53 protein-coding genes (1 of these 53 running past the window's edge) are annotated in these 57,671 nt (G+C 70.9%); 36 read left to right on the top strand and 17 right to left on the bottom strand.

Translation table 11 applies throughout. The features are described 5' to 3' along the window. The 18 genes from prfA to FLV34_RS26565 form a co-directional block, all read left to right on the top strand. Positions 1-971 carry the 3' portion of a peptide chain release factor 1 gene (gene prfA, locus FLV34_RS26650; RefSeq protein WP_221889899.1) on the top strand. The gene continues 76 nt to the left of window position 1, outside the view, so 971 of the gene's 1,047 nt are visible here — the last part of the coding sequence; its start codon lies beyond the left edge, outside the window; it ends in the stop codon at positions 969-971. A gap of 183 nt (positions 972-1,154) precedes the next feature. Continuing rightward, entirely contained in the window at positions 1,155-2,009 is an 855-nt protein-coding gene (prmC, locus tag FLV34_RS26645) for a peptide chain release factor N(5)-glutamine methyltransferase (RefSeq protein ID WP_142647155.1), read from the top strand. A gap of 88 nt (positions 2,010-2,097) precedes the next feature. Continuing rightward, positions 2,098-2,745 carry an L-threonylcarbamoyladenylate synthase gene (locus FLV34_RS26640; RefSeq protein WP_147944376.1) on the top strand — a complete coding sequence of 216 codons (648 nt, stop codon included), beginning with the start codon at positions 2,098-2,100 and terminating at the stop codon, positions 2,743-2,745. A gap of 144 nt (positions 2,746-2,889) precedes the next feature. After that, complete coding sequence (locus FLV34_RS26635) at positions 2,890-6,357, top strand: hypothetical protein (RefSeq protein WP_187280741.1); 3,468 nt, start codon at positions 2,890-2,892, stop codon at positions 6,355-6,357. A gap of 227 nt (positions 6,358-6,584) precedes the next feature. After that, the gene (locus FLV34_RS26630) at positions 6,585-6,974 is read left to right on the top strand and encodes a hypothetical protein (RefSeq protein WP_147944374.1); all 390 of its coding nucleotides are present in this window, start codon (positions 6,585-6,587) and stop codon (positions 6,972-6,974) included. 152 nt (positions 6,975-7,126) lie between these two features. Beyond that, complete coding sequence (locus FLV34_RS43285) at positions 7,127-8,113, top strand: hypothetical protein (RefSeq protein ID WP_315985215.1); 987 nt, start codon at positions 7,127-7,129, stop codon at positions 8,111-8,113. A gap of 25 nt (positions 8,114-8,138) precedes the next feature. After that, the gene (locus tag FLV34_RS26620; protein WP_261985914.1) at positions 8,139-9,587 is read left to right on the top strand and encodes an MraY family glycosyltransferase; all 1,449 of its coding nucleotides are present in this window, start codon (positions 8,139-8,141) and stop codon (positions 9,585-9,587) included. Between the two features lie 262 nt (positions 9,588-9,849). Continuing rightward, the gene (locus tag FLV34_RS26615) at positions 9,850-10,272 is read left to right on the top strand and encodes a hypothetical protein (protein ID WP_142647151.1); all 423 of its coding nucleotides are present in this window, start codon (positions 9,850-9,852) and stop codon (positions 10,270-10,272) included. A 62-nt stretch (positions 10,273-10,334) separates the two neighbouring features. Beyond that, positions 10,335-10,550, top strand: a complete 216-nt coding sequence (locus tag FLV34_RS26610) for a hypothetical protein (protein WP_079320510.1) — start codon at positions 10,335-10,337, stop codon at positions 10,548-10,550. A gap of 132 nt (positions 10,551-10,682) precedes the next feature. Further along, on the top strand, positions 10,683-11,471 hold the full coding sequence (gene atpB, locus FLV34_RS26605) for a F0F1 ATP synthase subunit A (RefSeq protein WP_260617204.1): 789 nt from the start codon (positions 10,683-10,685) through the stop codon (positions 11,469-11,471). Between the two features lie 84 nt (positions 11,472-11,555). Continuing rightward, positions 11,556-11,777, top strand: coding sequence for an ATP synthase F0 subunit C (atpE, locus tag FLV34_RS26600; protein ID WP_030510489.1), 222 nt, complete (start codon positions 11,556-11,558; stop codon positions 11,775-11,777). Positions 11,778-11,806: 29 nt separating this feature from the next. After that, positions 11,807-12,352 (top strand): F0F1 ATP synthase subunit B, encoded by a 546-nt coding sequence (locus FLV34_RS26595; protein ID WP_142618976.1) that lies wholly within the window; start codon positions 11,807-11,809, stop codon positions 12,350-12,352. Then, on the top strand, positions 12,352-13,161 hold the full coding sequence (locus FLV34_RS26590; protein WP_142647150.1) for a F0F1 ATP synthase subunit delta: 810 nt from the start codon (positions 12,352-12,354) through the stop codon (positions 13,159-13,161). The genes FLV34_RS26595 and FLV34_RS26590 overlap by 1 nt, the downstream gene beginning before the upstream one ends. A 24-nt stretch (positions 13,162-13,185) precedes the next feature. Next, positions 13,186-14,835 carry a F0F1 ATP synthase subunit alpha gene (atpA, locus tag FLV34_RS26585; protein WP_142647149.1) on the top strand — a complete coding sequence of 550 codons (1,650 nt, stop codon included), beginning with the start codon at positions 13,186-13,188 and terminating at the stop codon, positions 14,833-14,835. Positions 14,836-14,838: 3 nt separating this feature from the next. Further along, entirely contained in the window at positions 14,839-15,738 is a 900-nt protein-coding gene (locus FLV34_RS26580) for a F0F1 ATP synthase subunit gamma (protein WP_142647148.1), read from the top strand. Position 15,739: 1 nt separating this feature from the next. Continuing rightward, positions 15,740-17,167 carry a F0F1 ATP synthase subunit beta gene (gene atpD / locus FLV34_RS26575; protein WP_142647147.1) on the top strand — a complete coding sequence of 476 codons (1,428 nt, stop codon included), beginning with the start codon at positions 15,740-15,742 and terminating at the stop codon, positions 17,165-17,167. Between the two features lie 71 nt (positions 17,168-17,238). Beyond that, entirely contained in the window at positions 17,239-17,640 is a 402-nt protein-coding gene (locus FLV34_RS26570; protein ID WP_079320504.1) for a F0F1 ATP synthase subunit epsilon, read from the top strand. Between the two features lie 19 nt (positions 17,641-17,659). Further along, positions 17,660-18,058, top strand: coding sequence for a DUF2550 domain-containing protein (locus tag FLV34_RS26565; protein ID WP_142647146.1), 399 nt, complete (start codon positions 17,660-17,662; stop codon positions 18,056-18,058). A gap of 31 nt (positions 18,059-18,089) precedes the next feature. Here the strand turns inward: FLV34_RS26565 and FLV34_RS26560 are convergent, their stop codons facing one another. From FLV34_RS26560 to FLV34_RS26540, 5 genes are all read right to left on the bottom strand, one after another. Further along, entirely contained in the window at positions 18,090-18,698 is a 609-nt protein-coding gene (locus FLV34_RS26560; protein ID WP_142647145.1) for a cob(I)yrinic acid a,c-diamide adenosyltransferase, read from the bottom strand. Positions 18,699-18,751: 53 nt separating this feature from the next. Continuing rightward, on the bottom strand, positions 18,752-19,357 hold the full coding sequence (locus FLV34_RS26555; RefSeq protein ID WP_142647144.1) for a TetR/AcrR family transcriptional regulator: 606 nt from the start codon (positions 19,355-19,357) through the stop codon (positions 18,752-18,754). 257 nt (positions 19,358-19,614) lie between these two features. Beyond that, positions 19,615-20,442: an ABC transporter permease gene (locus FLV34_RS26550; RefSeq protein ID WP_142647143.1), complete on the bottom strand. Its 828-nt coding sequence runs from the start codon at positions 20,440-20,442 to the stop codon at positions 19,615-19,617. Between the two features lie 106 nt (positions 20,443-20,548). After that, positions 20,549-21,433, bottom strand: coding sequence for an ABC transporter ATP-binding protein (locus tag FLV34_RS26545; RefSeq protein ID WP_147944373.1), 885 nt, complete (start codon positions 21,431-21,433; stop codon positions 20,549-20,551). A gap of 85 nt (positions 21,434-21,518) precedes the next feature. Further along, positions 21,519-22,310 (bottom strand): TetR/AcrR family transcriptional regulator, encoded by a 792-nt coding sequence (locus FLV34_RS26540; protein ID WP_147944372.1) that lies wholly within the window; start codon positions 22,308-22,310, stop codon positions 21,519-21,521. Between the two features lie 72 nt (positions 22,311-22,382). On the opposite strand from FLV34_RS26540, the gene FLV34_RS26535 reads away from it, so the two are divergent. Further along, entirely contained in the window at positions 22,383-23,309 is a 927-nt protein-coding gene (locus FLV34_RS26535; RefSeq protein ID WP_147944371.1) for an SDR family oxidoreductase, read from the top strand. Positions 23,310-23,352: 43 nt separating this feature from the next. Here the strand turns inward: FLV34_RS26535 and nucS are convergent, their stop codons facing one another. Then, on the bottom strand, positions 23,353-24,027 hold the full coding sequence (nucS, locus tag FLV34_RS26530) for an endonuclease NucS (RefSeq protein ID WP_142647139.1): 675 nt from the start codon (positions 24,025-24,027) through the stop codon (positions 23,353-23,355). Positions 24,028-24,236: 209 nt separating this feature from the next. Between nucS and FLV34_RS26525 the strand changes: the two genes are divergently transcribed. The 3 genes from FLV34_RS26525 (at position 24,237) to FLV34_RS26515 (ending at position 26,128) form a co-directional block, all read left to right on the top strand. Beyond that, positions 24,237-24,554 carry an ATP/GTP-binding protein gene (locus FLV34_RS26525; RefSeq protein ID WP_185948956.1) on the top strand — a complete coding sequence of 106 codons (318 nt, stop codon included), beginning with the start codon at positions 24,237-24,239 and terminating at the stop codon, positions 24,552-24,554. Positions 24,555-24,574: 20 nt separating this feature from the next. After that, positions 24,575-25,279 (top strand): alpha/beta hydrolase, encoded by a 705-nt coding sequence (locus tag FLV34_RS26520; RefSeq protein ID WP_147944370.1) that lies wholly within the window; start codon positions 24,575-24,577, stop codon positions 25,277-25,279. A 78-nt stretch (positions 25,280-25,357) separates the two neighbouring features. Beyond that, complete coding sequence (locus FLV34_RS26515) at positions 25,358-26,128, top strand: alpha/beta fold hydrolase (RefSeq protein ID WP_147944369.1); 771 nt, start codon at positions 25,358-25,360, stop codon at positions 26,126-26,128. Positions 26,129-26,375: 247 nt separating this feature from the next. On the opposite strand, the gene FLV34_RS26510 is transcribed toward FLV34_RS26515, so the two are convergent. Together FLV34_RS26510 and mce are read right to left on the bottom strand one after the other, a co-directional pair. Next, positions 26,376-27,677, bottom strand: a complete 1,302-nt coding sequence (locus FLV34_RS26510; protein ID WP_142647136.1) for a DivIVA domain-containing protein — start codon at positions 27,675-27,677, stop codon at positions 26,376-26,378. A 182-nt stretch (positions 27,678-27,859) separates the two neighbouring features. Beyond that, entirely contained in the window at positions 27,860-28,282 is a 423-nt protein-coding gene (mce, locus tag FLV34_RS26505; protein WP_142647135.1) for a methylmalonyl-CoA epimerase, read from the bottom strand. Between the two features lie 103 nt (positions 28,283-28,385). Here mce and FLV34_RS26500 point away from each other — a divergent pair, with 103 nt between their 5' ends. Then, a complete protein-coding gene (locus FLV34_RS26500; RefSeq protein ID WP_147944368.1) occupies positions 28,386-29,579 on the top strand; it encodes an acetyl-CoA C-acetyltransferase in 1,194 nt (397 codons plus the stop codon). A 12-nt stretch (positions 29,580-29,591) separates the two neighbouring features. Beyond that, positions 29,592-30,602 (top strand): methylmalonyl Co-A mutase-associated GTPase MeaB, encoded by a 1,011-nt coding sequence (gene meaB / locus FLV34_RS26495; RefSeq protein ID WP_147944367.1) that lies wholly within the window; start codon positions 29,592-29,594, stop codon positions 30,600-30,602. A 131-nt stretch (positions 30,603-30,733) separates the two neighbouring features. Here meaB and FLV34_RS26490 read toward each other — a convergent pair whose 3' ends face one another. Both FLV34_RS26490 and FLV34_RS26485 read right to left on the bottom strand, forming a co-directional pair. Further along, the gene (locus FLV34_RS26490) at positions 30,734-31,456 is read right to left on the bottom strand and encodes a DUF4230 domain-containing protein (RefSeq protein WP_260617203.1); all 723 of its coding nucleotides are present in this window, start codon (positions 31,454-31,456) and stop codon (positions 30,734-30,736) included. A gap of 583 nt (positions 31,457-32,039) precedes the next feature. Beyond that, entirely contained in the window at positions 32,040-34,097 is a 2,058-nt protein-coding gene (locus FLV34_RS26485; protein ID WP_147944366.1) for a hypothetical protein, read from the bottom strand. A 414-nt stretch (positions 34,098-34,511) separates the two neighbouring features. Here FLV34_RS26485 and FLV34_RS26480 point away from each other — a divergent pair, with 414 nt between their 5' ends. Beyond that, positions 34,512-35,024, top strand: a complete 513-nt coding sequence (locus FLV34_RS26480) for a MarR family transcriptional regulator (RefSeq protein WP_142647131.1) — start codon at positions 34,512-34,514, stop codon at positions 35,022-35,024. Positions 35,025-35,158: 134 nt separating this feature from the next. Here FLV34_RS26480 and FLV34_RS26475 read toward each other — a convergent pair whose 3' ends face one another. Next, positions 35,159-36,649, bottom strand: coding sequence for a serine hydrolase (locus FLV34_RS26475; RefSeq protein WP_187280740.1), 1,491 nt, complete (start codon positions 36,647-36,649; stop codon positions 35,159-35,161). 397 nt (positions 36,650-37,046) lie between these two features. Further along, on the bottom strand, positions 37,047-38,777 hold the full coding sequence (locus FLV34_RS26465) for a S8 family serine peptidase (protein WP_260617202.1): 1,731 nt from the start codon (positions 38,775-38,777) through the stop codon (positions 37,047-37,049). Between the two features lie 196 nt (positions 38,778-38,973). Here FLV34_RS26465 and FLV34_RS26460 point away from each other — a divergent pair, with 196 nt between their 5' ends. After that, entirely contained in the window at positions 38,974-40,656 is a 1,683-nt protein-coding gene (locus FLV34_RS26460) for a methylmalonyl-CoA mutase (RefSeq protein WP_147944364.1), read from the top strand. A gap of 281 nt (positions 40,657-40,937) precedes the next feature. Here FLV34_RS26460 and FLV34_RS40730 read toward each other — a convergent pair whose 3' ends face one another. Next, positions 40,938-41,570: a hypothetical protein gene (locus FLV34_RS40730; RefSeq protein WP_187280739.1), complete on the bottom strand. Its 633-nt coding sequence runs from the start codon at positions 41,568-41,570 to the stop codon at positions 40,938-40,940. 184 nt (positions 41,571-41,754) lie between these two features. Between FLV34_RS40730 and FLV34_RS26445 the strand changes: the two genes are divergently transcribed. Then, positions 41,755-42,747, top strand: coding sequence for a MarR family transcriptional regulator (locus FLV34_RS26445; RefSeq protein ID WP_142647127.1), 993 nt, complete (start codon positions 41,755-41,757; stop codon positions 42,745-42,747). 141 nt (positions 42,748-42,888) lie between these two features. Here the strand turns inward: FLV34_RS26445 and FLV34_RS26440 are convergent, their stop codons facing one another. Further along, positions 42,889-44,346, bottom strand: a complete 1,458-nt coding sequence (locus tag FLV34_RS26440) for a pyridoxal-dependent decarboxylase (protein ID WP_147944362.1) — start codon at positions 44,344-44,346, stop codon at positions 42,889-42,891. A 167-nt stretch (positions 44,347-44,513) separates the two neighbouring features. Beyond that, entirely contained in the window at positions 44,514-45,020 is a 507-nt protein-coding gene (locus FLV34_RS26435) for a DinB family protein (RefSeq protein WP_142647125.1), read from the bottom strand. 131 nt (positions 45,021-45,151) lie between these two features. Here FLV34_RS26435 and FLV34_RS26430 point away from each other — a divergent pair, with 131 nt between their 5' ends. The 3 genes from FLV34_RS26430 (at position 45,152) to FLV34_RS26420 (ending at position 48,399) form a co-directional block, all read left to right on the top strand. Then, the gene (locus tag FLV34_RS26430; RefSeq protein WP_142647124.1) at positions 45,152-46,066 is read left to right on the top strand and encodes a tetratricopeptide repeat protein; all 915 of its coding nucleotides are present in this window, start codon (positions 45,152-45,154) and stop codon (positions 46,064-46,066) included. Between the two features lie 245 nt (positions 46,067-46,311). Further along, positions 46,312-47,721, top strand: a complete 1,410-nt coding sequence (locus tag FLV34_RS26425) for an NAD-dependent malic enzyme (protein WP_142647123.1) — start codon at positions 46,312-46,314, stop codon at positions 47,719-47,721. Between the two features lie 102 nt (positions 47,722-47,823). Beyond that, positions 47,824-48,399: a YqgE/AlgH family protein gene (locus FLV34_RS26420; RefSeq protein ID WP_142647122.1), complete on the top strand. Its 576-nt coding sequence runs from the start codon at positions 47,824-47,826 to the stop codon at positions 48,397-48,399. Between the two features lie 102 nt (positions 48,400-48,501). Here the strand turns inward: FLV34_RS26420 and FLV34_RS26415 are convergent, their stop codons facing one another. Beyond that, on the bottom strand, positions 48,502-49,887 hold the full coding sequence (locus tag FLV34_RS26415) for a cellulase family glycosylhydrolase (RefSeq protein ID WP_142647121.1): 1,386 nt from the start codon (positions 49,885-49,887) through the stop codon (positions 48,502-48,504). Positions 49,888-50,285: 398 nt separating this feature from the next. Between FLV34_RS26415 and FLV34_RS26410 the strand changes: the two genes are divergently transcribed. After that, entirely contained in the window at positions 50,286-50,813 is a 528-nt protein-coding gene (locus FLV34_RS26410; RefSeq protein WP_147944361.1) for a leucine-rich repeat domain-containing protein, read from the top strand. 60 nt (positions 50,814-50,873) lie between these two features. Here the strand turns inward: FLV34_RS26410 and FLV34_RS26405 are convergent, their stop codons facing one another. Then, complete coding sequence (locus FLV34_RS26405) at positions 50,874-51,539, bottom strand: TetR family transcriptional regulator (RefSeq protein ID WP_147944360.1); 666 nt, start codon at positions 51,537-51,539, stop codon at positions 50,874-50,876. A 126-nt stretch (positions 51,540-51,665) separates the two neighbouring features. Between FLV34_RS26405 and FLV34_RS26400 the strand changes: the two genes are divergently transcribed. The 5 genes from FLV34_RS26400 (at position 51,666) to FLV34_RS26380 (ending at position 57,448) form a co-directional block, all read left to right on the top strand. Next, on the top strand, positions 51,666-53,231 hold the full coding sequence (locus FLV34_RS26400; protein WP_142647118.1) for an MFS transporter: 1,566 nt from the start codon (positions 51,666-51,668) through the stop codon (positions 53,229-53,231). Between the two features lie 86 nt (positions 53,232-53,317). Next, positions 53,318-53,578, top strand: a complete 261-nt coding sequence (locus tag FLV34_RS26395) for a DUF3039 domain-containing protein (RefSeq protein WP_142647117.1) — start codon at positions 53,318-53,320, stop codon at positions 53,576-53,578. Between the two features lie 512 nt (positions 53,579-54,090). Then, positions 54,091-55,146 carry a zinc metalloprotease gene (locus FLV34_RS26390; RefSeq protein ID WP_261985913.1) on the top strand — a complete coding sequence of 352 codons (1,056 nt, stop codon included), beginning with the start codon at positions 54,091-54,093 and terminating at the stop codon, positions 55,144-55,146. A 178-nt stretch (positions 55,147-55,324) separates the two neighbouring features. Further along, a complete protein-coding gene (locus FLV34_RS26385; protein WP_142647116.1) occupies positions 55,325-56,224 on the top strand; it encodes a hypothetical protein in 900 nt (299 codons plus the stop codon). A gap of 690 nt (positions 56,225-56,914) precedes the next feature. Then, complete coding sequence (locus tag FLV34_RS26380; RefSeq protein WP_142647115.1) at positions 56,915-57,448, top strand: hypothetical protein; 534 nt, start codon at positions 56,915-56,917, stop codon at positions 57,446-57,448. The last annotated feature ends 223 nt before the right edge of the window (positions 57,449-57,671 follow it).

The raw sequence follows: 57,671 nt of genomic DNA, 5'->3' as shown, positions 1-57,671 counted from the left end.
AGAGCAAGGCGCGGACGTACGGCAAGCGTTACGCGGAGCTCACGCCGATCGTCGCGACCTACCGGGAGCTCGAAGGCGTACGGCAGGACCTCGCTGCCGCGCGTGAGCTGGCGGCGGAGGACCCGGCGTTCGCGGAGGAGGCGGCCGAGCTCGAAGGCCGCATCCCGGTGCTGGAGGAGAAGCTCACCCGTCTCCTTGTCCCGCGCGACCCCAACGACGACAAGGACGTCATCATGGAGATCAAGGCGGGCGAGGGCGGCCAGGAGTCCGCCCTGTTCGCCGGAGACCTCCTGAGGATGTACCTCAGGTACGCCGAGCGGATCGGGTACAAGACCGAGATCATCGATGCCCAGCACTCCGATCTCGGCGGCTACAAGGACGTCACCGTCGCCATCAAGGGCAGGGAGGGCGTCTGGTCGCGGCTCAAGTTCGAGGGCGGCGTGCACCGCGTGCAGCGGGTGCCGGTGACCGAGTCGCAGGGCCGCATCCACACCTCGGCCGCCGGTGTGCTCGTCTACCCCGAGGCCGAGGAGGTCGACGTCCAGATCGACCCCAACGACCTGCGAATCGACGTGTTCCGCTCCAGCGGCCCCGGCGGCCAGAGCGTCAACACGACCGACTCGGCCGTGCGGATCACCCACCTGCCGACCGGTGTCGTCGTCTCCTGCCAGAACGAGAAGAGCCAGCTCCAGAACAAGGAGTCGGCGCTGCGCATCCTGCGCGCCCGGCTGCTCGCGATGGCGCAGGAGGAGGCCGAGGCGGCGGCGATGGCCGAGCGCAAGTCGCAGGTGCGCACGGTCGACCGCTCCGAGCGCATCCGCACCTACAACTTCCCGGAGAACCGCATCTCCGATCACCGGGTGGGCTTCAAGGCCTACAACCTGGACCAAGTCCTGGACGGCGATCTCGACGCGGTGATACAGGCTTTGCTCGACGCGGAACTCGCGGAGAAGCTGTCCGCTCATTCGTGAGCCCGCGGCGAGCCTGATGAGGGGACGATGGGAGAAGCGGTGATGGACGTGGGACGTCGAACGACGATGGGCCGTCCCGGCCGCCCGTCTGCTCATGAGCGACGTCTCCCCGGCTACGGCGGCTCGTCTGCCCACGACCGGCGTTTCCCCGGCCACGCCGCGAGGACCGTGCTGTAAGAGACCATGACCTTCCTGCTCGACGAAATCGCCCTCGCCACCGCCCGGCTCGCCGAGGCGGGAGTGCCGTCACCGCGCACGGACGCCGAGGAGATCGCGGCGTTCATCCACGGCGTCCCGCGGGGCATGCTGCACACGGTCAAGGACGCCGACTTCGACGCGCGGTTCTGGGAGGGCATCGCCCGGCGCGAGGCACGCGAGCCGCTGCAGCACATCACGGGCCGGGCCTACTTCCGCTACCTCTCCCTGGAGGTCGGCCCCGGCGTGTTCGTGCCCAGGCCGGAGACCGAGGTCGTGGCCGGCTGGGCGATCGACCGGCTGCGCGAGATGGACGTCGCCTCTCCGGTCGTGGTCGACCTCGGCACCGGTTCCGGGGCCATCGCGCTGTCGATCGCCCAGGAGGTCGCGCTGGCGCAGGTGCACGCCGTCGAGATCGACCCCGTGGCGTACGGCTGGGCCAAGCGCAACATCCTCGAACACGGCCAGGGCCGGACGACCCTGCATCCCGAGGACCTGGCCGACTGCCTGCCGGAGCTGGACGGCCAGGTCGACCTGGTCATCTCCAACCCGCCGTACATCCCGCCCGGTGCGATCCCGCGCGATCCCGAGGTGCGCGACTACGACCCCTCGCGGGCCCTCTACGGGTCGGGGGAGGACGGGCTCGACGAGGTGAGAGCCGTCGAGCGTACGGCGCGACGGCTGCTGCGGCCGGGCGGGTTCGCCGTGGTCGAGCACGCCGACCAGCAGGGCAACGCCGTCTATTGGCTGTTCGCCGAGGAGAACGGCTGGCGCGACGTGTGGTTGCGCCAGGACCTGACCGGCCGGGACAGGTTCGTCACCGCCCGGCTGAGCATGGACTGATTCCGGGCCGACCCCGGACTGACGCGAACGGCCCGGGCCGTGGCCACGCGGCGGCGGATTCGGACGGGACACGTGGAAGGATGGCTTCGTGAGCCGACGGTTTGACTGTGCCGACCAGACGGAGCGGATGACCGGATTGGCGGAGGCGATCTCGACGGTACGGCGGGGGGAGCTCGTGGTGCTGCCCACCGACACCGTTTATGGGATCGGCGCCGACGCTTTCACCCCTTCCGCCGTCAACGCCCTGCTGGAGGCCAAGGGCCGGGGCAGGGACATCCCCGTGCCCGTCCTCGTGGGCACCGTACGGGCCGCCAACGCCCTCGTGGAGAGCCTCGGGACGTACGGGCAGGACCTGGTGGACGCCTTCTGGCCCGGGCCGCTCACACTCATACTCAGGGCCAACCGGTCGCTGTCGTGGGACCTCGGCGACACCAGGGGAACGGTCGCCGTCCGCATGCCGCTGCACCCGGTCGCGCTGGATCTCCTCAAGGAGACCGGCCCCATGGCGGTCTCCAGCGCCAACCGGTCCGGCAACCCGCCGCCCACCACGGTGGACGAGGCCGAGGAGCAGCTCGGCGACGCGGTGGACGTCTATCTGGACGCCGGCCCCTGTGCGGACTCCGTTCCGTCCACGATCGTCGATCTCACCACGGCCGTGCCCCGGGTGCTGCGCAAGGGCGCGATCCCCGTGGACAAGATCCGCGCCCTCGTGGGATACCTCGCGACCGAGGAGTGACCGCGATCCGGGCGTACGTCTCGCATATCGAGATGTCGTCACGGCTCTGATCAGGGCGATCGATGCCGTCTGGCTATCGGGCTTCTTTACCGATGCCACCCCGGCTACCGTGAAGTGCGCCGATATCTCTGTGGAGGCGCGCCCATGGCCAAGCTCGACGGGATGGATCCGAAGCTCGTCCGTGAGTTGCTGTCGGAGGTTCAGCACGCAGCGAAGCAGATGGACGGCATCGAGGCCCGGATCACCCAGTTGACGCGTACGGCCGGCGTCTCGGTGCACGTGACCCACCGGCCGTCACAGGTCGCCGACGCGTGCACGACGATGGTCAAGGACGTCACCAAGCGCGTGACCCTGCTGGAGAAGAAGGAGAAACAGCAGAGCGCGGGCACGGTCCCGACGACCCGCGGGGCCTCCTTCACGGAGGAGCGGGACACCACCATGCCCGCCGACGATCCCGCGCCGTCCAGCACGCAGGGCGACAAGCCCGACCACAAGACGGATCACAAGCAGGACGGCAAGTCCGAGCACAAAGCCGACAGCAAGGCTGATCACAAGGCCGATGCGAAGCCGGACGCCAAGGGCGACGGCAAGGCGGACGCGAAGCCGGACGAGCACAAGTCCGACACCAAGTCCGACCACAAGACCGACAGCAGGTCCGACCACAAGGCGGACGCGAAGCCGGAGGCCAGGCCCGAGGGCAAGGCGGTCCACGACACGCAGAACGCCCACAAGACGTCGTCGCACGGTTCTGGCGACTCCGGCGCGGCGAAGGGGGAGACCTCCCACCGGGCGCACGGCACCGCCGACGGCGCGGCCCGCGCGAGCAGCGGCGGAGGAGGCCAGGGCGCGGCCGAAGCGAAGCTCGCGGACAAGCCCGCTTACGGCACCATCGAGGGTTCCCTCCCTCAGATGCCATCCTCGACGCACGGTCCGGCCCACCCCGCCGCCGACGCCGGTACGGCCACAGGCGCGGGCACGTCCACGGGCACGGCTACAGGTGCAGGCGCGGGTGCGAGCACGGGCACTGGTTCGGGCACGGGTTCGGGCACGGGGACGCCTCCGCCCACGAGTGCGAGTGGCGACAGCGGCGGTACGCCTGGATCCGGCACCGCGACCGGGTCCGGCGTATCTGCCGGCTCCGGTGTGGGCCAAGCGGGCGCCAACGGCGCCGTAGGCGGCACCGGCGACGCGGGTGCGAACGTCGGCTCCGGCCAGGTTCACCACCCCATCGGCCCGGGTCAGCCGACCGGCGACAACCAGGGTGTGGGCCAGGGCATCGGCCAGGGCACGGCACAGAGCGCAGGACAGGCCGCGGGACAAAGCGCGGTGCAGACGCCGCCGACCGGCGACAGCCAGACCGTGGGTCAGGGCATCGGCCAGGGCGCGGGCCAGGACATTGGCCAGGGCGCGAGCCTGGACCGGCCTGCCGCCCCGGGTCAGCCGGTCGGCGGCGATCAGGTCGTTGGTCAGGATCAGGGAGGCACGGGCCACGTCCAGCCCGTCGGCGACAATCAAAGTGCCGCTCAGAGCCAGTCCGACGGCGGTTGGCAGCAGCGGCCCGTCGACCAGGGACAGGGAAATACCCAGAACCCGGGCCAGAACCCGGGGCCGAGCGCGGGGCCGAGCGCGGGGCCGGGGACGCCGGTCGACCCGGGACAGGGACAGACCCAGAACCCGGGCCAGAACCCGGGATCGAGCGCGGCTCAGGCGACGCCGGTCGATTCGAAGGCGGCGGGGGAGCAGCCCCCCTCCACGGGCGGAAGCGACTCCGCGATCTACGACACCCCCGGCAAGGACCACCCCGACGACATCGACCCCGCCGGTCGGCAGGTGACCGTAGTCGACGGTGTCAAGGTCGTCAGCACCCCGTTGATCCAGCCCGGCGCCGAGCAGGCGCAGGGCGTCCAGCCGATCGACATACCCGGCGCGGACGCGCAGACGGCGAGCGCCACCGGTGCGCACCCGGACGGGCCGCCCGGATTGGTGCCCCCCGCCGAGCCGACCAATCCGGCGGCGAACAAGCCTCCGCAGCCCGGCCTCGCGCCTGGCGATCCCATGGGCGCATACGTCGGCACGCCTGCCGACAACCTCTCCGTTGATCCGTTCGCGACGGGCGCCTCTGACACCGTGCAGGGGACTTCCGCCGGCCACACTGTGGTGGCGGCGAGCGGCGGTGGTCATGCGTACACGGGCGACACGGTCGTAAGCGGCACTGCGACCGGGACCTCTCACCCGGGCGACGCGGTCGGCGCGAGCGGTGCGACTGGTGCGGGCGGAACGCCGCAGACGGCAGATACGACCGGCACGGCACAGTCGGCGGGGACCGCTAGTACGGCACAGACAGCAGGTACGCCCGCCACGGCGACCGGAACTCCGCATCAGGCACCCGCCGCGACCACAACGGGTACGGGCGATACGGCGATCGGAACTCCGCATCCTGCGCCCACGGCGACCACGCCTGATACGGCGACCGGAACCTCGCATCCTGTGACTGCGGCGGGTGCCACGAGTACGGCCGGCGCGACCCCTGCGCCTGTGCCGACCGTGACCGCCCAGCCAGCCGGTGTGGCCGACGCCCCCCCTGCCACTCCCGCGCCCGGGGCGCCCGCGCCCGCTCATCCGGTGGGCTCGGCGGCCGATGCGACGCCTGCGGCATCGGCGGGGACGAACGCGGCGAGCGGCGCGGCTCACGCGGCAGGATCGGCAGGTGCCACGGGCACGGCCGATGCGGCACCTTCGCAATCGCCTGCCGCGTCGGGCGGGACGGGGACGGTGACCGGCGACCTGCCGGCGGTGGGCACTTCTGGTGGCGGGCACGCCGCGGGTACGACCGGCACGGCGACCGGCAGCCTGCCCACCGTAGGGGCGGCCGGAGACGGCCACGCGGTCGGGACGGCGGGAACCGCGAGCGCGGCGGGTGCCGGTGGCGACGGCGCGACGGGTCACATCGGGGCGACCGGTGTGAGCGACAGGGCCGACGGCGCGCCCGACTCGAGCGGGCGACCGTGCGACAACGATGCCGGTACGCGCGCGACCGGGATGGCCGGAGGCGACGCGGCGACGCACAACCCGGGTGCATCCAGCGCGTCCCCGCATGGCGCGGCGACGCACAACCCCGGCACATCCGGCGCGGCGACGCACAACCCGGGGGCGTACGGCGCGGGTGCGCACGACGCGGCGACGCATGGCGCTCCCGGCCAGGGGGCGGCACATCACCACGGCGTGCACCATGCGGGAACGCATGGTCATGGCGCACACCACGCGGCAGGGCACGCCGCGGGGACGAACGGCGCGGGGACGAACGGCGCGGAGACCCACGGCACGACGAGGACTCCGGGCCCCGGCCAGGCCCCGGCACCCGATGCCCGATCGTTCGCCGCCGCGCAGCCCGGGGACGTGCTCGGCTATCCCGCCCGTCACTCAGGCGACGAGGCCGTGCCGCGCATGCTGGTGGACCACCACCGGGACGTCGAGCCCGTGGACATGCCGGACGTACGTGTCCCGGAAGGGGAGTGGGGCAAGGGCGACTGGGTGGCGAGGAAGGTCGAGCCAGACGGACCCGCCGGCAGCGTCGAAGCCGTCGAGGTCATCATCCAGAAGCCGGAGAAGTGAGGCGTGCGAGCGACGTACCCGCGTGGACGCGCGGGGATCCGACCCCCGCGACACCCGGAAGCGGCCGTACTCACGCGGATCGGCAGCGCCGCGCGGCGGCCGGACGACGGTGCGGGGTGGTGCGACCCGGCGAGCGGAGCCGGGCGGCGGGCCGCCGGGGTGTCCGGGGCAGGACAGGCGACGACCAACGCCGGCGTGCTGGCCGGCTTCGCACAGGAGGCGCGATCGTGAGTTATGTCGACCCGCCGGCGCCGACTCCGCTGCAGCCGGGGGAGCCCCCGCCGGCGCCGTCGAGCACCGACCTGCTGTCGCCCGGCGGGCAGCCGACGGGCTGGGTGTTCAACCCGGAATACCAGAAGCTCGTCGACCTGTGGCTGCAGGTGGTCCCGCTGATGGACCAGCTCACCAAGTCGCTGGACAAGCCGTACGAGAGGGCCCGGAGCAGGGACGTGTGGGACGCTCCGGTCGCCGAGCGGTACGTCCAGGACCTGGCGGAATGGCGCAACCGGCTCGGGATGTACCGCCAGGCGGTGCTCACGGCGATCAGCGATCAGGCCGCGGACACGCCGCGCTGGATCCCGGCCAAGGCCGGCGCGCCGCACGCCTTCACATCCTGAACGCACTCCCGAGCGGCCGCTGAACAGCCCTCTGACCCGCGATGTCTTCGCCTGGAGCGAAGACACGTGAGGCGGTTCCACGGAAGGTTCGGAGCCGTTCTACGGTCCTGACTTCGCCCGGTTCGCCGCGCAGGATCCGGACGTCGCCCGGGGTGCTGCTCGACGAGGTCGCCCGGCCGCGGGGCGGGTTCCAGCTCACCGCGGGCGAGAACCTGTCCTCGCCCGCTGTCCTCGCCGGGCTCGGCTCGGTGCTCAACGACAAGTACGCCGAGGGCTACCCGGGCCACCGGTACTACCGCGGCTGCGAGGAGGCCGGCCGCGCCGAGGAGATCGCCGTAGAGCGGGCCAAGCGGTTGTTCGGGTCGATCAATGCCAACGTGCAGCCCTACAGCGGCACCACGGCCATCCTGGCGGCGTACGCGGCCCTTCCGCAGCCGGGCGACACGGTCCCGGCGCTCGCCCTGGAGCACGGCGGCCGCATCACCCACGGGTCCAAGGCCGGTTTCTCCGGCAGACGGTTCGACGTCGTCTCCTACGGCGTGCGGCGGGACACCGAGACGATCGACTACGACGAGGTGCGGGACCTGGCGCTGCGCCACCGTCCCCCGGGTGATCGTCTGCGGCGCCACGGCGTATTCCCGGCTGATCGATTGCGTTCGGCGAGGCGCTGCGCCCCGAGTTCCGCGCCTACGCCACGAGTTCCGCGCCTATGCCGCGGCGGCGGCGGCGGACAACGCCAGGACCCTGGTGGAGGGGCCGGCGGCCGAGGGGCTGCGCCCGGTGTCGGGCGGCACCGACACCCACCTCGCGCTGGTCGACCTGCGCGGCGCCGAGTGAGCGGAGCGGAGGCGGAGCGGCGCTGCGCCGAGGCAGGCATCCTGCTCGATCACAACGCGATCCCGTACGATCCCGCGTCCGCGACCGCGGCCTCCGGGATCAGGGCCGGCACGCTCTGCACGACCATCCAGGGGATGGGCCGCGGCGGAACTGAGAGAGATCGCGTCTCTCATCGTCCGGGCCATCCGGCGCCCAGGTGCGATAACGTCGGTCCTCGAACGGGTAAAGGGGCTGACCGCGACGCATCCGGCATATCCCCGTCAGGGATAGGGCGATCTATGTCTTTTGCCCGTCACAACTGATCCGCCTATCCAGGAAACTAGGTCCGTGCGCGAATATCTCCTCTTGGCGCTCGTGGCGGCTGCGGTGACCTATCTGCTGGTGCCGCCGGTCAGGGTGTTCGCGCTGCGCATCGGCGCGGCCCCCGAGGTGCGGGAGCGGGACGTGCACACGGTGCCCACCCCGCGTCTGGGCGGGCTCGCGATGTTCGGCGGGATGGTGGCGGCCCTGCTGGTGGCGAGCAACCTGCCGTACGTCGGCGGCGCGTTCGACAGCGGTCAGACGGGAAAGACGGTGACCGCGCTCCTCGCGGCCGGCGGCCTGATCGTCCTCACCGGGTTCCTGGACGACTGGCTCGGCATGGACGCGCTGGTCAAGCTGGGCGGCCAGATCGCAGCGGGCGGGCTGCTCGTCTACTTCGGCGTATATCTGCAGTTCCTGCCGCTGCCGCAGTCGATGGGCGGCTCCCAGGCCCTCGACGACACCCTGCACACGATCCTCACCATCATGATCGTCGTTGTCGTGATCAACGCGGTGAACTTCGTCGACGGTCTGGACGGCCTGGCCGCGGGCATCGTCGCCATCGCGGCGATGGCGACCTTCGCCTACTCGATCGTGCTGCAGCAGACCGCGAGCGGTTCGCGGATCAACGGGACGGCCGCCATCGCGGCCATCCTCATCGGGATGTGCGTGGGCTTCCTGCCGCACAACTTCAATCCCGCCAAGATCTTCATGGGCGACACCGGCGCCATGTTGCTCGGCCTGCTGCTCGCCACCTCGCTGATCACCAGCCTGTCGTCGGTCGAGCCGGACGCGGTGGTCGGCAAGCTCAACCGGTTCCCGGTGATCCTGCCCCTGATCCTGCCGATCGCGGTCGTGGTGCTGCCGCTGGCCGACCTGATCATGGCGGTCGTCCGCCGTACATCGGCGGGTATGTCCCCGTTCGCCCCCGACCGCGGCCATTTGCACCACCGGATGCTCGACATCGGCCACTCCCACCGGCGCAGCGTCCTGATCATGTACGCCTGGACGTTCCTGTTCGCCTTCGCGATCGTGGGCCTGTCGATCGGCCGTGTGCCGTTCATCGTGTTCCCCTTGACGATCGTGCTAGCCGTGGCGGTGCTGGTGATCATGGGCCTGCCGCGGTGGCGATCGCGCCGTACGGTGACGCATGACGACAAGGGAGACGGGAGCGGCCAGGGCGGCCAGAAGGCCGGGGCGCATGCGACGGGGAACCGTCCGCCCGCCACCGGTCCTGCCATTCGCGGGATCTCCGAACACGACACGCTCGTCTATCCCGTCGTCCCCCCGCCCGCCCCTCCGGTCACGCCCGGTGACTCCGCCGCGCCGGGTCAGGCCGCGCCGGGTCAGGCGGGTCCGGGCAGGCTTCCGGCGCAGGGTCGCAACCCCTACCCGGGACAGAGCGCCCCGGGTGGCCCGGGTGGTCCGGGCGTTCCCCCTACCACCTCCCGCGCCGACACCGGCACCTTCCGCTGAGCCCGTTCCCCAGGCCCGTCCCCCGAGCCCGTCCCCCGAGCCCGTCCCCCGAGCCCGTCCCCCGAGCCCGTCCCCCGAGCCCGTCCCGCGAGCCCGTCCGCCGGGCCATCCCATGAGCCGTCCCCGCAGGTCGACGGCGACCCGAAACGGCAGGTAAAGGTGGCACTCCGGGGCTTGTGATAGCTTTCACTAGCAAGGGGCGAGGCCAACGACGTCCCGGCAGGTAGCAATCGCTCGTTTGACAACCGATTCTGGAGTCCCATTGCAGGCCAACGACGTGCGCGTTCTCAAGGGCGCCGCCGTGCCGACCTTGGTCGTCGGTCTCCTCGCCGCGCTCATCGCGGTGTTCACGACCGGGGCCAAGGGTGCGTTGGGCGCCGGCATCGGTCTCGTCCTTGTCGCGGCCTTCTTCACCATCGGTCTGGTCGTCGTCTCCTGGGCGGGCCGGGTCTCGCCGATGGCGATGATGGCGGCCGCCGTGCTGGGCTATGTCGTCAAGGTTCTGGCGATCATGGCGATGCTCAAAGCCTTCGAGGGCACCACCGCGTTCGACTCCCGCGTGTTCGCGCTGAGCGTCATCGGTTGCACGCTCGCCTGGACCATCGGTGAGATGCGCGGATTCATGAAACTGAAGATGCTCTACGTGGAGCCTGAGGCGAAGGTTCCCGGGCAGGGGCGCGGATGACCATGCGTACGGGGCAGCCCGATATGACTAGTCCGCATGGCTCCTGCTATCGTCGTGCCGCGATGAGCGAACAGGAGCGCAGGCCCGAGACCGACGGCCGCGACTTCGCCGACGCCGCCTGGTCGGTCCCGAGCTATCTGCTGTCCGGGATCCTGGTATGGGGCGGCCTCGGCTGGTTGCTGAGCTGGTGGACCGGCGTGCACGCGTTCATCCCCATAGGCGTCATTCTCGGGGTCGGGCTGGCTGCCTACCTCGTCTATCTGAAGTACGGCCGCTGACAGCCGGCCCGCTTCCCACGCTCTTCTGTTGATCCAATCGTTGAAGGGAACGCCCGTGCGCGAGCGTAGCGAACGGACGAACAAGCACATGCTTCGGGCATTCGGCCTCGAGCAGGTAGGCGAGGTGGCCAGGTGACCCCCCTCATGGTCGTCGCCGACGACTTCAAGGCGCCGGGACCGTCGATTTTCGACTTCCCTCCGCTCTATGACGGTGCGCCGTACTGGCTGACCAAGCCGGTGCTGATGGCGCTCTTCGGCGCCGTCGTGGTGTGCGCCCTCGCTTGGAGTGCCTTCGCCAACCCCAAGCTTGTTCCCCGGGGAATGCAGAACCTCGGCGAGATGGGTTACCAGTTCGTCCGCGATCAGGTGGCCCGGCCGTTCCTGGGCAAGGACGCCGAGCGGTGGATGCCGCTGCTCCTGAGCCTGTTCTTCCTGATCCTGCTGTGGAACTTCTTCGGCGTCATCCCGCTGATCCAGATCCCCGTGGCGTCGCACATCGCGTTCCCCATCGTTTTCGCGATCACCATCTACGTGATCAAGATCTACCTGGGCATCAAGCACCAGGGCCTCGGCGGCTACTTCAAGAACATGATGTTCCCGCCCGGGCTGCCCAAGCCGATCTACGTGCTGCTCGCGCCGATCGAGTTCCTGTCGAACCTGATCATCGCGCCGTTCACGCACGCCGTCCGACTCTTCGCGAACATGTTCGCCGGCCACCTCATCCTGGCCTTCTTCAGCATGGTCGGCTTCTGGTTCCTCTTCGAGAAGCCGACTCCCCTCGGTGCGGGCCTCGGTGTCGTCGGTGTGATCATGACGATCGCGATGACCGGCTTCGAGATGTTCATCGAGTTCCTGCAGGCGTTCCTGTTCACGATGCTGGCCGCCATGTACATCGGCAACTCGCTCCACGCCGAGCACTGACGGATCTCCCCAGACCCGACCTTTCGACGTAGACCAGACCGGTGAGAGCACACTCACCGGCCGACCAGTAAAGGAAGAACAGCAATGAGCGTTCTCGCTGAAGTCGCCGGCAACCTTGGCGCCGTCGGTTACGGCCTCGCCGCCATCGGCCCCGGCATCGGCGTGGGCATCATCTTCGGTCAGGGCGTGCAGGCCATCGCCCGTCAGCCCGAGGCGTACGGCCTCATCCGCCAGAACATGCTGCTCGGCTTCGTTCTCACCGAGGCGCTGGCCCTGATCGGCCTCGTCGCGCCGTTCATCTACTGACGTACCCACTCTGAAGGAAGGCTGCACCTATGACTCTGGCAGCTACGTTCCTCGCGGCGGAGGGCGAGAGCCCCCTCATTCCGCACGCTTACGAGCTGGTCGTCGGCAGCTTCGCCTTCCTCGTCGTCTTCCTCGTCGTCGGAAAGATCCTCACCCCGCGCATCCAGAAGACGCTGGCCGAGCGGACCGAGGCTATCGAGGGCGGCATCAAGAAGGCCGAGGACGCCCAGGCCGAAGCCCAGCGCACTCTGGAGCAGTACCGGGCGCAGCTCGCGGAGGCCCGCCAGGAGGCGGCCCGTCTCCGCGAGGAGGCCCGTGAGCAGGGCGCCGCGATCAAGGCCGAGCTCCGCGAGGAGGCCCAGGCCGAGGCGCGGCGCATCATCGAGGCGGCCCACGCCCAGATCGAGGCCGACCGTCAGCAGGCGTTCACGCAGCTGCGCGGTGAGATCGGGCGCCTGTCCACCGAGCTGGCGAGCCGCATCGTCGGCGAGTCGCTCGAGGACGAGGCCCGCCAGCGCCGCATCGTGGACCGGTTCCTCGAAGAGCTCGAGGGCCGTCCGGAGGCGGTCCGCTGATGCGCGGCCTCAGCAGGACCGCCCTGACGGAGGTCGAGGAGCGGTTCAACACCGCCGCCGCGACCGCCGACCTCGGTGCCCTCGCCGAGGAGCTGTTCGCCGTCGCCGACCTCTTCGACCGCGAGCACGGGCTGCGGCGGGGTCTTTCCGACCCTTCGCGCCCGGCCGAGCAGAAGGAGAGCGTCCTGCGCTCCCTGCTGCAGGGCAAGGTCGGCGACGCCGCACTGGAGATCGCGGTCGCCGCGGTCAGGGCGAAGTGGTCCAAGGCCGGCGACCTGCCGGACGCCCTTGAGCGTATCGGCGTGATGTCCGCGGCCGCCGAGGCCGAGTCGGACCGCCGCCTCGACGACGTCGAGGACGAGCTGTTCCGCTTCGGCCGCATCCTCGCCGCCAACCCGGAGCTGCGCCGCGCGCTCAGCGACCCGGCCGTACCGGCCGAGCGCAAGCGCGACCTGCTCGCCACGTTGCTCGGCGGGAAGGCCGCCCCCTCCACCGTCCGGCTCGTCACGCAGGCCGTTGTGCACCCGCGGGGACGTAGCCTGGAAACTGCGTTGGAGGAGTTCGGCTGGATCGTCGCGCGGGCGCGCGAGCGCCTGGTGGGTGTGGTCCGCAGCGCGGTGCCGCTCTCACAGCAGCAGAAGCAGCGGCTCGCGGCCTGGCTGCGAACCACCTACGGGCGAGACGTCCACCTGAACGTCGAGGTGGACCCGGAGGTGCTCGGTGGGTTCTCCGTCAGAGTCGGAGACGACTACATCGACACCACGATCGCCGGACGTATCGAAGAAGTCCGCCGCCGGTTGGCCGGCTGAGGCGAATAGGGAGACAAGAAAGAGATGGCGGAGCTTACGATCCGGCCGGACGAGATCCGGGACGCCCTTGAGCGCTTCGTCCAGGCGTACGAGCCGGAAGGTGCCGCGCGCGAGGAGATCGGGACCGTCGTCGACGCCGGGGACGGCATCGCCCATGTCTCCGGCCTTCCCTCGGCGATGGCGAACGAGCTGCTGGAGTTCGAGAACGGCACCCGTGGTCTGGCGCTGAACCTCGACGTCCGCGAGATCGGCGCGGTCGTCCTGGGCGACTTCAGCGGCATCGAGGAGGGCCAGCAGGTCCGCCGCACCGGCGAGGTCCTGTCGGTGCCGGTCGGCGACGACTTCCTCGGCCGCGTGGTCGACCCCCTGGGCAACCCGCTCGACGGCAAGGGCCCGATCGCCGCCGAGGGCCGCCGCGCCCTCGAGCTGCAGGCCCCCTCGGTGGTCCAGCGTCAGCCGGTGAAGGAGCCGCTGCAGACCGGCCTCAAGGCGATCGACGCCATGACGCCGATCGGCCGCGGCCAGCGTCAGCTGATCATCGGCGACCGCGGCACCGGCAAGACCGCGATCGCGGTCGACACCATCCTCAACCAGAAGGAGAACTGGCTCTCCGGCGACCCGAACCGCCAGGTTCGCTGCATCTACGTCGCCGTCGGCCAGAAGGGCTCCACGATCGCCCAGGTCCGTGGCCGCCTCGAGGAGGCGGGCGCGCTGGAGTACACGACCATCGTCGCCGCTCCGGCCTCCGACCCCGCGGGCTACAAGTACATCGCCCCGTACACCGGTTCTGCCATCGGCCAGCACTGGATGTACCAGGGCAAGCACGTGCTGATCGTCTTCGACGACCTGACCAAGCAGGCCGACGCCTACCGCGCCGTGTCGCTGCTGCTGCGTCGTCCGCCGGGCCGTGAGGCGTTCCCCGGCGACGTCTTCTACCTCCACTCGCGTCTGCTGGAGCGCTGCGCCAAGCTCTCCAACGAGATGGGCGGCGGCTCGATGACCGGTCTGCCGATCATCGAGACCAAGGGCAACGACGTGTCGGCGTTCATCCCGACCAACGTCATCTCCATCACCGACGGCCAGTGCTTCCTGGAGACCGACCTGTTCAACGCCGGTGTCCGCCCGGCGATCAACGTCGGTGTCTCGGTCTCCCGAGTCGGTGGTTCCGCCCAGGTCAAGGCCATGCGCAAGGTGGCCGGCACGCTCCGTCTGTCGCTGTCCCAGTACCGCGACCTGGAGGCCTTCGCGGCCTTCGCCTCCGACCTGGACGCGGCCTCCCGCGCCCAGCTGGAGCGCGGCGCCCGCCTGGTCGAGCTGCTCAAGCAGCCGCAGTACAGCCCGTTCCCGGTCGAGAAGCAGGTCGTCTCGGTGTGGGCCGGCACCACCGGCGAGCTGGACGACGTGCCGGTCGAGGACATCCGCCGCTTCGAGGCCGAGTTCCTCGACTACCTCGGCACCGCCCAGAAGGGTGTCTTCGACAGCATCCGCGAGACCAAGGAGCTGACGGACGACACGGTGACCGCCCTGAAGGACGCCATCACGGAGTTCAAGAAGGGCTTCACCACCTCCAGCGGTCAGCTGCTCGTCAACGACGAGCCGGTGGAGGCGCTGGACGCCAGCGAGGTCGGCCAGGAGAAGGTCGTCAAGCACGTCCGCAAGGTCGAGGCGAAGTAACCCATGGGTGCCCAGCTTCGACAGCTGCGGCGGCGGATCAAGTCGGTCAAGTCCACCGCGAAGATCACCCGCGCGCAGGAGCTGATCGCCTCGTCGCGCATCGTCAAGGCGCAGCAGCGGATGCAGGCGGCCGTGCCGTACGAGCGGGAGATCACCCACGCGGTGTCGGCCGTCCTGTCGAACACGACGAACGTCGACCACCCGCTCACGGTGGCCAAGGAGCAGCCGGCCACGGCCGGCGTCCTGATCGTCACCAGCGACCGCGGCTTCGCCGGCGGCTACAACGCCAACATCCTCCGTGAGGCCGAGGCGCTGAAGGGCCACCTCACCGGACGCGGCCTGGCCGTGAAGCCGTACGTCGTGGGCCGCAAGGGCATCACCTGGCACCGCTTCCGCAGCCGGGAGATGTTCGGCGAGTGGGACGGCTTCTCCGACAACCCGTCGTACGCCAACGCCAAGGAGATCGCCGACGCGCTCATCACGGCGTTCAAGGCGGAGGACGGGATCGACGAGATCCACGTCGTCTACACCGGGTTCGTCTCGATGCTGACGCAGAACGTGATCGTCAAGCGGATCCTGCCGCTCGAGGTCGAGGAGGCGGAGACGGCCCCGGAGGGCATCCCGCCTTACTACGAATTCGAGCCGACGGCGGGTGACGTGCTCGACTCGCTGCTGCCGCGCTACATCGAGTCGCGCATCTACAACGCGCTGCTCCAGTCGGCGGCCTCCGAGCACGCCGCCCGGCGCCGCGCGATGAAGTCGGCCACCGACAACGCCAACGAGCTCATCCGCGTGTTCACCCAGCAGATGAACCAGGCGCGTCAGGCCGAGATCACCCAGGAAATCAGCGAGATCGTCGGTGGCGCGAACGCGCTGGCTGACGCCGCAGCGGGGAAAGAGTGAAATGACCGCACAGACTGTTGAGACCACCGTGGGCCGTGTCGCCCGCGTCACCGGTCCGGTCGTCGACGTGGAGTTCCCCGTCGAGGCCATGCCGGACATCTACAACGCGCTCACCGTCGACGTCACGCTCGGCGAGGAGACCAAGACCCTGACGCTCGAGGTCGCCCAGCACCTCGGCGACAACATCGTCCGGGCCATCTCCATGCAGCCCACCGACGGCGTGGTCCGCGGTGCGGCCGTCACCGACACCGGCGCGCCGATCTCGGTGCCGGTCGGCGACTCCGTCAAGGGCCACGTGTGGAACGCCCTCGGCGAGCCGCTCGACGCGCCGAAGGCCTCCATCCAGGTCAACGAGCGCTGGCCGATCCACCGTCCGGCACCGGCCTTCGACCAGCTCGAGGCCCGTACGGAGATGCTGCCCACCGGCATCAAGGTCATCGACCTGCTCACGCCGTACGTTAAGGGCGGCAAGATCGGTCTGTTCGGCGGCGCGGGCGTCGGCAAGACCGTTCTGATCCAGGAGATGATCCGCCGCGTCGCGCTGAAGTTCTCGGGCACCTCGGTGTTCGCGGGCGTCGGCGAGCGCACCCGTGAGGGCAACGACCTGTGGCTGGAGATGGAGGAGGCGGACGTCCTCAAGGACACCGCGCTCGTCTTCGGCCAGATGGACGAGCCCCCGGGCACCCGTCTGCGGGTGGCGCTGTCCGCTCTGACCATGGCGGAGTACTTCCGCGACGTGCAGAAGCAGGACGTGCTGCTGTTCATCGACAACATCTTCCGCTTCACCCAGGCGGGTTCCGAGGTGTCCACGCTGCTCGGCCGTATGCCGTCCGCCGTGGGTTACCAGCCGACCCTCGCCGACGAGATGGGTGTGCTCCAGGAGCGCATCACCTCGACCCGTGGTCACTCGATCACCTCCATGCAGGCGATCTACGTGCCCGCGGACGACATCACCGACCCGGCGCCGCACAACGCGTTCGCGCACCTCGACGCGCAGACCGTTCTGTCCCGGCCGATCTCGGAGAAGGGCATCTACCCCGCGGTGGACCCGCTCGACTCCTCCTCGCGGATCCTCGACCCGCAGATCATCGGTGAGGAGCACTACGCGGTCGCCCAGGAGACCAAGCGGATCCTGCAGAAGTACAAGGAACTGCAGGACATCATCGCCATCCTGGGCATCGACGAGCTCTCCGAAGAGGACAAGGTCACCGTCCAGCGGGCGCGCCGCATCGAGCGGTTCCTGTCCCACCCGATGTACGCCGCCGAGGCGTTCACCGGTCAGCCGGGTGAGTTCGTGCCGCTGGACGAGACCATCGCCTCGTTCAAGGGCCTGTGCGCCGGCGAGTACGACCACCTGCCCGAGCAGGCCTTCTTCATGGTCGGTGGCATCGAGCAGGCCATCGCCAAGGCGAAGGAACTCGAGCGCTAGGACGCCTTCGACGCCTGTGCGGCACGGCTCCGGCCGCGCCGCACGGGCGTCCGTCGAAAGGGAGCTGAGAAGTGGCAAAGCTTCGCGTGGGCGTCGTGTCGCCGGAACGTGAGATCTGGACGGGCGAGGCCGACATGGTCATTGCCAAGACCGTGGACGGCGAGATCGGTATTATGCCGAACCACGCTCCCGTTCTCGGTGTCCTCGTCGAGGGCGGAGTGCTGCGCGTCAAGCGCGGCGACGAAGGCGACCTCGTGGCCGCGGTGCACGGCGGATTCATCTCCGTCGCCGACAACGACGTGTCGATCCTGGCCGAGGCGGCCGAGCTCGGCTCCGAGGTCGACGTGGCACGGGCCAAGGACGCGCTGCAGCGTGCTCAGGCCTCGATCGAGGCCGACCAGGAGGACGCGGACGCACGACTTCAGGCCAAGCGTGCGGCGGCCCGGCTTCGGGCGGCCGGCGAAGAGGTCTGACACCAGGAGGAGGGCGGCATTGGCGGCGCTTGAGATACTCGCGGGCGTCTTCGCCGTGGCCGCGCTCCTCGTCCTCCGGGGCTTCGTCCTGGCCCGGGCCCGGGGCACGATCGTCTGCCGAGTACGGCACGGCCAGGGGAGCTGGAAGAGCGGGGTCGCCCGCTACGTAGGGGGAGAGCTCCACTGGATTCCGTTCCTGGGATTCGGCCTGAGGCCGCGCCACGCTATCGCGAGGCGCGGCCTCACCGTTTCCAGCCGGAGGATGCTCGACACGGGTGAGGGGCCCGCCGGCTACTGGACCGTCGTCTGCTCGGCAGAACGCGGCCCGCTGTCCCTGGCGATGAGCGAGGACGCCCTCACCGGCTTCCTCGCCTGGCTGGAGTCGGCCCCGCCCAGCGCCCATCTCGACGCCGCCTGACATTCGCCGTGGGCGCGCCCATCGGTTGCGCTCAGCGGGTGGCGCCTGGCCTCCAGAGGATCTCGTCGCCGGCGGACGCCACGCGGCAGAGGATGAACATCAGGTCCGACAGGCGGTTCAGATACTTGGCCGTCAGGGGGTTCATGTCGTCGTGCTCCTCCAGCGCCGCCCACGCCGACCGCTCGGCTCGCCGTACGACCGTGCGGGCGAGGTGGAGGGAGGCCGCGGCGGGCGCGCCGCCGGGCAGGATGAAGCTGCGCAGCGGCTTCAGCTCCGCGTTGAACCGGTCGCACTGCTCCTCCAGCCAGGCGATGTACGGCTCCTCGACCCGCAGCGGCGGAATGTAGTCCCGATCTTCTGGATCGGGCTCCTGCGCGACCGGCGTGCACAGGTCGGCGCCGACGTCGAACAACTCGTTCTGCACCCGGCTCAGGACGGCCGTGACGTCCTCGGACAGGCCGCCCGTGGCGAGCGCGACGCCGATGGCGGCGTTGGCCTCCTCCACGTCCGCGTAGGCGGCCAGGCGGGGATCGGTCTTGCGGGTGCGGCTCATGTCGCCCAGTGCGGTCGTGCCGTCGTCGCCCGTCTTCGTGTAGATCTTGGACAGGACGACCGGTGTGTCGTTGTCGGCTCGGGTCATGCGGCTCAGCGTAGTCGCCGCGCTCCGCTTCCCCCGGGGGCGGCCGCCCTGTCTCACCCGGCGGAGGCCGCCAGGGGACCGTCGGAGGAGAAGGTGCGGCGGAAGATGTACACGGCGGTGTCGATCAGCTGCTCCGTGGGCGGTGAGGGCTCGCTCATCACCCACTCGATGAGTAACTCGGTGATCGCGCCGATGAGGCCGAGCGCCAGCAGGTGGAGATCGAGGGCGGGCACGCGCGTGCCCCGCGCCGAGGACTCTATGACCTTGGTGAACGACGCCACCGCCTGCTGACGGGCGCCGCTGAGCACGTTGCCCGCCCGCCTGACCTCCAGGTGCATGAGACGGGCGCGCCGCACGTCCTTGGTGACGAAGCGGATGTATTCGGCGATGCCGGCGACGATTCGGTCGTCGAGCGTCGGCGGGGCCGTGTCGATGGCCTCGCTGACCGAGGCGAGGGTCTCCTCGATGCACCGCTCGTAAACCGCGCGCATCAGATCCTCACGGCTGGAGAAGCATTCGTAGAAGGCGCGATTGGAGATGCGCGCGGTCGCACACAGCCTCTCGATGGTGGTCGCGTGGAAGCCGGGTTGGGCGAACAGGGTGTAGGCGGCCGATATGAGCCTTTCCCTCCTGTCTGCAAGCCTTTCGGCAGCCGACATCCCCCGATAGTCCCGTCCCGCCACTTTTCACCTCACACTGTCATGGTCCCCCCAGAAGTCCCCATTATGAACGCAAGATCCTTTTTGTGGAAGTGCTGGGAAATGGGCACTCTCGTGCTATGCCAAAGACGCTCAATAGCTTGACATAGCCGTCAAGAGGTCAGCACGCTTACCAATTGGGATAGATCGATCTCGCTGCAATTGCATCGGCAATTACAGAAGCGCGTGCGAACGGCATCCCCGGTGCGTGATCGGCCTCACCCGTCGCGCCGCCCCTTCCATCGGAACGTCGTCACGCAGAGCACGAGGCCACCGACGAGCCATGCGCCCAGGACCAGGGCCACCCTGACCGGCTCGTACGACCCGGTCAGTTCGAGGGCGGCCCCCGCGTCGCCGAGGAAGACGGATCGGAACCCCTGGCACATCCACTTCAGCGGGAAGATCGAGGCGGCGTTCACCAACCAGTCGGGCAGCTCCGTGATCGGGATGAAGACCCCGGAGACGAACTGCAGCACGACGAACGGCAGGCTGATCACCGCGGTCGCGCTCCTGCCCGATCGGGGCAGGCCGCTGACGGCGATGCCGAGCACCGAGGCGGCCGACACGCCGAGCACGAACACCCAGGCGAACGTGAGCCAGGCCGACACCTCTGAGGGCAGCTCCAGGTCGTAGAACAGCACCGCGATGGCGAGCAGGATTGCGACCTGGAGCACCGTCATCACCAGCACGCTGGCGATCTTGCCGATGAAGTAGGCCGCACGCGGCATCGGGAGGCCGACGAGCCGCTTCAGCGTGCCGTCGTCCCGGTCGCCCGCGATGCCGATGCCGAGGTTCTGGAACCCCGTGCCCATCACGCCCGAGCCGATGAGCCCGGCGGTGTAGAGCTGGGCGACGGTGACGCCGGTCCCCTCGGCGCTGCCGGAGAAGATCGCGGCGAACAGCACCAGGAACACGATCGGCAGGGCGAAGGTGAAGACGACGGCGTCCCTCTCCCGGAAGAGCACCTTCGTTTCGACGGCCGCGCGGGCCAGCGCGATCCTCAGCGGGGACGGCAGGGCCACATCGGGGGCGGGGGTGGTGGTCATGGCGTGCTCTCCACAGGCGGGACGTCGGCCGGAGTGGTGGGTATGCCGCCCTCTCCGTACGGGCGGGCGGCGCCCGGGGTGGTGATCATGTGACGGAGTGGGGTGGTCATGGCGTGCTCTCCACGGGTTCGGCGGGGGGCTCCGGGGCGCTGCCGGCAGATGGCTCCTCCGCCTCGATGAGGCGGAGATACACGTCCTCAAGCGTGGGCCGTGTGACGGTGAGCCCGGGGATCTCCCCGTCGTACCTGCGCGACAGCTCCAGGACGACCTCCGTGGGGGTGTCGGTCTCGATCTCGCCGTCCGACCAGGCCACCCTGGCCCTGGCGGTGGCCCGGCCGCCCAGCGTGGCGGGGTCGCCCTGGGCGACCACGCGTCCCCGCGCCACGACCGCCACGCGGTCGGCCAGGGTCTCGGCCTCCTCCAGATAGTGGGTGGTCAGCACGATCGTCGTGCCGTCGTGCGCCAGCCCCTCGATGAGCTCCCAGAACCGCCGCCGCGCCTCGGGATCGAAACCCGTCGTCGGCTCGTCGAGGAACAGCAGCTCGGGGCGGCCGATGACGCCGAGGGCGACGTCCACCCGGCGGCGCTGGCCGCCGGAGAGCTGGCGGATGCGTTTGCCCGCGCTGTCGGCGAGCCCGACCTGTTCCATGAGCTCGTCCGGGTCGCGGGGGTTCGCGTAGTAGGTGGCGAAGTGCCGGAGGGTCTCCCGTACGGTCAGCTCCGCCCGGTCGTCGGAGCTCTGCAGCACGATGCCGATCCGGGACCGCCACTCGCGGGTCGGCCGGGCCGGGTCCCTGCCCAGGACGGTGACCTCTCCCGCGTCTCGCCGGCGATACCCCTCCAGGATCTCGACCGTGGTCGACTTGCCCGCGCCGTTCGGGCCGAGGACGGCGAACACCTCGCCGTGCTCGACATCGAGGTCGAGGCCCGCGACGGCCTGCACGTCGCCGTACCGTTTCGTCAGGCCGCGTACACATATCGCGTGTTCCATGCCCAGAGGATGCATCGCGGAAGGATCACGGAACACCCCCCACAGGACGATGATCGGCATCCTCCGTACGGCGGATACGCCGCGCCTACTGGAGCTGCCCTGTGAGCGCCTGGATGCCGTCCAGAAGCCGCCGCAGGCCGAACCGGTAGGACTCGGCGTTCGCCTCCGCGGCCGGCGCGTCGAAGCCGCCCTCGCGCCAGACGCGGGTGATCGCGGGATGCCGGGTCGTGTCGAAGTAGTCGTCCCAGAACGAGCCGCGCGCCGCCCACCAGGCGTCCGCGGACTCCCCGGTCGTCCGCTCCACGTGGTCATACTCGGCGCTGACGGCAGCGGCGGCGTCGACGAAGGTGACGATCGCCCCCGCGGCCGCGGTCATCTGCCGGGGTGACAGCCCGATGTCCGACAGCGCGGACAGCAGATACTCCTGCTGCGCCATCAGGCCCGGACCCAACGGCGGCCGCACCGTGGAGACCTGCCGCAGCCAGGGATGACGCCGGTACGCCTCCCGGGTGCGCTCGGCGTACAGCTCGATCTGCTCCCGCCAGCCTTCCGGCCGCGGGTCGCCCGGGCCGGGCAGATCCCGCTCGGAGAGCACCGCGTCGACCATGAGGTCGATCAGCTCGGCCTTGCCCGGAACGTAGGTGTAGAGCGACATGGTGCCCACGCCGAGCTCCTCCCCGACCCGGCTCATCGACATCGACGTCAACCCTTCGCGGTCGGCCACCGACAGTGCGGCACCGACGATCTGGTCGACGGTCAGCCGGGGCCGGCGCCCCTTCGCCGGCTTGTCGCCGCCGCGTCCGGCGGCCGCGTGGTCCCGCCAGAGCAGCGCCAGCGTCCGCTCCGGATCGCCGCCGCCGCTGCGCTCCACTCCCATGAGCGTGAATCCTACATTTTCGTATGCGGTACGGTTATTCTATCCGTACGCCATACGAGAATGGGGTGGAGCATGACTGTCCTGGTCACGGGTGCGACGGGCAACGTCGGGCGGATCGTCGTCGAAGGGCTCATCCGGGCCGGTGAGCGGGTGCGCGCGCTCACCCGGCGGCCCGGCGAGGCGACGCTGCCGCCGGAGGCGGAGGTGGTGTTCGGTGATCTCGCGGATCCGGCGACGCTGGCCGGGCCGCTGTCCGGCGTCGAGCGCGTCTACCTGTTCCCGCACCCCGCGACCGCCCACGCGGTGGTGGAGCAGGCGAAGCACGCGGGGGTGCGGCGTGTCGTCGTCCTGTCCTCGGGCGCCGTGACCTTCGGCCTCGACACGGACTTCCACCTGCCGGTGGAGCGCGCCGTGGAGGAGTCGGGGCTGGAGTGGACGCACGTGCGGGCAGGCGAGTTCATGACGAACAGGCTCGAACTGTGGGGGGAGTCGATCCGCACCGAGCGGGTGGTCCGCGACCCCTTCCCGGGGCAGGCCGGAATCCCCGTGCACGAACGGGACGTCGCCGACGTGGCGGTGCTGGCGTTGACCGAGGACGGCCACGCCGGCGCCGCGTACACCCTCGCCGGTCCCCAGTGGGTGACCCGGCGGGAACAGGTGACCGCCATCGCCGCCGCGATCGGCCGGGAGATCCGTTTCGAACAGGTCGGCCGGGAGGAGGCGCGCGAGCTCTACCTCCGGATGGGCGGCTTCGCCGCGGCGAACGCCGACTTCCTGCTCGGGTTCACCGATTACGGGGGACGCGAGGTCGAGCCGGACGCCGACGCCGACGCCGACGCCGACGCGGACACGGGCGCGGACACGGGCGCGGGCGCGGACGCGGGCGCGCGGCCCGCGCCGGAACGCCGGCCGTTGCCGACCGCCGAGCAGGTCACCGGCCGGCCCGCACGCACGTTCGCCGAGTGGGCCCGTGACCACGCGGCGGACTTCACGGGCTGACCAGGCTCAGACAGGGGTTGAACAGGGTCGACACAGGCCGGGCTCAGAACAGTGTCGGGTTCTCCGGCTCGATGCCGCGCAGGGCGTCGTAGTCGAGCGTCACGCACTCGATGCCGCGGTCGGCGGCGAGCACGCGGGCCTGCGGCTTGATCTCCTGGGCCGCGAAGATCCCCTTGACCGGGGCCAGGCGGGGGTCGCGGTTGAGCAGTTCGAGGTAGCGGGTGAGCTGCTCCACGCCGTCGATGTCGCCGCGCCGCTTGATCTCCACGGCGACCGCCCCGCCGAGGTGGTCGCGGCACAGGATGTCCACCGGGCCGATGGCGGTCATGTACTCCCTGCGCACCAGTGTCCAGCCGTCGCCGAGCGTGGTGATGTGCTCGGCGAGCAGCTCCTGCAGGTGCGCCTCGACGCCGTCCTTGCGCAGGCCCGGGTCGATGCCCAGCTCGTGGCTGGAGTCGTGCAGGATCTCCTCGATCGTCAGCACGAGCTTCTCGCCGGTCTTGCCGTGCACGACCGACCAGGTGAGCACGCCGTCGATCTCCTCCTCGCGCACCTTGCAGGGAGGGTTCATCCAGTTCAGAGGCTTGTACGCCCGGTCGTCAGCGTGGATCGACACGCTTCCGTCCGCCTTCATGAGGATGAGCCGAGGGGCCATGGGGAGATGGGCGGTGAGCCGTCCCACGTAATCCACGCTGCACCGCGCGATGACCAGCCGCATGTGCGCCAACCCTACCGGGATCGCGGAGGTCCCGAGGCGTTCTGGGAGACTGTCGGGCATGGCCCGGGCGGGGGAGGAGGCCGGAGGGTGGGCTGGCGCGGTGCGCGGGGTTCGAGGCGTCCGCTTGTACGCCGCCCGACCGGGTGCTGGAAGAATGGGCCGTCTTCTCCCGTTCTGCCTGACATGAGCCCCCCGGAAGGATGCCCGCCGTGAGTCCCCGACGTGCCCGCCGCCGCGGCCCGTTCGAACGCCCGGACGGCAGTGCCGTACGGCCGGTGGGCCCTCAGGTGGCCGGGGTGGACCGTGTGGAGAGCGCGCACGACGGCGATTGGGTCGTCCGCAACGTCTCCGGCGCCGCCCAGGGCAAGGCGTACCGGTGCCCGGGGTGCGAGCAGGAGATCAGGCCCGGACTGCCGCACGTGGTGAGCTGGCCGGCCTGGGCCGGGGGAGAGGACGAGCGGCGGCACTGGCACACCACGTGCTGGCGCAACCGGGCCAACCGAGGTCCGGGCCGCAGCCGTTATTGACACGAGCTATCGGAGTGGGAATGGACATCAGGGCGTCCACGGTGCTGCCTGCCCGGCGCGAGGACATCGAGCTGCAGACGGCCGACGGGCTCACTCTCGTCGGCGAGGTGGCCGTGCCGGAGAGCCGGCCGCCGGTGGCGACGCTGGTCTGCCTGCATCCCCTGCCCACCCACGGCGGGATGATGGACAGCCACGTGCTGCGCAAGGCGTCCTACCGGCTGCCCGCACTCGCCGACATCGCGGTGCTGCGCTTCAACACCCGTGGCACGACCTCCGACCGGGGGACCTCGCAGGGGGCCTTCGACGGCGGCGAGGGGGAGCGGTGGGACGTGGCCGCCGCTCTGGAGTACGCCGACTTCCACGACCTGCCGAACCCCTGGCTGCTCGGCTGGTCGTTCGGCACGGAGCTGGCGCTGAAGTGGGGTCGCGACCCGATCGTGCAGGGCGCGATCCTGCTGTCGCCGCCGCTGAAGCGGGCCGGTGAGAAGGACCTCGTCGCCTGGGGCGAGTTCGGCCGCCCTCTGGTGGCCCTGGTGCCGGAGCACGACGACTACCTGCAGCCCGAGGAGGCCGTACGCCGGTTCGCGGCGGTGCCGCAGGCGGAGGTCGTCGGCGTGGACGGGGCCAAGCACCTGTGGGTCGGCGAGCCGTACGTGCGGATCGTGCTGAACGAGATCGTCAAGCGGGTGAACCCGCCCGCCGCGCCACTGCCCACCACGGTCTGAACGTGACGGACGGGCCGCCGGGGTCGCGAATCGGTGACGAACGGCGGTGCCGGGCGCGTGGCGCGTTACCGTGACCTGATGCAGCTCTACTCGCGTTCCGCCGGGAGCGGCCTGCCAGTCGTCCTGCTCCACGCGTTCCCCCTGTCCTCCGCGATGTGGCTCGCCCAGCGCGAGGGCCTCGCGCCGGTCTGCCGGGTGATCACCCCGGACCTGCGCGGCTTCGGTGGCACGATGCTCGGTGACGACGAGCCCTCGATCGACCTCATGGCCGACGACGTTGCGCACCTGCTCGACCAGGAGGGCATCGACCGCGCCGTGATCGGCGGCCTGTCCATGGGCGGCTACGTGGCGATGGCCCTGTGCCGCCGCCACCCCGACCGCGTACGCGGCCTGATCCTCGCCGACACCAAGGCCCAGGCCGACCCCGAGCCGGCCAGGGCGAACCGGGAGCGGATCGCCACGGCGGTCCTGGAGAGCGGCACGGGCATCCTCGTGACCGAGTCGCTGCCCGCGATGCTCGGGGCGACCACAAAGGAGTGCCGGGGGATGGTCGCCGGGCGCGTGCGCGGGCTCGTCCAGGCGGCGCCGCCCGCGGCGGTCGCGTGGGCCCAGCGGGCGATGGCCGCGCGGCCCGACGCGTTCGGCACGTTGCGGTCCCTGACCGTGCCGGCGCTGGTCGTCGTGGGCGACGAGGACGAGCTGTCGCCGCTGCCGGACGCCCAGGCCATGGCGGAGGCCATCCCGCAGGCGCAGCTCGTCGTCATCGGGAAGGCGGGCCACCTGTCCGCCATCGAGCAGCCCGAGGCGTTCAACCGCGCCGTCGCGGAGTTCGTCAAGTCACTGGACTGAGTCGGGGCCGGGGGCAGGAACTGCGCCGGCGGTCGTCGGGTGATCCGGGGGCCGAAGGGGTTTCGGCTCGGCCTGAGGCCGGGGGCCTTTGGCTCGGCGTGGGGTTCGGGGGTCCTTGGCCGAGCCGGGGGCCGGGATCTTCTGCTCAGACGCGGGTCGGGGGGCGGGCATTAGAACGGGGCCCGGTATTGCCGGGCCCCGTTCGTTCAGCCGTCAGACTCCCCGATGTGCGCCTGTGCGCCGGTGGCTACTCCTGCCACCACTCCGCGTCGTCGTCGCTCTTGGTGGAGCTGATCGGCTCGACGGACGGCGTGGCGGGCACGGACGGCTTCTCCACGACCGGCGGAGCCGACAGGGCCGGCTTCGGCGGGGCCGCGGTGACGGGCGCCGGCTCCGGGTCCATGCCCGGCAGCGGGGCGCCGCCCAGCAGCTGGCGGAGCTGGGCGAGGTGGCTGGTGATGCTGTCGCGCTGGCGAGTGAGCTCGTCCACCTGGCGCTGCATCGCCGTACGGGTGCGCTCGGCCTCGTTCTTGGCCTCGGTCACGATCGTGTCGGCGCTGGCCTTGGCGTCGGCCACGAGCTGGTCGGCGTTCTTGCGGGCGTTGGCCAGCAGCTGCTTGGCGTGGGTGTCGGCCTCGCGGCGGGTCTGCTCGGCCTGCTGCGTGGCCTTGGCGGCCCGCTGCTCGGCCGTGGCGGCGCGCTGCTCGGCCTCGGCGACCAGCTTCTGGGTGTTGGCCTGGGCGGTGGCGTGGCGCTCGGCCTCCTGGCGCTCGGCCTCCTCGCGGCGGGCGGCGAGCTGGATCTCGAACTCCGCCTCGTCCTGGGCCCGCTTGGCCTCCGACTCCTCCAGGATCCGCTGCGCCTGGGCCCGCATCTCGTCCGCCTGACGCTTGGCGGTGGTGAGCACCTCGTCGCGCTCGCGCTTGGTCGAGGCCCGCAGCTGGGCCACCTCGCGCTCGGTCGTGGTGCGCAGCTTGGCGATCTCGCGCTCGGCGTCCGCCCGCTTCTCCGCGACCTCGTGGTCGGCGGTGGCGCGGATCTTGGCGACCTCGCGCTCGGTGGTGGCGGTCAGCTCGTCGGACTCGCGCCGGGCCGTCGACCGGATCTCCTCCGCGTCGCGCTCGGCGGTGCTGCGCATCTCCTCGGCCTCGCGCGCCGCCAGCGCCCGCTTCTCCGCCGCCTCGTTCTCCGCTGCCGCCCGCAGGTCGGCGGCGTCCACCTTGGCGGCGGCGCGGATCTCGTTCGCCTCCGACCTGGCCGCCTGGACGAGCTCGGTGGCCTGCTCCTCCGCGAGCCTGAGCAACTGCTCGATGCGGGCGCCGAGACCCGAGTACGTCGGCCGCTCCTGCTCCTGGAGCTGGCGCTGCGAGTCGGAAAGCTCCCGCTGAAGGGCGCCGATCTGTTCCTTGGCCTGACGCAGTTCGGTGTCGAGGGTCTTCAGGTGGTCGTGGACCTGGTGCCGGTCATAACCCCGGAGCACCACGTCGAATTCGCGAGATGGGGCGTCCTCGAAGAAGTTGTTCAGCTGGGCGTCGATGTCGGACTGCATGAGGCTCGATCCTGGTTGTCGAGACGGCTACAGGGGGCCGGACGGGGGGTCGGTTCCGAGGCGAGGAAGCCGGTGTGGCGTCCACGTCCGGTGGTACGCCAGCGTACTCCGGTACTGCCGCGTTGGAGGCCCCCTCCGACTTTCTGCGCGACTTGTTACGTATGAACGTTTCTTGCGTTTACTTAGCGCCTGGACGTCTCGACGAGCTCGGTGAGAACCCCTCCCACGTCCTTCGGATGCAGGAACGCGATCGAGGCTCCCATCGACCCATGCCTGGGCCGCTCGTCGATCAGGCGCACGCCCTTCGCCCCGATCTCCTCCAGGGCTTTGGTGACGTCCGCCACGCCGTACCCGATATGATGCACGCCCTCGCCCCGCTTGGCGAGGAACCTGCCCACCGCTGTGTCGGGGTGCAGCGGTTCGAGAAGCTGGACATATGACGCGCCCTGGGCGCCGTCGGCGACGTGCAGCATGGCCTCGCGGACGCCCTGCTCCTCGTTCACCTCCCGGCTGACGACGGTCAGGCCGAAGACGGACTCGTAAAACTCGATCTTCTCCTCCAGGTTGTGGCAGGCCACACCCACGTGATCGATCCGCAGCAGCATCGCCGTCTCCTCCGCGTTCCCGTCGTGCCGCCCGCGTCCGGGCGGCCGCCCTACTCATGGGTATGGTGACACCGTCGCCCCGATCTCGTAGTGGAGGGTCTCAATGTCTGGTTCCGTCATCGTCGCCGGAGCACGCACACCGATCGGACGGCTCCTCGGCTCGCTCTCCGATCTGTCCGCCGTCGAACTGGGCGGGATCGCGATCAAGGCCGCGCTGGAGCGCGCCGGTGTCTCCCCCGACAAGGTCCAGTATGTGATCATGGGGCAGGTGCTCCAGGCCGGGGCCGGTCAGATCCCCTCGCGCCAGGCGGCGGTGAAGGCCGGCATTCCCATGACGGTGCCCTCCCTCACCATCAACAAGGTCTGCCTGTCGGGCCTCGACGCGATCGCGCTGGCCGACCAGCTCATCCGCGCGGGCGAGTTCGACATCGTCGTCGCGGGCGGCATGGAGTCGATGACCAACGCGCCGCACCTGCTGTCCGGCCTGCGCAAGGGCGTGAAGTACGGCGGCACGGGCATCCTGGACGCGATGGCCCACGACGGGCTCACCGACGCGTTCGACCAGATCGCGATGGGGGAGTCGACCGAGCGCCACAACGCCAGGCTCGGCCTGACCCGGGAGGAGCAGGACGAGTTCTCGGCGCGGTCGCACCAGCGCGCCGCCGAGGCCACGGAGAAGGGCCTGTTCGATGACGAGATCGTCCCGGTGCCGCTGCCGCAGCGGAAGGGCGACCCCGTGCTCTTCTCCGCCGACGAGGGCATCCGCAAGGACACCACGGTCGAGGTCCTGGCGAAGCTGCGGCCGGCGTTCACCAAGGACGGCACCATCACGGCCGGATCGTCCTCGCAGATCTCCGACGGCGCCGTCGCCGTGGTGGTGATGTCGAAGGCCAAGGCCGAGGAACTGGGCCTCGAATGGCTGGCGGAGATCGGTGCGCACGGCAACGTGGCCGGGCCGGACAACTCGCTGCAGTCCCAGCCCGCCAACGCCATCAAGCAGGCGCTGGCCAAGCAGGGGCTGACCGTGGGCGACCTCGACCTGCTGGAGATCAACGAGGCGTTCGCCCAGGTCGTGCTGCAGTCGGCGAAGGAGCTCGGCGTCCCGCTCGACAAGATCAACGTCAACGGCGGCGGCATCGCGCTCGGCCACCCGATCGGCGCGTCCGGCGCCCGGATCGTGCTGACGCTGGCCCACGAGCTGAAGCGGCGCGGCGGCGGCCTCGGCGCGGCCGGCCTGTGCGGCGGTGGCGGCCAGGGCGACGCGCTGATCATCCGGGTTCCCGCGCCCGGCGCCTGATCGGAGCCGCAGGTGGACGTCCGTGAGCTTGTCGGTCAGGCGCGGCAGGGCCGGCCGCGCGCCGTCGCCCGGCTGATCTCGCTGGTGGAGAACGCCGTCGAAAACGCCGAAACCGCCGCGAACGGCGGTCAGAGCGGTGCCTCCGCCGGGGGAGACACGACGGTGAGCCGTGCGCTGCGCGAGGCGATGGCGGAGCTCGCCACCGGCGGCGCCCGGCCGCACCCCGCCAGGGTCATCGGCCTGACCGGCTCCCCCGGCGTCGGCAAGTCGACCTCGACCGGCATGCTCATCCGGGCGTTCCGCAGGCGCGGCAGCACGGTGGGGGTGCTGGCGGTCGACCCGTCCAGCCCGTTCACCGGCGGCGCCCTGCTCGGCGACCGCGTACGCATGCAGGACCACGCGACCGACCCCGGTGTCTTCATCCGCAGCATGTCGAGCCGAGGGCACCTGGGCGGGCTCGCGTGGGCCACGCCGCAGGCGCTGCGCGTGCTGGAGGCCGCGGGGTGCGACGTCATCCTCGTCGAGACGGTCGGCGTCGGGCAGGCCGAGGTGGAGATCGCTCACCTGGCCGACACGACCGTCGTCATCCTCGCGCCGGGCATGGGCGACGGCGTGCAGGCCGCCAAGGCGGGCATCCTCGAGGTCGCCGACGTCCTGGTCGTGAACAAGGCCGACCGCGACGGCGTCCAGACGACCGTGCGGGAGCTGCGGACCATGACGGCCCTCGTGGAGGCGCCCTGGAGGCCCCCGATCGTCACGACCGTCGCCTCCAAGGGTGAGGGCGTGGACGACCTGCTGGCCGCGCTGGACAAGCACCAGGCCTACCTGGAGGAGTCCGGAGAGGCCCTCAGGCGGCGGCTGGCCAGGGCACGCGACGAGATCGAGGCCATCGCGCTGGCCCAGCTCCGGTCGCGCTTCGCCGTGCTCCACGGTGACCGTCTCGACGTGCTCGCCGAGCGGCTGCTCGCCGCGGAGACCGACCCCTACGCCGCCGCCGACGACCTCATCGCCGCACTGCGCTGAGCCGTCGGCTTGTGCTGAGCCACCGGGCCGCACTGCGCCGAGGTGCTGTGGCGCGCCGAGATGCCGCGGCGCGCCCAGGTGCCGCGCCCAGCCCCGGCCCGTACGGCTCTCGCATCGCGGCGGCCGACGGGTCAGGGCTCGCCGTCGTATTTGACCGTGACCGTCGTGAAGCCGAGGGACCTCAGCATGCCCTCAAGCATGGCCTTGGTGTTCTGGTCGGCCCGGGAACGCAGGTCGCTCGCGGCGGCGGCGTCGCCGATCTTGCGTTCGGCCAGCACGTAGAGCTCCTGCTGGTTCTGCGGCGACGACGACAGGAAGTCGGAGATCCGGTCGAAGATGCCCCGCTCCTGGGCGAAGACGTACGACCGCTTGTTGTCGAGGTTGGGCTTCTCCAGCTCGGCGTGCGGCAGCCGCACCGTCACGGTCGTGCGGTCGGGGGAGACCGTGAAGGCGTCCTTGGGCAGCGTGGAGAAGTCCACGTAGGCGTCCACGGTCCCGGCGCCCACGAAGAGCGTGCGGGAGCCCTTGATCGCGTCAGGGAGGAACCTGGCGTCCTTCTCCAGGTCGACGATGACCTGGAAGTCGCCGGTCGCGGCCTCGAAGCGGCTCAGGTTCTGCACCGACCGCAGCAGCGCGGGCCCACTGCGGTCGACGGTGCGCTCGCCCAGCGGATCGAGCCAGGACCAGGTCAGCCGCGCGCCGACCACGAGCAGCAGGACCACGAACAGCAGGCCGGCGAGCACCCGCCAGCCGCGCCGCGAGCGGGGGGCGGGGGCCGCGGCGCTCGCCGTGGCGTCGGTGGCGGCGGCGCCGGCGTCGGCCGGCGCGAATGAGGGACGGGTCTGACGGTCCACGGGGGGAATCTTCCCGGTATTTCCGCGATCTCACGCAGGACAAGATCGCGTCCGCCCATGGGCCATGTTTCGGTCTTCCCAAACTCGTCGCTAGTCCGGACCGATAACCGAACCGGCCTCCCGGCGGCGCTCGGGCCCGCTCGGCAACGGCCGGCCGCCCCATGCTCGACGTTGGTGCGCACCTGCTGTGCGAGCGTGTCGCCTGTCGGCAGCGGGCGGGTTGCCGCCGCCGCGCTCACGCCGCCTGCGGTGCCTTGGCGGCTCCCGCCATGCCCGGCGCGGAGTGCGGACTGCGCCGGGCGCGGGTGGTGGGGGTGCGGCCTCGTTTGTAGGTTCGGCGGCCTGCCCGTGCCGGGTTCTGCCCCCGCATGGGGTGCGGACTGCGCCGGCGCGGGTGGTGGGGGTGCGGCCTCGTCTGTACGTTCGACGGCCTGCCCGGGCCGGGTTCTGCCCCGCACGGGGTAGGGACCGTGCGGGGCGCGGGGTGGTGCGCGGTGCGGAGCGTGCGGGGTGCGACCTCTGGGGCCTATCGGCCTATGTGGGCGGGGCCGGGGGCTTGTCCTCTCTCGCCGGGGGGGGCGGGCTACACGACGGGTGCCAGGAGCGCGCCGGGTACGCCGGGGTCGTCCTCGGGGATCGTGTCGTGGGCGTCGGTGTCGGCGGTTGGATGCGGGGCAGGGGTGGCGCGACCGGCGTCGCCGGGGCGCGTGGTGGTGCGTCCGGCGCGGCCGTCGCGGCCGGGAGGTGTGCCGCCGGACCGTCGCCTGCCGTGACGGTGGTCCTGGGCGGGCGAAGGGCTGGCACCGCCGGGACGCGCGCGGCCGGAACGATCCGGAGCGGGCGAAGGGCTCGCGCCGACGCCGCCGGGCCGCGTCTGCGTACCCTGCCCATTCGAAGCACCAGGAGCGCCGGGCCTTTCCTGGGTTCCCGGGCGGTCCGGGGATGCGGGGTCGGCGGGCTTGCCGGTCCTTCCGGGCCGCCAGGGGTGCGGCGACCGTCCGGGGGTCGGCCCCCAAGGGCGGCCTCTCCGGGCGCCTCCGCGGTTCGGCATGTCCCACGAACCCGGATAACCCGGGCGGCCCATCGGGCCGTGACCCGTCGAGCCATGCCCGCCCGGAGCCTGACCGCCAGCGCCCGGACCGCCAGCGCCCGGACCGACGGGGCTGGGACTGACGGAGCCCGGACCCGGGGGACTGGCGGCGGGAGACGGCCACCCGGAGGCGGCCGGACTCGGGCCGATCCATCCCGGGCCGATCTCGCCGCCGCGCGGGTCCGTGACCGGCTCCCAGTCGGGTCCGGTCGGCATGCCGGTGGCGACGGCCATGCCCGAAGGAGACGGCTCGGCCGGATAGCCCGGCGCGTACGTCGGGGTGGGGTTCACCGGATAACGCGACGCGACGGGGTCGGCGGGATGGGTGCCGCCGCCGAAGTGCTTCGCCTGCAGGCCGCAGGAGACGAAGTCGGAGTAGAACATGCGCAGCCAGTCCTGCCGCTGGGCGTTGCTCAGCTCGGAGAACCAGATGGCCGCCTGCTGGTGCTCGCGCAACGACCCGCTGGGCAGCGAGACGTCTCGCAGCCAGGCGATGATGATGGCCCGGTAGCCCGCGGCCACGGCTCCCGCGCAGGGGTGGGCCAGACGGTCGAGGAACTCGGCGGCCGCCCGCTGGGCGTACCCGGACCCGAGATCGTCGATGTGCACGACTATCACGCCCGGTCCCACGGAGTCGTCCTCGCCGTACTCCCGTTGCTCGACCCTCTTGAAGGCGGCCGGCGTGCCGGCCAGCTTCAGCGCCAGCGTGGTGAACACGGTGGCGAGCTCGGCCAGGCCCCCGCGCAGCGCCGGATGGACGCAGACGTTGATGGGCCATTCCTGACAGATGAGGCGTTCGCTCACCGGCACCGCCTGCGGCACGGTGACGAGCCGGGCCGCGCCGGTCCCGGCGGCCAGCACGGCGATCACCGCGGCGGCCAGCGCCAGCGTGCGCCGGGTCACCAGGGCCACCCAGCCGAGGAGCAGCGCGGCGCTCAGGCCCAGCAGCCACAGCGTCTGGTCCGCGTAGGCGGTCTCGCTGACGCCGGAGAGCAGGTCGTACGGCTCCCGCGTGGCGGGCGTGAGCCGGTCGGCCCAGTTGGGCCCGGTGGCCAGCCAGGTGAACAGCCCGAACGTGCCGGCTCCCGCGATCAGCGGGACGACGACGACCGGCACGAGCCAGCCGAGGATCCAGCCGATCACGATGTACAGCCCCAGCCCCGCGACGGACATCGCGAGACCGCCGGGCAGCGGCGGCCCGCCCTGCCCGGTCAGCGCGGCGCGCAGCCCGAGCAGCAGCACGGTGGCCCCGAAGGAGCCGGCGACGACCGCGATGATCGACAACGGCGCCCTGGCGGCCCGCCACGGCGTCAGGACACGGCCCTTCTCGGCGCGGCGCCTGCGGAACGCGACCCAGGCCGCGAACGCGGCTCCGAGCGGCCCGGTCAGGCGCAGCGAGCCGATGACGGCCGCCACTATGTCGTCCCAGTCCATGAAACCGGGAATGAGGACGCTCCACGCGGCGACGAGCGCGAGCACGAACAGCACGGTCGCCGCGACCAGTGCGCCGTGTCTCAGCTCACCGCGTGAACCGCCCCTATGCTCACCCACAGCAGGGCGCGGCCCCTGGCCACGCCACCGAAGTCCGGCGCGCATGCGGCGCCGGGACAGCGATGCTGTCCATTGAGAATCTCCCCCGTGTCTGTGTGAGCGGTGCACGCGAACCCACGCCGTTCCCCGTGGCGCTGGTTCGCCGGCCGGCCTCGCCTCGCCCGCCGTCGGACGCGTCTCCCCGCGGACTCCCGTCCGCGAGACGTCCTCTAGCAGACGGGGTTCCCCGTGCCGCCGGGTTTGCCGCCGCCTCACCTTTCGACGTGGCAACCATAACGGAGCGTGACCCGTACGAGGGGGAGTTCTGGGGTCAAGGAATGAATTCGGTTACGCTCGGTGCACTGGTCGATCTTGGCTGGCGTCGCGCTACCGTATATCGCTGTGTCCGTTCCGCCCAGCTCAGAGCCGCCGCCCATGGGTGGCCCCCGGCCGCTCAAGCTCCCGTTCGACCCGATCGAGCGGGCGGCCGAGACATGGCGTTCGACCTTCGGGCCGTCGTCCGCCATGGCCGCCGTGACTTCGATCATGAGAGCCCATCAGATCCTGCTGGCGCAACTGGACACGCTGCTCAAGCCGTACGACCTGACCTTCGCCCGTTATGAGGCGCTCGTGCTGCTCACGTTCAGCCGGGCCGGGTCGCTGCCGCTGTCGAAGATCGGCGAGCGGCTGATGGTGCACCCGACGAGCGTGACCAATACCGTGGACCGCCTCGAACGCGCCGGCCTGGTGCGCCGCATGCGCAACCCACGGGACGGCCGCGGCGTGCTCGCCGAGATCACCGACGAGGGCCGGGACATCGTGCGGCGCGCCACGGCCGACCTGATGAACGCGGGTTTCTGCATGGGCATGTACGACGACGCCGAGCTGGACGACATGTTCGGCCTGCTCAGGACCCTGCGCGTCGCCGCGGGCGACTTCAGCTCCTGACGCGGGCCGGGAGATCGGCCGCGGGGAGTCAGGCGCGGCCCGGGGCAGGCGCGAGGAATCAGCCGCGAAGAATCAGGCGCGAGGAGTCAGGCGCGAGGAATCAGGCGCGGCCCGAGGGATCAGTCGCGGAGGGATCAGCTGCGGGCCAGCATCGCGAACGAGCCTCGCACCAGGGCCAGCAGTTCGGGCGCGGCCGAGGCCTCGTCCAACGCGGTGACGGGATCGCTCGTGAGCGCGGTCACCACGTACGTCCTGCCGGCCGCGTCACGGGCGAGGAAGCCCATGGAGAGGACGCCGGGCTCGCCGCCGCCCTTGTACCAGACCGTGGGCCAGGCCTCGGCGTCGAGCCCCAGCCCGGCGTCGTTGGCCGACATGATCTCGTCGATGGGCGGCGTGTTCAGCGCGGACAGTCCCGCGAACGCGCGGCAGACGTCTCCGGGCGAGGCGAACCATTCCAGCGCGCCGATGTCGCGCGGCCGGTCCCAGGGCGTCACCGCGCTCAGCGGCGTACGCGCGACGGTCGTGGCCAGATAGCGGTAACGCCGGGCGCGGTCGAGCGACAGGTACTTCTTCGCGAGGCGCGGATAGTCCGCGCCCTTGAGGAGGAACAGCTCCCTGGTGGTGAGGAACGGCCGGTTCAGCGCCGTGTGGCCGGACCACCGCCCCACCTGGGCCTCCACGCGGGCACGGCCGACCTTGTCGATCAGCAGGTCGGCGCCCGTGTTGTCGCTGATCGAGATCATCAGTTGGGCGGCCTCCCTGACGGAGACCGTGCTGTTGTCCGGACGGTCTTGGAGCGTGCCGCTCGGCAGGCTCTTCAGGTCGGGCCGGATGGTCAGGGGCGTGTCCCAGGACAGCCGGCCCTTCTTGATCTTCTCGGCCGTCGCGCCCAGCACGTAGAGCTTGAACATCGAACCGAGCGGCCGGGGAGTGTCCGGCGCGATGGTGTGCACGGGACGGCAGGTGCCGTTCCCGCGGATCTCGGCCGCCAGGAACCCCACCCGGGGCGCCAGCGCGCGCAGCCGCTGGTCGAGCTCGGCCCAGCTCTGCGGTGCCGGCCGCTGCTCCTGCTGGAACAGGAGGGTGGCGATCCTCCCGTCGCCGTCGACGGCCATGGAGATCTGAAGACGTCCGACGCCGGTCGTGACCACCCCGGTCAGTGTTGTGGGCGTGACGTCGGCCAGCGATTCGAGCCGCAGGCCGCCCAGGCTCTGCAGGACCCCGTTGAGCTGGGCCGGTGAGATCTGTTCGAGGAAGGCGGCGCTGAAGTGCGCGCTGATCTGGTCTTCGGGGATCGGAAGGGCCGCGGACGCCTCCAGGAGCCAGCGGAGCTGCTCGCCCACAGGCGAGTCCGGTATCTCCGGGGTGGGCGCGGGGGTGGGCGACGTGAGCGGCGCACCGGCGCCGGCGGCTCGGGGCGCCACGTCGGCGGGGGCGGCGGTTGCCGGGCTGGCGGGGGTGGTATCAGCGGTGGCCGGGGTGGCGGGTGCCGTGTTGGCGGCGGGAGTCGTGTCAGCGGCAGAGGCGGTGGCCGGGGTGGCGGCCGCGGTGTCAGCGGGAGCGGCGGTGGCGGGGGCGGCGGTGGCCGTCACGGCGAGGGCCAGTGCCGCGCTCATGACGCTCATGAGGGGAATCCTCACCCGGCCCTGTGACGTGGTGCGCATCGGCGTGATCGGCACGAGAAGGCTCCTTCGCGGTAGGGGGTGCGGAGCTCGTGTGCGGGTCGTCGGCGGTTCGCCGCGGCGGGCATTACGTGATCTCACCTTCACGATCACTGTACGTCGCGATGAGACGGCCCTGATCTCCACCGCCCGGTCGCCGCGGCCGGGCCCCCGGGCGTCCGCGCCGCCCAGGGGGCCGGTGGCGCACGTCACGTGGTGCGCCACCGGCCCCAAGAGGTACCCGCCCTCGAGGGGAATCGGCCTCGGGAGGTACCGGCCTCGAGAACAACCGGCCTCGGGAGGTACCGGCCTCGAGGGGAATCGGCCTCGGGAGGAATCGGTCCCGGGAGGAACCGGCGCGTCAGCGGCCGACGGCGCGCAGGGCGTCGACGATGCCCCTGCCGTAGAAGCCGTTGTCCCACGGCCCGCCTTCGCAGGTGTGCGTCGCGGTCACGGTGGAGCCGCTCGGCAGGATGCGGGTGTAGGTGAACGCGGGCGGGTTCGGGCACGGCGTCCTGGTGGCCGTGGCCTTGAGGATGGCCTCCACCTTGTCGGGATCCAGGGTCAGCCCGCCGCGGTCGCGGTCGCGCTTGCCGTACCGGCTGACGATCAGCGCCGCGACGCCGGCCGCGCGGGGCGAGGCCATCGAGGTGCCCTGCAGGTACTGGTAGTAGCCGCAGGTGGAGCCCTTGCAGTCCTTCACGACGTACTCGACGGTCGGGTCGCCGTTCGCGTCGATCTCGCCGTTGGCGACGGCGAGCGCCTTGGGATAGGCCGCGAGCGTGGCCTTGCTGATGTCCCTGGTGTTGCCGGGGGTGTCGTAGACGTCGCCGCCGGGCGAGGCCACGTCGACGTAGTGGTTGCCGTAGCTGGAGTAGTACGTCTTGCGCTTGCTGACGCCGGTGGCGGAGACCGAGATCACGTGCTCGGACTCACTCGGCAGCGAGACGCACGACGGGGGGATGGTCCGCTCCCTGGGGGCCTGGCCGGGGAAACCGGCGAAGTCGGGGCTGCCGCTGTCGACGTTCGTCTTCGTGTAGTCGATCGCCTCGTTGCCGGCCGCGCTGACGATCGTCACGCCGCGCGCGTGGGCGTAGTCGATCGCCCGCTGGGTGGCGGCGATGTACAGCCGCTGCTGGGCCTGCTCCTCGGGGCTGTCGGCAGGGTTGTCCGCGCAGTTGAACAGCCACGGATCGACGTAGTAGCTCATGTTGACCACGTCGACGCCGATCTTGCCCGCGTAGGTGAGGGCGTCGACGGTGGGCTGGAGGAAGAAGTAGCCGGAGTCCTGGCCCGCCCGCAGGTTGACGATCGTCACCTTCGGCGCGACGCCCGAGACGCCCAGCTTGTTGATGGGCGAGGCGATCGACGAGGCGACGTGGGTGCCGTGGCCGTTCTCGTCCACGTCGTTCGGGTCGGTGCAGGAGCCGTCGGGGTCGCTATCGCAGGGGCCGTCGATCTCGGTGCCGTCGGCGTCCGCCGGCAGGTCGACGGTGAAGTTGCGGCTCAGCCTCCGGTCGAAGTTCGGCGCGATGTCGGGGTGGGAGCCGTCGACGCCGGTGTCGAGGATGCCGACGAGGACGCCCTTGTCCCCCTGCTCGAACCGGTGGGCCTGGTCCGCGTGGATCTGCTTCATGTCCCACTGGAGGTCGGCCAGCGGCTCGTCCTTGACGCTGCGCCCCCACGTGAAGCGCCCGCCGCCCCGGCCCTCCTTCTCCACGGCCTGGTTCTTGGCGGCCTGGGCCACGGCCTTCTTCACGGCGGCGGACGCCTTGGCGTCGTCGGGCACGCTGCCGATCGACTGGTTGCGGGCGACCCCTTCGATGGCCGCCGAGCCCCGCAGGGCATCGGCGAAACCGGCGTTGGCGCTGCTGACCGTGGCCAGCCCGACATCGGTGTTGACCTTGATCACGCTGCCGCCCGCCGCTTCGATCGCCTTCTGGGCGTCCGCGGCGGCCGCGCCTTCCCTGAAGAGGACCACGTATTCGGTCTGGGCAGCAGACCCGGCGGCCGCCGGTTCGGCCTGCGCGGGTGTGGCGAGGGTTGCCGCCACCATCGCCGCGGTCGCGGCGACGACTGTCAAGCGCTTCACATCCACCTCCATGTGGACTTCAAGGGCGCTGACCATGGTTGAAGATTCAGCGGCCCCGTCAAAGGTCCCTGTCAATTCGCGACCAACGTGTGACATGACGATGGTGGAGGTGGGGAGTCGAGAGGAGGCCGGTGGTGGCCGGATTTAGTAGGACGTCCTAGTATCTTCTCGAAGAGTGAGACACGGGGAGGGACGCATGGAGCCGGACGCGACGAGCGCCGAGGCGATCGAGGCGGGCAGGGCCCGCTGGCAGGCGCGTTACGACGCCGCCTTCAAACGGGACCGTGAGTTCCGCACCCTGTCGGGGCTGGAGGTGGACCCCGTCTACGGCCCGCCCGGGGACGACCCCAGGTTCGAGCGCATCGGCTGGCCGGGGGAGTTCCCCTTCACCCGCGGCCTGTACGCCACCGGCTATCGCGGCCGTCCCTGGACCATCCGGCAGTTCGCCGGCTTCGGCAACGCCAGGCAGACCAACGAGCGCTACAAGATGATCCTCGGCGCCGGAGGCGGCGGCCTGTCGGTGGCGTTCGACATGCCGACGCTGATGGGCCGCGACTCCGACGACCCCCGCTCGCTCGGCGAGGTGGGCCACTGCGGCGTGGCGATCGACTCGGCCCTCGACATGGACCTGCTGTTCGACGGCATCCCGCTCGGCGACGTCACCACGTCGATGACCATCAGCGGGCCCGCCGTACCGATCTTCTGCATGTACGTGGTCGCGGCCGAGCGGCAGGGCGTGCCGGTGGGCAAGCTGAACGGCACGCTCCAGACGGACATCTTCAAGGAGTACATCGCCCAGAAGGAGTGGCTGTTCGCGCCCGAGCCGCACCTGCGGCTGATCGGCGACCTGATGGAGTTCTGCGCCGCCGAGATCCCGGCGTACAAGCCTCTGTCGGTGTCGGGCTACCACATCCGCGAGGCGGGGGCCACGGCCGCGCAGGAGCTGGCCTTCACGCTCGCCGACGGCTTCGGCTACGTCGAGCTCGGCCTGTCGCGCGGGCTCGACGTGGACGTTTTCGCGCCGGGCCTGTCGTTCTTCTTCGACGCGCACATCGACTTCTTCGAGGAGATCGCGAAGTTCCGCGCCGCGCGGCGCATCTGGGCCCGCTGGATGCGCGACGTGTACGGCGCGCGCACCGAGAAGGCGCAGTGGCTGCGCTTCCACACCCAGACGGCGGGCGTGTCGCTGACCGCGCAGCAGCCCGACAACAACATCGTCCGCACCGCGATCGAGGCGCTGGCGGCCGTGCTCGGCGGCACCAACTCGCTGCACACCAACGCGCTGGACGAGGTGCTCGCGCTGCCGTCGGAGAAGGCCGCCGAGATCGCGCTGCGCACCCAGCAGGTGATCATGGAGGAGACGGAGGTCGTCAACGTCGTCGACCCGCTGGGCGGATCCTGGTATGTCGAGGCGCTGACCGACCGGCTGGAGGCCGAGGCGGAGAAGATCTTCACGAAGATCCGGGAGATGGGCGGCGACGGCACGATGACCTCGGGCATCCTGCGCGGCATCGAGGACGGCTGGTTCATGTCCGAGATCGCCGAGTCGGCCTTCGACTACCAGCGCAAGCTGGAGAAGGGCGACAAGCGGATCGTCGGCGTCAACTGCCACACCGCGAGCGTGGAGGAGCCGCTGGAGATCCTGCGGATCAGCCATGAGGTCGAGGTCGAGCAGCGCAGGGTGCTGGCCGAGCGGCGCGCCGCGCGCGACCAGGAGGCCGTCGAGGCGGCGCTGGCCGCCCTGCGGGCCGCGTCCAAGGGCGACGACAACATGATCCCGCCCATGCTTGAGGCCGTACGGGCCGAGGCCACGCTGGGCGAGATCTGCGACGTCCTGCGCGAGGAGTGGGGCACCTACTCCGAGCCGGCCGCCTTCTGAGGCGGGCGTTCCCGGGACGCCCTTCGCCCTGACGTCCCGGGAACAGGCTCCGGCCCGACCACCGAAGCCCCGAACCCGCCCCCTAAGCCTCGGACCACCGCCGAAGCCTCGGAGCGCTGCCGGGCGCCCCCGCTGCCCCGGAGCGCCCCCGAAGCTCCGGACCACCTCCTAAGCTCCGGCCCGACCACCGAAGCCCGGACTACGGCCGAAGCCTCGGAGCGCTGCCGGGCGCCCCCGCTGCCCGGAGCGTCGCCGGGGCAGCGGCCGGCGGCAGGAAGCGATCACGACATGAAGTGGTTGAGGGCCAGGCCGTCGAGCTTCCAGCCGGGCTCGTTGTTGACGATGCTGACCATGTGCGACTCCACGGCCAGCCGCCACTTGTTGTTGTTGCTCAGCCGCCAGACCCTGGTCGTGCCGGCGGCGCAGCCGTCCCCGGCCGCGTAGCCGAGGATGCCGTCGTTCACGAACTTGCCCGATCCGACCAGTTGGTCGCGCTCCTGCGGGGAGGTGGTGACCAGGTAGGACGACTTGGCCGTGTAGCGGAGCCGCCACATGGGCTTGCCGCCGGGGAAGGCCGTACGAGAGATGTAGTAGAGCGGCGTCTGGGTCACCTGCATGCCGTGTTTGGAGACGGCCTGCTCCAGCTCCTGCCGGTCGGCCGTGTAGAAGAAGCCCTCGCCGCCCTTGGTCGTCAGTTCGTAGAGCCGGACCTTGTGGATGGCCGTGCTCGAAGAAGCCGCCGTGACCGATGACGCGGCCGACGACGCGGCCGACGACGCGGCCGACGACGCGGCCGACGACGCGGCCGACGACGGGGCGGCCGAAGCGGGGGAGGCGACGCCGGCCGCCGCCGAGGTGGCGAGGGCCAGCGCGAGACCGAACGTGGCAGTGCCCCTGCCGAGCCGAACAGACATGTGCTGTCCTTTCTCACGATTTCAACGTTCGGTCAGCTTGGGCCGTCCAAGGGCGGGTTCCGGGCCATTTCAACGAACCTGCAAGCGACGGCCCGGTCGTTTCGCGGATCTTTGAAACGTCCGAGGGGTTCCGAACGGAATGGCTAGGGTGTGCCCGGAGTGGACGAAGTGCCTCGGGGGAGCGGTGCGACGCGCGGAGATGTGGAGCGAATTGCGGCTGTGCCCCAGTCCGGCGGTTTCGGTCGCGGTCTCGCCGCAGGTGTCGGTGCTGTCGCTGCTGGTGGACGCGGTGGCCGTGCGGCGGCGGGGACTGCCGGAGCGGTGGCGGCGCAGGATCCTGGAGTCCGTCGACGCCGAGGGCCGGCAGTCGTGCCGCCCGCTCGGCGAGCCCGGCCACTCCGTGGCGCCGGACACGATCGTCCCGCTGCCGCCGGTGTCGGACGCCTCCGTGGAGTCCCAGATCGCCTGGCTGCACGACATGCGGCCGGACGCCCTGCTCGACGACATGGAGCAGGCGTACGGGCCGGAGCGCGTTCCCGAGCACTGGAGGTGGGCCGCCGACCGGCCGCGTCGGTGGCTGAACGGCTACGCGAGCGCGGTCTCCGACGTCTGGTCCGCGGTCAGGCCACTGTGGGAGCAGGCGCAGCCGCTGCTCGACCGGGAGGTCGAGCGGGTCGGCACGGCGGTGGTGCGCGGCTCGCTCGACACGCTCCTCGGCACGCTCAGCGAGCGCATCAGGTTCGCCGACGGCAGCCTCTACATGAGCGACCAGGAGCCCGCGCGGTATGACCTCGGCGACCGCAAGCTGGTGCTCGTGCCCATGCTCTCCGGGCCCGACGCCACGATCCTCAACCTCGATCTGCCCGGCTACGTCTGGATCGCCTACCCGCTGCCGCGGGCGGACGCCCTGTGGCTCGGGGCCGATCCCGCGCGCCGGGCGGCCGACGAGCTGGCCTCCCTGCTCGGCCCGGCGCGTGCCGGCCTGCTGTCGTCGCTGGCCCGGCCCGCGACCATGGGGCAGCTCGCCACGCTGGCCGGTACGGTTCCGAGCGCCATCACCTATCACTGCGACCGTCTGGAGGCGGCCGGGCTGATCCGCAGGGAACGCAGAGGGCGCGAGGTGTGGATCCTGCGCACCCGCCGCGGTCACGAGATCATCGACCTCTTCTCCCGCTGACGACCGCGCTGACGACCGCGCTGACGGCCGCGCTGACGTCCGTGCTGACGTCCGTGCTGACGGCTGCGCCCATGACAGTGCTCACGACCGCGCTCGCGACAGGGCTCGCGACAGGGCTCACGACAGGGCTCACGACAGGGCTCAGGTCAGCGCGGCGACGCGGTCGAGGAGGGCTTCGAGAGTCTTGTCGTCGGTCGCCGGGGCGATGACCGTCACCCGCAGGTGGCGCACGCCCCCGATCTCGGCCGAAGTCAGATGGAAGGAGCCCTCCTCCAGCAGGGTCTCGCGGATCTCGGCCTGGTCGCCGTCGCCATACCTGAAGCAGACGATGTTGCTCTCCGGCTCGTACGGGCAGTGGAAGCCGGGCCGCTCGCGGGCCAGCTCCCAGAAGCGGTGCGCGGTGGCGTACCGCGCCGCCACGTGCTCGCCCAGGCCCCGCTCGCCCCGCCATGCCAGGTTGAGGAACACCTTGGTCCCGAGCGCGGCCTTGCTGCACTCCACGGTCCTGCCGATCAGGTCGAACCCCTGGTCGCCGTAGAACAGGTAGCTGGCCTCCTGCTTGAACGCCGCGTCGAGGTCGCCCTCGCGCCGTACGAGCACGGCCGCCGCGAGGCTGGCGGTGCGCAGCATCTTGTGGGCGTCCCAGATGACGGAGTCGGCCAGCTCGATGCCGTCGAGCAGGTGGCGGTGCTCCTCACTGAGCAGCGCCGACGCACCGTGCGCGCCGTCCACGTGGTACCACAGGCCGTGCTCGGCGCAGAACTCGCCGATGGGCCGCAGGGCGTCGTACAGGCCGGTGCCGGTGGCGCAGGCGGCGGCGACCAGGGCCATCGGCCGGCGCCCGGCGCGCCGCGCCCGGTCGAGCCCCTCGGGCAGCCGGGCCACGTCGATCCTGCCCAGGTCGTCCACGTCGAGCGGCACGACCGCGCGCTCGCCGAGGCCGAGGATCGCGGCCGCCCGGGTGATCGAGTAGTGCGCCGACGGCGGCGCGAGGATGGCGAGATCGCCGGGCACGCCCTCGGTCCACGCGTCGGGGGCGGCGGCGGCCCGCGCGGCGAGCATCGCGGTCAGGTTGGCCAGCGACCCGCCGTGGGTGAGCACCCCGCCGCCCTCGGGGAAACCGACCTTGGCGAGCATCCAGCGCAGCACCTCGAACTCGGCGGTCGCCGCCGCGGCGCCCATCTCGTAGACCGCCATCGGGTTGTTGATCGCCCCGTGGATGAAGTCGGCCAGCGCGGAGGGGAAGTCGGGCGCGGCCGTCTGGTGGGCGAGGTAGGCGGGGTGGTGCAGCCGCGTTCCCTCCGCGAGATAGGCGCCGAGCCACTCCCGGTAGGTCTCCGGGGTCATGCCGCCCTCCCGGATCCAGCGGGCGAGCCCGAGCCGTCCGGCCAGCTCCCCGGGCGGTGTGCGGCGGATCACCGGCACCTCGCCGTCCTGGCTCTCCCGGACGTACGCGGCGAGGCCCTCGACGGTCGCCTCGGCGGCCTGGACGAAGTCGTCGATGTCCCAGGTGTGATCCGGTGTCCAGGTGTGATCCGGTGTCCAGGTGTGTTTCGGTGTCCAGGTGTGTTTCGGCGTCCGGGTGTGATTCGGTGTCATGCCCGAATAATGGCTCTATCGGACGGCAACCGCCACGAACGCCGAATCGGCGGAGGGATCATCGCGTGACCGCCGGCCCGGATTCGGCGCTGATCTTCCGAGCGCGGGACCGTCCGGGGCCCGGTTGCCTGAGAAGGGGTCCGGTCGCCTGGCAAGCGGAAAGCGGCTCAGACGCCCACGGTCCCGTCGACGCCCTCGCGCAGGAAGTCGGCGTGGCCGTTGTGCCGGGCGTACTCGTGGATCATGTGCAGCATGACCAGCCGCAGCGAGACCTCCTCGTCCCACCGGGGCTGGTAGGCGGTGACGTCGAGGGACTCCGCCGCGCGCTCGATCCTGCGGGAATGCTCGACCTCCGTCTGCCAGGCGGCGAACGCCTCCTCGCCGGTGGACCCGTCCGGGTCGTACGCCGCCTGGTAGTCGCCCTCCTCCGACCACAGGAGCGGCACGTCCTCCTGGGCGATCACCCGGCGGAACCACGTGCGCTCGACCTCGGCCATGTGCCGGACCAGACCGAGCAGCGTGAGCGTCGACGGCGGCATCGACCTGCGGCGCAGCTGCTCGTCCGACAGCCCGTCGCACTTCAGCGCGAGCGTGGCCCGGTGGTAGTCGAGAAACGCCCGCAGCATCTCGCGCTCATCCGCGATGCTCGGCGGGCCGATCCGTTCCACTGCCATGTCCGTGGTCCTTCCAATATGGCGATTTATGTGTCGTTCACCCTATGGCCGGAGCCGCTTCGATCCGATCGCCCGGCGGAAGGGGTGGGGATCGCACGGATCACGCGGGCGCGTACGGCAGGATTGGGGGTATGGCAGCGGAGTTCTCTCGACCTGGATCGCTCTACGGCGCCGTGGACCTCGGCGCACGCAAGCAGGCACTCGAGGCCCAGGCGCGGCGTGAGGCCGCCGGGCCGGCCGGAGCCGCCTCGGCGGACGTCATCGAGGTGACCTCGGCCACCTTCAACGCCGACGTGGTGGAGCGCTCGCTGAGCGTCCCCGTCATCGTCGAGGCGACTGTGAGCAGGGCCGAGCAGGTCCGGCAGTTCAGCGACGTGATGGAGAAGCTCGCCGCCGAGGCGGCGGGCGCGTGGGTGCTGGCCCGGGTGGACGTGGAGGCCGACCCGCAGCTCGCCCAGGCGCTGCGGATGCGCGCGGTGCCCACCGTCTATCTGGCCTTCCAGGGGCAGCTCATGCCCCTGTTCGAGGGCCCGCTGCCGGAGTCGCAGCTCCGGCAGGCGCTGGCGCAGGTGTTCGAGCAGCTCGGCGTCGAACTGGCCGCGCCGCCGGAGGGCCAGGCCGAGGAGCCGCCGGTCGACCCCGAGCTCCTGGCGGCCGAGCAGGCCGTGGAGAAGGGCGACCTGGACGCCGCCGCCGCGGCGTACGAGCGCCTGCTGGCGAGGTCGCCGTCGGACGAGGGCGCGAAGATCGGCCTCGCGGGGGTCGGGCTGCTGCGGCGCACGCAGGACCTCGACCCTGCCGACGTGCTGCGCCGGGCCGCCGAGAACGCCGACGACGTGGACCTGCAGATCCAGGCCGCCGACGTGGAGATGGTGAACGGCCAGGTGGACGAGGCGTTCGACCGGCTTGTCGCGGTCGTGCGGCGCACCCGGGGCGCCGACAGGGACAAGGCGCGGCTCCACCTGCTGGGGCTGTTCGACGCGCTGCCCTCCGACGACCCGTCCGTCGCGCGGGCGCGCAGGGCGCTGGCCAGCGCGCTTTTCTGACCGGTTCCCGCCCGGTTCTCGCCCGCGTCCGCCCCGTGTACGCGGTGTGGCGGGGCGCGGGCCGGGTACGACGGGTGCGAACGTATGGACACGGGCTGAAACACCCCGCCGGGGATGGCACGATGGAAAGCACCCATGAGCCGTCCAGCCGGATGCGGGAGCGTGGCCGCCACGCGGAGGCCGCGCCCCAATGGAGCAGCCGGGAGAGCACGGCCAGGCATTACCCCGCAAAGGAGCGGATAGACGTGGCCACCGTGCCTAGCGTGTCCTACTCGATCACCGTGCGCCTCGAGGTGCCCGCAGGGGGCCAGGCGGTCAGCCTCCTCACCCATGCGGTGGAGAACGCGGGCGGTGTCGTAACCGCCCTCGACGTGACCAACGCCGGTCACGAGAAGCTCCGCATCGACGTGACGTGCGCGGCCAAGGACGCCGACCACGTGCAGTCGATCGTCGACAGCCTCGGCGCGGTCGAGGGTGTCGCGATCCACAAGGTCTCCGACCGGACCTTCCTCATGCACCTCGGCGGCAAGATCGAGATGCAGTCGAAGGTTCCCCTGCGCAACCGCGACGAGCTGTCCATGGCCTACACCCCGGGTGTGGCGCGGGTCAGCCTGGCGATCGCGCGCAACCCGGAGGACGCCCGCCGCCTCACGATCAAGCGAAACTCGGTCGCCGTCGTCACCGACGGCTCGGCCGTCCTCGGTCTCGGCAACATCGGCCCCGCCGCCGCGCTGCCGGTGATGGAGGGCAAGGCCGCCCTCTTCAAGCGGTTCGCCGGCATCGACGCCTGGCCCATCTGCCTCGACACGCAGGACGTGGACGAGATCGTCTCGACCGTGCGGGCCATCGCGCCGGGCTTCGGCGGCATCAACCTGGAGGACATCTCGGCGCCGCGCTGCTTCGAGGTGGAGCGGCGGCTGCGTGAGCTGCTCGACATCCCGGTCTTCCACGACGACCAGCACGGCACCGCCATCTGCGTGCTCGCCGCGCTGACCAACGCGCTGAAGGTCGTCGGCAAGGAGATGTCCGAGGTGCGGATCGCGATGGCCGGTGCCGGCGCGGCCGGCACCGCCGTCCTGCGCCTGCTGCTGGCGGCGGGGGCGCGCAACATCATCGTCTGCGACTATCGCGGCGCGGTCCACCTCGGCCGCGACGACCTCGACGACTCGCTACGGTGGATCGCCGAGCACACCAACAGCGAAGGGTACGGCGGCGACCTGCGCGGCGCGGTCAAGGGCGCCGACGTCTTCATCGGCGTCTCCGCGCCGGGGATCCTCACCGGGGACGACGTCGCCGCCATGGCGAAGGACGCGGTGGTGTTCGCGCTGGCCAACCCCGAGCCGGAGGTCTCCCCGGACGAGGCCCGCGAGCACGCGGCGGTCGTGGCCACGGGCCGGTCCGACTACCCCAACCAGATCAACAACGTGCTGGCGTTCCCGGGCGTGTTCCGCGGCCTGCTCGACGCCCAGGCGAGCGGCGTCACGCAGGAGATGCTGCTCGCGGCGGCACGCGCGCTGGCCGCCGTCGTATCGAGCGAGGAGCTCGGCCCCAACTACATCATCCCGAGCGTCTTCCACCCCGACGTGGCCAACGCGGTGGCGGCTGCCGTACGGGAGTCGGCCGGCGGCAGGGCCAGGGGCTTCACCGAGGCCTGATCAAGGTTCCTGTCCGTGACAGTGTCGTTGCGGTCGGTAATATGACGCGGCAAACCGGGGTCGGCGTACACGAATCCGCAATCCTCCCTCATGATGGGATGTATGGCGGAGGCGATCTACGTCGGCGGGTTGCTTGTAGCGACGCCACTGCTCGACGACCCCAACTTCCGGCGTAGCGTGGTGCTCGTCCTGGAGCACGACGAGGACGGCGGCACGTTGGGTGTGGTGCTCAACAGGCCAAGCGAGATCGCCGTGACCCAGGTCTTACCTTCCTGGGACGCCCTGGTCACGGGACCTCCGGTGCTGTTCGAGGGCGGTCCGGTGCAGACGGACAGCGCCCTCGCCCTCGCCGTCGTGCTCAGCGGCGAGGAGCCGCTGGGCTGGCGCCGGCTGCAGGGCAGGGCGGCGGTCTCGCGCCTCGGCACGGTCGACCTCGACGCGCCCCCGGAGATCCTGGCGGGGGAGATCTCCCAGATGCGGATCTTCGCGGGTTACGCGGGCTGGACCGCCGGGCAGCTCGAAAACGAGCTCCAGGAGGGAGCCTGGTACGTCGTGGACTCCGAGCCGGGCGACACCTTCCACCCGAACCCGGCCACGCTGTGGCGCACCGTGCTGCGCAGGCAGAAGGGGGACCTGGCGCTGGTCGCCACCTTCCCCGACGACCCCATGCTCAACTGATCCCCCTGCTCAGGTGATGCCGGTGCGCCCGTCCTTGGCCGGCCGCGACGCGCGGAGGCCGGGCGCGGGGAGCGCGCCCGGCCGTGGGCGGGACGCCGCGTCTCAGCTCGCGGTGCAGCTCACCGCCGGCACCGAGTTGGTGCCGTTCCAGGAGCCGAGGAACCCGAACGAGGTGGACGCTCCGGCGCCGAGGGCGCCGTTGTAGCTCACGTTCCTGGCGGTGACCGACGACCCGCTCGACGACACCGTGGCGTTCCACACCTGGGTGATCGCCTGGCCGTCGGCGTAGGTCCAGGTCACGGTCCAGCCGGAGATGGCGCTGGAGCCGGCCCTGACCGTCACCTCACCCTGGAAGCCGCCGCCCCACTGGTTGGAGACCGTGTACGTCGCCGAGCAGCCCCGGGCGCCGCCGGTGGGGGAGGGGCTGGGGCTGGCGCTCGGAGATCTGGTCGGCGAGGCGCTGGGGGAGACGGACGGGCTGGGAGACGGGCTCACCGGCGGCTGGCCGCTGTAGATCGTCGCTTCCCTGGCGGTCGGCCTGATGCCGTTCGCGCCGTTGAAGAGCCGCTGGCCCCACGAGGTGAGCTGGTCGACGTTGAAGTTCGTCACCTGGTCGAGGTATTCGACGCCGCCGCCGTTGCCGCTCCACGACCAGCCGAGGTAGCCGATGCCGCGCGACTGGGCCTGCGACATGATCGTGTCCTCGTCGGGGTCGCCGTCCGAGTGCATGTTGCCGAACTCGCCGATCACCAGCGGCAGGCCGGCGTTCTGGAACGCCTGGAGATAGCCGGTGACCTCGGCCGCCGTGTCGAAGACGCCGTACATGTGGATCGAGAAGACGGTGTTCTTCTGGGGGTCGCTGTCGAGGACCGAGGAGGCGTTGTCGCGCATGACGAACTGCCAGTCCTGGCCCCAGTTGGGCGCGTCGACCATCAGCAGGTGCTGGAATCCGGCCGCCCGCATCCTGCTGATCGCGCTCTTGGTCGCGTTGGTCCAGGCGGACGGGTTGTTGTTGCCGTACGGCTCGTTGCCGATGTTGATGACGACGTAGTTCTCCTGGCCGGTCAGCACGCTCTTGAGACCGACCCAGTAGTCGACCGCCTGGTCGAGCGTGTACGCGCCGCTCTGCTCGCCGTAACCGGTGGTGTCGTGGTTTTCGAGCACGCATATTAACCGGTTCTGCTTGCACAGCGAGATGACGTTGGCGACATCGCTCGCGGTGTTGGCCGTCCAGCGGCCGCCGCTCAGCACGACGCGGACGGTGTTCGCGCCCAGGGACTTGATGTTCGCGAACGAGCTCGTCTGGCTGGGGTACCAGGTGTGGGCGTGGCTGGTGCCCCGCATGATGAACTGGTTTCCGTTGGCTTCGAGGATCCTCGTGCCGCTGACGTGGAGTCCGGTCGCGGCCTGCGCGTTCTGGGTCATCGCGAGCACTGACGTCAGGAGGGCGAGGAGGGCCGCGCCCGCGGCGATGAAACGTGTTTTCATTCTGTACCTCGGGTGGGGGGATCGGCGTCGGTGGGAACGCCGAACGCACCATAGGCAGCGGGAGCCGAGGCCGTACAGGAGACGGCTCTCGCGCGCTCGCCGACGGGCATGGCCCTACTGAACCGGTTCGGCAGCGCGTGCCATCGGACCAGCGCGATTCCCCTCCGAGGGCCCCCACCTGGGCCGTGTCATCCCGATGAAACGTTCACCGGCCCCGGCCGCCGCGATTGGGTGGCGGAGGACGTCGGTAGAGTCGGCTGCCATGTCCGACCCCGGTGTGCAGGATCGCGGTGTGCAGGATCGCGGGGTGCAGGATCCCGGTGGGCCCTGCCCTGGCGTGCCCGGTCCCGGTGTGTCAAACGTCAGCCGGCTCGACCTCGGCGTGACCGGCCGCGGAGATCGGCGACCTGCCCGGCCTCACCGACTACCTCTACCTGAGCGACAACGGGTTCACCTCGGTGCCCGCCTCGCTGGGACGGCTCGACCGGCTCGGCTATCTCAACCTCGCGGAGAACCGGCTTGCCGCCCTGCCGGAGACGATCGGCGGCATGACCGCCCTGCATGAGCTGCGGATCCACGACAACCGGCTGACGACGCTGCCGGAGACGATCGGCCGTCTGACCGGGCTGCGTGAGTTGCACCTCAGGAACAACCGCCTCACCGGGCTGCCCGAGTCGCTCGGCGGGCTGCGCGCCCTGCGTCACCTTGACCTGCGCGGCAATCCCCTGGAGCGGCTGCCCGACTCCGTCGTACGCCTGACCGAGCTGACCCACCTCGACCTGCGGGCGACCCGTCTCGCCACGCTGCCCGACGGGCTCGCGGAGCTGCCGCGGCTGGAGAAGCTCGACCTGCGCTGGGTCAAGTTCGAGGAGCCCCTCGCCTGTGTCGGCCCGTTGCGCGAGCGCGGGTGCGTCGTACTCCTCTGAGGACGACCGGGGACGGCTGCGGGGCGGCTGCGCGGGCGGCGGTGCGGGCGGCCGGGTGGGTCAGCCCGTGGTCGCGGCGGGCTCGACCGGGCGTCCGGCGGGCTGTGCGGAGCATGCGGGCAGGTCCCAGCCGGGGCACAGGGAACGCTCGGCCAGCGTGAGCAGGTCCTCCAGCCGCCGCGCCAGCACGACGGGGTCCTGCGTGCGCTCGTCGAAGCAGGCGAGGGCCACGCTGAGGAAGACCGCCACGATGAACTTCGGCTGGAGGTCCCACGGGTCGGTCCCCAGCCTGCGGGCCACCTCGGCGACGAGCCTGCGCTCGTTCTCCTTGATCAGCCGCATGGCCCCGGCGAGCAGGGCGGGCGTGGAGTGCACGACCTTCTGGCAACGCAGGTACCTGCCCGTTTCCGCGTCATCCGTCTTTCGTAGCATCTTCAGCAACGAGCGCATCGCCTGACACAGAGCGGTGAACGGCGACTCCGACTCGGGACGTGCGACCAGTTCGGCGAGGAGCACCCGCTGCTCGTCGGCGGTCAGCGAGAGCGCCACGTCCTCCTTCGAGGCGAAGTATCGGAAGAACGTCCTGGGCGAGACCTCCACCTCGGCGGCGATCTGGTCGATAGTCGTCGCCTCGTAGCCCTTGGTGAGGAAGAGATCGAGGGCCGCGTCGACCAGGGCGTCCCGCGTCCGCTGCTTCTTGCGTTCGCGCAGACCCACGGCGGTCACCTCCTCGAAACTGCCGGTTCACAAACTTTCACTTGTCACCGTATGTCGGATAAAAGGATTTGTCATCTGTCATCGACTGACATAAATTGCTTGAGGTCGACTCAGTGGTGCTAAGGGGGAATCTCCATGACTCAAGCCGTATCGGTGGACGCCGACGCGCCTCCAGGACGAGGCCAGGGGCATCCATGGCTCACGCTGCTCGCCGTCTCGCTCGGCGTGATCATGGTCATGCTCGACGGCACGGTCGTGGCGATCGCCAACCCGGTCATCCAGGTCGAGCTCAAGGCGACACTGGCCGACCTGCAGTGGGTGACCAGCGGTTATCTGCTCGCGCTGGCGGTCTTCCTGATCACGGCCGGCAAGCTCGGCGACCTGTTCGGACACAAGCGCGTCTTCCTCATCGGCGTCGCCGGCTTCGCGCTGACCTCGCTCGCCATCGGCCTGTCGTCCTCGATCGGCGTGCTCATCGGGCTGCGGGTGCTGCAGGGGCTGTTCGGCGCGCTGCTGCAGCCCGCGGCGCTCGCGTTGCTCCGGTCGGCGTTCCCCGGTGAGCGGCTCAACATGGCCATGGGGGCGTGGGGCGCGATCATCGGGCTGTCGAGCGCGGCGGGCCCGATCGTCGGCGGCCTCCTCGTGGAGAACGTGAGCTGGCAGTCGGTGTTCTTCATCAACGTGCCGGTCGGCGTGGCGGCGCTGGCGTTCGGGCTGTGGACGCTGCGGGAGAACCGGGCCAAGATGCTGTCGCGGGTCGACTGGCTCGGCGTCGTGCTGCTGTCCGGTGCGATGTTCGCGCTGGTGTGGGCCATCATCAAGGCCCCCGAGTGGGGCTGGGGCGACGCCAAGACGCTCGGCTTCCTCGCCGCCGCCGTGGTGGTCGGGGCCGTGTTCCTGTTCTGGCAGTCGAAGGCGAGCGAGCCGCTGCTGCCGCTGAGCCTGTTCCGCAACGCATCGGTCTCGATCGGGACCGTCCTCATGATCCTCATGTCGTTCGCGATGTTCGGCGCGATGTTCTTCCTCACGTTCTTCTTCCAGGGCGTGCACGGGCTCACCCCGCTCGACTCCGGCCTGCGCATGCTGCCCATGAGCGCCGGCATGATCGTCGCCTCGCCCATCGCGGGCGTCCTCATCGGCAAGCTCGGTCCGAAGATCACCATCGCGGGCGGCATGGTGATCAGCGCCTTCGCGATGTTCCTCATGTCGCGGCTCAGCGTCGAGGCCGCCTTCGCCGACAGCGCGATCCCGTTCGTGCTGCTCGCGTTCGGTCTGTCGCCGGTGTTCGTCGGCGCCACGGAGATCATCGTGGGCAACGCGCCGGAGGAGCTGAGCGGCGTCGCGGGCGGCGTGCAGAACTCCGCGATGCAGGTCGGCGGCGCGCTCGGCACCGCCATCCTGGGCGCGGTGGTGTCCGCCAAGGTGGCCGACGTGCTGCCCGGCTACCTCGGCCCGGCGGCGGCAGCCGTCCCGCCCGCCCAGATGGAGGGCCTGAAGGCCCTGGCATCGGTGGGTCAGGCCCCGCCCGGACTCACCGGCCCCGTGGCCAAGACGCTGGCCGACGCGGCGCACCTGTCCTTCATGGACGGCCTGCACCTCGGCTTCGTCGTGAGCACGGCGGTCGCCCTCGTCGCGGCGGCCCTGGCCCTGTTCGTCAAGGCCGGCCGCAAGACCGAGGGCGCCCCGGTCCACATGGGCTGAGGCCCGGTCTCCTCCGTACGGCTCCCGCCACCCCGGCGGGAGCCGTACGCGCGCCCGGGCCGGGCGCGCCCGCTCGCTCAGTAGACTTGGTATCCGTGAGCGGCACGAAGATTCTTCCCGAGAGCGACGTAACACCCCGGCTCTCGCACGGCGACGGTGACCACGAGCGCTTCTCGCACTTCGCCGACAAGAACAAGATCACTGAAAGCTACGTCACCGGCGCGCCGGTGCGGGCCCTGTGCGGCAAGGTCTGGGTGCCCAGCCGCGACCCGAAGAAGTATCCGGTCTGCCCGGAGTGCAAGGAGATCTACGACGGGCTGCCCAAGGGCGAACCGTCCGGCGAGTGAGTGTCGATCCGGGATCATCGCGTCCCCTGCGGCTAGGGTCTGCCTTCTGACCAGCCGTATCGGGGGAACGAATGGTTCGGCGACCCATCGCCGTCGTCCTTGCATGCCTTTACGCGCTGGGCGGCGCGTGCGCCGTCCCGGCCACCGCAGCCTCCCGGGCGCCCGGTGGTCTCACCGGCGCCGCACTGCGTGAATCGCCGGCCTCCCGGCCGGACGCCTGCCTTACCCGCAACGCCGCACCGAAGCGCCGGAAGGGCGCGGGCAGGCTGACGCGCGCCATGGAGCCGCGTGTGCCGGGGCCGGACGAGGTCGCCCGGATGTCGGCCGACCTGGTCCGCAGGCTTGGTGCGGCGCGGACGCAAGAGGCCGCTCAGCCGGCAGAAGCCGCGCCGCCGAGAGCGACCGCGCAGGCAAGAGAAGCCGCGCGGGTTGGGGAAGCCGCGCGGGCAGGTGAACCCCTGCCGCCGAGAGCGACCGCGCGGCCTGCGGTCACCCCGCAGCCGGGGGCGGCGGTGCAGCCCGGGGCGACGACGGCGCGGCCGGGGGCGACGATGCGGCCGGGGAGCGGGGCCGCCGCGCGGCGGAGCGGTTCCGCGGCCGTCGAGCGGATCACCGTGCCGGTGCGGGTGCACATCATCAGGGACCGCAAGCTCGGCCTGCCCGACGCCGCCGTCGCCCGGCAGATCGCCGTGCTCAACACCGCCTACTCCGGCGGGTACGGCGGGGCCGACACCGGCGTGCGCTTCGAACTCAAGGGCATCACGCACACCGACAACCGGAACTGGTTCCGCGACCCCCTCGGCTACGAGGAACCGATGAAGAAGAAGCTGCGGGTCGGCGGCCCAGAGACGCTCAACCTCTACATCGCGCAGCTGAGCCGGCTCGTGCTCGGCTACTCCACCTATCCGTACTGGTATGACGACGAGCCAGTGCTGGACGGCGTGGTGATCGACTGGCGGAGCGTCCCCGGCGGCCCGCTGCGCGACTTCGCCAGGGGCTTCACGGCCGTGCACGAGATCGGCCACTGGCTGGGCCTGCTGCACACCTTCGAGAACGGCTGCAAGGACCCGGGCGACTCGGTGGACGACACGCCCCCCGAGGCCCACCCGACGAACGGCTGCCCTGCGAAGAAGGACAGTTGCCCGGCGCCGGGCAACGATCCGGTGCACAACTTCATGGACTACGCCCAGGACCGCTGCATGCGCGAGTTCACCGCGGGCCAGGGCGTACGCGTCCACCAGATGTGGGACGCCTACCGCCGCCCGGTGCCGCTGGGAACCGAGGCGGCGGCGCAGAAGGCCGCCGCCGGGGTGGCCGCGGCGGGGCTTCAGGAGGCCGCGCCGGCGCCTCAGGGGACCGCTGTGGATGTCGCCGACGGCACGGAGGCGTCAAGCAGCACCGCGAGCGACCTCGATGCCGTACCCGTGGGCGACGCCCTGAGCGACACCGTGAGCGACACCGTGAGCGACACCGCGAACGGAGCGGCGAGCGACCCTGCGAGTGACCTTGTGCCGGGTCTCGCCACCCGGGGCTCCGAGCAACCCGGCTGGCGACGCGTAGGGCGATGAGGGATCATCACAGGAACAGGGCGATGACGAATCGGTCGGAGCCGTTGACGTCGCGGCGCGGGTATGAGTAACTCCACAGCAGCGTTCATGGTCACGAAGCCTCGCGCCCGGCCCTGAGCGCCGAGTCGCTCGCCGGTTCCGTCCCACACGCCCGGCCCAGGCCGCCCGGGGAGGCTATGTGGATGACCAGTGGACCCGCCGGGTCTGGCCACCCGCGGAGGAGGAGTCTCCGCCGTCCGGACAGGCGCCCACTCGCCCGTACGGCGTCCCGGGCGGGCCGCCGCGGTCGTCCACGCCGTCCACGCCCCCTCGGTGGCCGACACGGCCGTACGGCGGCCGTGAGCCGGACCGGAACCCCACCGAGGAGAGCCTCACCGGCCTGTACGGCGCGCCGGTCGCCGAACGGTCACAGTCCGGCCGCCCGGCCTGGCCCTCGCTGGGCCTGGAGTCCCCCGAGCCCGAGGACGACCTGCCTCCGTCGGCGCGCCGCTACCGTGCGCCAGAGACGCCTCCCCGCCCGATGCCGCGGTGGTTACGGCGCCTTCTCGTCGGCGGCCTCGCGCTGGTCTGCTCGGCCGCCGTCATCGGCGCGGTGGTGGTCACGGTCCTGAACCGGGCCGAGAGCGCGCCCCCCACGGTGGTCCACGACCAGATCGCCGGGGTCTCCTACACGTTGCCGCCGGAGTGGCGGGAGGGCGTGGTCGCGCCAGTGACCGGCTTCACGTCCGCCGCCGCGCGCGGCGACAGCGCCACGGTCATGGCCCGGCCCGGCGACCGGGTGGACCCGCCCAACCTGCGTTCGGCCGTCATCGACCTGAGCGATCTCTACACGCAGCTGCTGCTGCACGGCGACAAGGTCGAGGTGATCGATGACCGCGCCGTGACCGTCGGCGGGCGGCCGGGCCACACCCGGGCCGTACGCGCCGAATACACCGACGTGGTGAACGAGCCCGCCTTCATGCGGGTGACCCTGCTGACCAGGCCGGACGGCGGCAGCACGGTCCTGCTCGGGCTGGCCCATCCCGACCGTCCCCAGTCGCGCGCCGAGATCGAGGGCCTCATGTGGGGAGCCCGCTGACCCCACCGTCGTTCCCGCCGCCGTTGCTCCAGCCACCCCGCCCGCCCGCACCGCGCGCCACCGGAGCCTGATGCCCTCGCACCCCGCACCCCCGCGCGCCGCGCCACTCTCGCCCGCGGCACCTCGCCCGCCGCGCCTCCCGCCTCGTGCGGCCTCCTGCGCCTCTGCGGAGCGGGGCGCCTATGGGCCCGGCTGCCCTGCACACCACGCCATTCGCGCCTCGCGTGCCCCTGGCGTATTGCGGTGCTCCGGTCCTGGGGTCCTGCGTCCGCTATGTCGGGAAATAGCGCCGGCTATCCCTCCTTGAATCCTCTCCGTTGATATGGGCGTTGAATCGGGACAGTATGCGATATGGCGGCCTGCTTCTTTGTCGCGTACGTCCGATCGAATGTGCATATCGGTGAGTTAGTGGTTTCTCCGGTGCTCGATCCCGCGATAGCGGGAGATCGCGGCATTTTCGGTGCGGCTTTGAGATAGGCGGAGCATCTGTTTGCCGGTATCCGATAAGTGGCTCGCTGCCCACGTTTCCCCGGACAGGTATCTTCGATGTCGCATCGCACGAAAACGCGGTGACCCGGAAACACCAATTCTCACCATGGGGGGGAAATCAAATTGATTTCTCGTAGGAGCAGCTCGGCCTCTGGTTCGCGTGGCGCCGGTCGCCTGCTGGCGCGGGCCGCCGCAGTGGCCGTGACGTGCGCATCTGTGGGGCTGTCGGGTGCGGTCGCGGCGAGCGCAGCACCGACGAAGACCACCCCGGCCACGCAGGCAGCGACTCCGCAGGGCGGAGGGGAGAAGCAGAAGTTCATCCCCTTCCCGAGGCTGGACGCTACGAATATCATCACCGACTTCACGTTCGCCGCCGGTGACACGACCATCTCCCCGACCGCCTCTCGGACTTTCACCGGGTCGGCGCGCCGGGGTCACGTCTTCGTCAACGACGGCAACGCCTGGACGGACGTCACACCGGTCTTCGGCAGCAGCGGCTTCTTCTATGACATCGCTCTGGCTCCGAGCACCAGCACGGCGGTCCCGGCCGGGGCCACGGGGGTCACGCTCCCCGGCACCGGTGCTCCTGCGGGCCTGGTGAGGGTGACGGTGCGTCGGGCGGACGGGGCGATCCTCCGTTCCGACTGCACGGTCAGCAGCCTCAGCGGCGGTGGGACGCTCGGCACCTTCCTGCCGCTGTCCACGGCCAACTGCACGGCGCCGACGACGCTGTAACGGCCGGTCCTGGCAGATAGCACTCAGGGCGGACAGCCGCGGAGCCCGACGGGCTCCCGGGGCTGTCCGCCCTCGTGCGTCAAGGCGCCGGCTGGACACGGCCATCGCGGGAGCATCTTCCCGTCCTGAGTTGGCTCAATTTAGTGCGCACCTTCGGGGCTGCGGATCTGCTTGAGTGCGTCGCGTAGGTCTGTGGGCAGGGGGTCGGCGGCGGTCAGGACGT

This window comes from Microbispora sp. CSR-4, assembly GCF_008033685.1.
Taxonomy (GTDB): Bacteria; Actinomycetota; Actinomycetes; order Streptosporangiales; family Streptosporangiaceae; genus Microbispora.
The sequence above is the reverse complement of the archived record's forward strand: the minus strand, read 5'-3'. Positions and strand labels throughout refer to the sequence as shown.

Coding starts and splice junctions, on each gene's coding strand:
- FLV34_RS26595 (WP_142618976.1), top strand. CDS start 11,807: ATGACTCTGGCAGCTACGTTCCTCGCGGCGGAGGGCGAGAGCCCCCTC.
- prmC (WP_142647155.1), top strand. CDS start 1,155: ATGACCTTCCTGCTCGACGAAATCGCCCTCGCCACCGCCCGGCTCGCC.
- atpD (WP_142647147.1), top strand. CDS start 15,740: ATGACCGCACAGACTGTTGAGACCACCGTGGGCCGTGTCGCCCGCGTC.
- FLV34_RS26560 (WP_142647145.1), bottom strand. CDS start 18,698: ATGACCCGAGCCGACAACGACACACCGGTCGTCCTGTCCAAGATCTAC.
- FLV34_RS40730 (WP_187280739.1), bottom strand. CDS start 41,570: ATGTCTGTTCGGCTCGGCAGGGGCACTGCCACGTTCGGTCTCGCGCTG.
- FLV34_RS26420 (WP_142647122.1), top strand. CDS start 47,824: ATGGCGGAGGCGATCTACGTCGGCGGGTTGCTTGTAGCGACGCCACTG.
- FLV34_RS26400 (WP_142647118.1), top strand. CDS start 51,666: ATGACTCAAGCCGTATCGGTGGACGCCGACGCGCCTCCAGGACGAGGC.
- FLV34_RS26460 (WP_147944364.1), top strand. CDS start 38,974: ATGGAGCCGGACGCGACGAGCGCCGAGGCGATCGAGGCGGGCAGGGCC.
- FLV34_RS26610 (WP_079320510.1), top strand. CDS start 10,335: ATGAGCGAACAGGAGCGCAGGCCCGAGACCGACGGCCGCGACTTCGCC.
- FLV34_RS26440 (WP_147944362.1), bottom strand. CDS start 44,346: ATGACACCGAATCACACCCGGACGCCGAAACACACCTGGACACCGAAA.
- FLV34_RS26475 (WP_187280740.1), bottom strand. CDS start 36,649: ATGAGCGTCATGAGCGCGGCACTGGCCCTCGCCGTGACGGCCACCGCC.
- FLV34_RS26510 (WP_142647136.1), bottom strand. CDS start 27,677: ATGCAGTCCGACATCGACGCCCAGCTGAACAACTTCTTCGAGGACGCC.
- atpA (WP_142647149.1), top strand. CDS start 13,186: ATGGCGGAGCTTACGATCCGGCCGGACGAGATCCGGGACGCCCTTGAG.
- nucS (WP_142647139.1), bottom strand. CDS start 24,027: ATGCGGCTGGTCATCGCGCGGTGCAGCGTGGATTACGTGGGACGGCTC.
- FLV34_RS26430 (WP_142647124.1), top strand. CDS start 45,152: ATGGCAGCGGAGTTCTCTCGACCTGGATCGCTCTACGGCGCCGTGGAC.
- atpE (WP_030510489.1), top strand. CDS start 11,556: ATGAGCGTTCTCGCTGAAGTCGCCGGCAACCTTGGCGCCGTCGGTTAC.
- FLV34_RS26415 (WP_142647121.1), bottom strand. CDS start 49,887: ATGAAAACACGTTTCATCGCCGCGGGCGCGGCCCTCCTCGCCCTCCTG.
- FLV34_RS26520 (WP_147944370.1), top strand. CDS start 24,575: ATGGACATCAGGGCGTCCACGGTGCTGCCTGCCCGGCGCGAGGACATC.
- FLV34_RS26515 (WP_147944369.1), top strand. CDS start 25,358: ATGCAGCTCTACTCGCGTTCCGCCGGGAGCGGCCTGCCAGTCGTCCTG.
- FLV34_RS26590 (WP_142647150.1), top strand. CDS start 12,352: ATGCGCGGCCTCAGCAGGACCGCCCTGACGGAGGTCGAGGAGCGGTTC.
- FLV34_RS26580 (WP_142647148.1), top strand. CDS start 14,839: ATGGGTGCCCAGCTTCGACAGCTGCGGCGGCGGATCAAGTCGGTCAAG.
- FLV34_RS26545 (WP_147944373.1), bottom strand. CDS start 21,433: ATGGAACACGCGATATGTGTACGCGGCCTGACGAAACGGTACGGCGAC.
- FLV34_RS26500 (WP_147944368.1), top strand. CDS start 28,386: ATGTCTGGTTCCGTCATCGTCGCCGGAGCACGCACACCGATCGGACGG.
- mce (WP_142647135.1), bottom strand. CDS start 28,282: ATGCTGCTGCGGATCGATCACGTGGGTGTGGCCTGCCACAACCTGGAG.
- FLV34_RS26550 (WP_142647143.1), bottom strand. CDS start 20,442: ATGACCACCACCCCCGCCCCCGATGTGGCCCTGCCGTCCCCGCTGAGG.
- FLV34_RS26480 (WP_142647131.1), top strand. CDS start 34,512: ATGGGTGGCCCCCGGCCGCTCAAGCTCCCGTTCGACCCGATCGAGCGG.
- FLV34_RS26535 (WP_147944371.1), top strand. CDS start 22,383: ATGACTGTCCTGGTCACGGGTGCGACGGGCAACGTCGGGCGGATCGTC.
- FLV34_RS26635 (WP_187280741.1), top strand. CDS start 2,890: ATGGCCAAGCTCGACGGGATGGATCCGAAGCTCGTCCGTGAGTTGCTG.
- FLV34_RS26435 (WP_142647125.1), bottom strand. CDS start 45,020: ATGGCAGTGGAACGGATCGGCCCGCCGAGCATCGCGGATGAGCGCGAG.
- FLV34_RS26540 (WP_147944372.1), bottom strand. CDS start 22,310: ATGGGAGTGGAGCGCAGCGGCGGCGGCGATCCGGAGCGGACGCTGGCG.
- FLV34_RS26555 (WP_142647144.1), bottom strand. CDS start 19,357: ATGTCGGCTGCCGAAAGGCTTGCAGACAGGAGGGAAAGGCTCATATCG.